This window comes from Paenibacillus sp. NRS-1782, assembly GCF_050467685.1.
GTDB classification, from domain to species: domain Bacteria; phylum Bacillota; class Bacilli; order Paenibacillales; family Paenibacillaceae; genus Paenibacillus; species Paenibacillus terrae_A.
Window position 1 is genome coordinate 1 of record NZ_JBITPH010000014.1, and the last position, 57,671, is coordinate 57,671.

At 46.2% G+C, this 57,671-nt stretch carries 42 protein-coding genes, 2 pseudogenes and 4 CRISPR repeat arrays (1 of these 48 running past the window's edge); of the genes and pseudogenes, 42 read left to right on the forward strand and 2 right to left on the reverse strand.

Annotated features, from left to right (window positions below; genetic code table 11):
- Positions 1–56: 56 nt before the first annotated feature.
- A CRISPR array of direct repeats spans positions 57–903; the repeat unit is 32 nt; unit sequence GTCGCACTCTATATGAGTGCGTGGATTGAAAT.
- Positions 904–1,095: 192 nt separating this feature from the next.
- The 30 genes and pseudogenes from ACIFQM_RS05115 to ACIFQM_RS05260 all read left to right on the forward strand — a co-directional run bounded on the left by ACIFQM_RS05115 (position 1,096) and on the right by ACIFQM_RS05260 (position 42,675).
- Complete coding sequence (locus tag ACIFQM_RS05115; RefSeq protein WP_430065091.1) at positions 1,096–2,127, forward strand: Wadjet anti-phage system protein JetD domain-containing protein; 1,032 nt, start codon at positions 1,096–1,098, stop codon at positions 2,125–2,127.
- Positions 2,124–3,668, forward strand: a complete 1,545-nt coding sequence (locus ACIFQM_RS05120; RefSeq protein WP_430065093.1) for a replicative DNA helicase — start codon at positions 2,124–2,126, stop codon at positions 3,666–3,668. The genes ACIFQM_RS05115 and ACIFQM_RS05120 overlap by 4 nt, the downstream gene beginning before the upstream one ends.
- On the forward strand, positions 3,652–4,407 hold the full coding sequence (locus ACIFQM_RS05125) for a DUF6063 family protein (protein WP_430043627.1): 756 nt from the start codon (positions 3,652–3,654) through the stop codon (positions 4,405–4,407). Before ACIFQM_RS05120 ends, ACIFQM_RS05125 begins: the two co-directional genes overlap by 17 nt.
- The gene (locus ACIFQM_RS05130) at positions 4,391–8,821 is read left to right on the forward strand and encodes a chromosome segregation ATPase (protein WP_430048147.1); all 4,431 of its coding nucleotides are present in this window, start codon (positions 4,391–4,393) and stop codon (positions 8,819–8,821) included. Before ACIFQM_RS05125 ends, ACIFQM_RS05130 begins: the two co-directional genes overlap by 17 nt.
- Before the next feature lie 440 nt (positions 8,822–9,261).
- The gene (gene cas3, locus ACIFQM_RS05135) at positions 9,262–11,682 is read left to right on the forward strand and encodes a CRISPR-associated helicase Cas3' (protein WP_430043624.1); all 2,421 of its coding nucleotides are present in this window, start codon (positions 9,262–9,264) and stop codon (positions 11,680–11,682) included.
- Between the two features lie 205 nt (positions 11,683–11,887).
- Positions 11,888–12,610, forward strand: a complete 723-nt coding sequence (cas5c, locus tag ACIFQM_RS05140; protein ID WP_430043623.1) for a type I-C CRISPR-associated protein Cas5c — start codon at positions 11,888–11,890, stop codon at positions 12,608–12,610.
- Positions 12,607–14,532: a type I-C CRISPR-associated protein Cas8c/Csd1 gene (gene cas8c, locus ACIFQM_RS05145; RefSeq protein ID WP_430043621.1), complete on the forward strand. Its 1,926-nt coding sequence runs from the start codon at positions 12,607–12,609 to the stop codon at positions 14,530–14,532. The genes cas5c and cas8c overlap by 4 nt, the downstream gene beginning before the upstream one ends.
- Positions 14,533–15,399, forward strand: a complete 867-nt coding sequence (cas7c, locus tag ACIFQM_RS05150) for a type I-C CRISPR-associated protein Cas7/Csd2 (protein WP_430043619.1) — start codon at positions 14,533–14,535, stop codon at positions 15,397–15,399.
- Positions 15,386–16,045 (forward strand): CRISPR-associated protein Cas4, encoded by a 660-nt coding sequence (gene cas4 / locus ACIFQM_RS05155; RefSeq protein ID WP_430043617.1) that lies wholly within the window; start codon positions 15,386–15,388, stop codon positions 16,043–16,045. The genes cas7c and cas4 overlap by 14 nt, the downstream gene beginning before the upstream one ends.
- Positions 16,042–17,073, forward strand: a complete 1,032-nt coding sequence (cas1c, locus tag ACIFQM_RS05160) for a type I-C CRISPR-associated endonuclease Cas1c (RefSeq protein ID WP_430043615.1) — start codon at positions 16,042–16,044, stop codon at positions 17,071–17,073. The genes cas4 and cas1c overlap by 4 nt, the downstream gene beginning before the upstream one ends.
- An 8-nt stretch (positions 17,074–17,081) precedes the next feature.
- On the forward strand, positions 17,082–17,372 hold the full coding sequence (cas2, locus tag ACIFQM_RS05165) for a CRISPR-associated endonuclease Cas2 (RefSeq protein WP_430043613.1): 291 nt from the start codon (positions 17,082–17,084) through the stop codon (positions 17,370–17,372).
- 181 nt (positions 17,373–17,553) lie between these two features.
- Positions 17,554–19,632: direct repeats of the CRISPR family, unit length 33 nt; unit sequence GTCGCACTCTGTATGGAGTGCGTGGATTGAAAT.
- A gap of 301 nt (positions 19,633–19,933) precedes the next feature.
- Positions 19,934–22,399: pseudogene (locus ACIFQM_RS05170) on the forward strand (LamG-like jellyroll fold domain-containing protein).
- 269 nt (positions 22,400–22,668) lie between these two features.
- Positions 22,669–23,310: a CRISPR direct-repeat array (repeat unit 32 nt; unit sequence GTCGCACTCTATATGAGTGCGTGGATTGAAAT).
- Between the two features lie 123 nt (positions 23,311–23,433).
- On the forward strand, positions 23,434–24,321 hold the full coding sequence (gene cas6 / locus ACIFQM_RS05175; protein WP_430049019.1) for a CRISPR system precrRNA processing endoribonuclease RAMP protein Cas6: 888 nt from the start codon (positions 23,434–23,436) through the stop codon (positions 24,319–24,321).
- Positions 24,322–24,560: 239 nt separating this feature from the next.
- Entirely contained in the window at positions 24,561–25,430 is an 870-nt protein-coding gene (locus ACIFQM_RS05180; protein WP_430065095.1) for a DUF6602 domain-containing protein, read from the forward strand.
- A gap of 7 nt (positions 25,431–25,437) precedes the next feature.
- Positions 25,438–27,525 carry a Cas10/Cmr2 second palm domain-containing protein gene (locus ACIFQM_RS05185; RefSeq protein WP_430043607.1) on the forward strand — a complete coding sequence of 696 codons (2,088 nt, stop codon included), beginning with the start codon at positions 25,438–25,440 and terminating at the stop codon, positions 27,523–27,525.
- 17 nt (positions 27,526–27,542) lie between these two features.
- Entirely contained in the window at positions 27,543–28,295 is a 753-nt protein-coding gene (locus ACIFQM_RS05190) for an RAMP superfamily CRISPR-associated protein (protein WP_430043605.1), read from the forward strand.
- Positions 28,288–29,256 (forward strand): hypothetical protein, encoded by a 969-nt coding sequence (locus tag ACIFQM_RS05195; RefSeq protein WP_430043602.1) that lies wholly within the window; start codon positions 28,288–28,290, stop codon positions 29,254–29,256. Before ACIFQM_RS05190 ends, ACIFQM_RS05195 begins: the two co-directional genes overlap by 8 nt.
- A 1-nt stretch (position 29,257) precedes the next feature.
- Positions 29,258–30,070 carry a hypothetical protein gene (locus tag ACIFQM_RS05200; RefSeq protein WP_430043599.1) on the forward strand — a complete coding sequence of 271 codons (813 nt, stop codon included), beginning with the start codon at positions 29,258–29,260 and terminating at the stop codon, positions 30,068–30,070.
- A 207-nt stretch (positions 30,071–30,277) separates the two neighbouring features.
- A CRISPR array of direct repeats spans positions 30,278–30,641; the repeat unit is 32 nt; unit sequence GTCGCACTCTATATGAGTGCGTGGATTGAAAT.
- 140 nt (positions 30,642–30,781) lie between these two features.
- Positions 30,782–31,903: pseudogene (locus tag ACIFQM_RS05205) on the forward strand (IS3 family transposase).
- 419 nt (positions 31,904–32,322) lie between these two features.
- The gene (gene hrpB, locus ACIFQM_RS05210; protein WP_430065097.1) at positions 32,323–34,857 is read left to right on the forward strand and encodes an ATP-dependent helicase HrpB; all 2,535 of its coding nucleotides are present in this window, start codon (positions 32,323–32,325) and stop codon (positions 34,855–34,857) included.
- 134 nt (positions 34,858–34,991) lie between these two features.
- Positions 34,992–36,164 (forward strand): acyltransferase, encoded by a 1,173-nt coding sequence (locus ACIFQM_RS05215; RefSeq protein ID WP_430048015.1) that lies wholly within the window; start codon positions 34,992–34,994, stop codon positions 36,162–36,164.
- Positions 36,165–36,330: 166 nt separating this feature from the next.
- On the forward strand, positions 36,331–36,969 hold the full coding sequence (locus ACIFQM_RS05220; protein WP_430039327.1) for a CatB-related O-acetyltransferase: 639 nt from the start codon (positions 36,331–36,333) through the stop codon (positions 36,967–36,969).
- 249 nt (positions 36,970–37,218) lie between these two features.
- Positions 37,219–37,581, forward strand: a complete 363-nt coding sequence (locus ACIFQM_RS05225) for a helix-turn-helix transcriptional regulator (RefSeq protein WP_430039325.1) — start codon at positions 37,219–37,221, stop codon at positions 37,579–37,581.
- 19 nt (positions 37,582–37,600) lie between these two features.
- Entirely contained in the window at positions 37,601–38,605 is a 1,005-nt protein-coding gene (locus tag ACIFQM_RS05230; RefSeq protein WP_430039323.1) for a Gfo/Idh/MocA family protein, read from the forward strand.
- Between the two features lie 242 nt (positions 38,606–38,847).
- Positions 38,848–39,225 (forward strand): DivIVA domain-containing protein, encoded by a 378-nt coding sequence (locus tag ACIFQM_RS05235; RefSeq protein WP_430048016.1) that lies wholly within the window; start codon positions 38,848–38,850, stop codon positions 39,223–39,225.
- A gap of 99 nt (positions 39,226–39,324) precedes the next feature.
- Positions 39,325–39,759, forward strand: coding sequence for an Rrf2 family transcriptional regulator (locus ACIFQM_RS05240; protein WP_430039319.1), 435 nt, complete (start codon positions 39,325–39,327; stop codon positions 39,757–39,759).
- A 23-nt stretch (positions 39,760–39,782) separates the two neighbouring features.
- Complete coding sequence (locus ACIFQM_RS05245; RefSeq protein ID WP_430039317.1) at positions 39,783–40,286, forward strand: metallophosphoesterase family protein; 504 nt, start codon at positions 39,783–39,785, stop codon at positions 40,284–40,286.
- A 29-nt stretch (positions 40,287–40,315) separates the two neighbouring features.
- Entirely contained in the window at positions 40,316–40,642 is a 327-nt protein-coding gene (locus tag ACIFQM_RS05250; RefSeq protein ID WP_430039315.1) for a (2Fe-2S) ferredoxin domain-containing protein, read from the forward strand.
- Between the two features lie 289 nt (positions 40,643–40,931).
- Positions 40,932–41,534, forward strand: coding sequence for a nitroreductase family protein (locus ACIFQM_RS05255; protein WP_430039313.1), 603 nt, complete (start codon positions 40,932–40,934; stop codon positions 41,532–41,534).
- Between the two features lie 217 nt (positions 41,535–41,751).
- On the forward strand, positions 41,752–42,675 hold the full coding sequence (locus tag ACIFQM_RS05260) for an NAD(P)/FAD-dependent oxidoreductase (RefSeq protein WP_430039312.1): 924 nt from the start codon (positions 41,752–41,754) through the stop codon (positions 42,673–42,675).
- A 10-nt stretch (positions 42,676–42,685) separates the two neighbouring features.
- Here ACIFQM_RS05260 and ACIFQM_RS05265 read toward each other — a convergent pair whose 3' ends face one another.
- Both ACIFQM_RS05265 and ACIFQM_RS05270 read right to left on the reverse strand, forming a co-directional pair.
- On the reverse strand, positions 42,686–43,015 hold the full coding sequence (locus tag ACIFQM_RS05265; RefSeq protein WP_430039310.1) for a hypothetical protein: 330 nt from the start codon (positions 43,013–43,015) through the stop codon (positions 42,686–42,688).
- Positions 43,016–43,158: 143 nt separating this feature from the next.
- Entirely contained in the window at positions 43,159–43,479 is a 321-nt protein-coding gene (locus ACIFQM_RS05270) for a winged helix-turn-helix transcriptional regulator (protein WP_430048022.1), read from the reverse strand.
- Positions 43,480–43,773: 294 nt separating this feature from the next.
- On the opposite strand from ACIFQM_RS05270, the gene zwf reads away from it, so the two are divergent.
- The 12 genes from zwf to ACIFQM_RS05330 all read left to right on the forward strand — a co-directional run.
- Entirely contained in the window at positions 43,774–45,276 is a 1,503-nt protein-coding gene (gene zwf, locus ACIFQM_RS05275; RefSeq protein WP_430065099.1) for a glucose-6-phosphate dehydrogenase, read from the forward strand.
- A 57-nt stretch (positions 45,277–45,333) separates the two neighbouring features.
- Complete coding sequence (gene gnd, locus ACIFQM_RS05280) at positions 45,334–46,227, forward strand: phosphogluconate dehydrogenase (NAD(+)-dependent, decarboxylating) (protein WP_044645593.1); 894 nt, start codon at positions 45,334–45,336, stop codon at positions 46,225–46,227.
- Positions 46,228–46,377: 150 nt separating this feature from the next.
- Complete coding sequence (locus ACIFQM_RS05285; protein ID WP_430048027.1) at positions 46,378–47,052, forward strand: SOS response-associated peptidase; 675 nt, start codon at positions 46,378–46,380, stop codon at positions 47,050–47,052.
- A gap of 413 nt (positions 47,053–47,465) precedes the next feature.
- Positions 47,466–48,674, forward strand: a complete 1,209-nt coding sequence (locus ACIFQM_RS05290; RefSeq protein ID WP_430039302.1) for an MFS transporter — start codon at positions 47,466–47,468, stop codon at positions 48,672–48,674.
- Positions 48,675–48,727: 53 nt separating this feature from the next.
- Positions 48,728–49,174: an OsmC family protein gene (locus ACIFQM_RS05295; RefSeq protein WP_430039300.1), complete on the forward strand. Its 447-nt coding sequence runs from the start codon at positions 48,728–48,730 to the stop codon at positions 49,172–49,174.
- Positions 49,175–49,241: 67 nt separating this feature from the next.
- Entirely contained in the window at positions 49,242–50,327 is a 1,086-nt protein-coding gene (locus ACIFQM_RS05300) for a lactonase family protein (protein ID WP_430039298.1), read from the forward strand.
- A 759-nt stretch (positions 50,328–51,086) separates the two neighbouring features.
- Positions 51,087–52,100: a Rieske 2Fe-2S domain-containing protein gene (locus tag ACIFQM_RS05305; RefSeq protein ID WP_430048032.1), complete on the forward strand. Its 1,014-nt coding sequence runs from the start codon at positions 51,087–51,089 to the stop codon at positions 52,098–52,100.
- A 30-nt stretch (positions 52,101–52,130) separates the two neighbouring features.
- Positions 52,131–53,177, forward strand: coding sequence for a Rieske 2Fe-2S domain-containing protein (locus ACIFQM_RS05310; protein WP_430039342.1), 1,047 nt, complete (start codon positions 52,131–52,133; stop codon positions 53,175–53,177).
- Between the two features lie 71 nt (positions 53,178–53,248).
- Positions 53,249–54,109 carry a 2-oxo-4-hydroxy-4-carboxy-5-ureidoimidazoline decarboxylase gene (uraD, locus tag ACIFQM_RS05315; RefSeq protein WP_430065101.1) on the forward strand — a complete coding sequence of 287 codons (861 nt, stop codon included), beginning with the start codon at positions 53,249–53,251 and terminating at the stop codon, positions 54,107–54,109.
- Between the two features lie 47 nt (positions 54,110–54,156).
- Entirely contained in the window at positions 54,157–55,548 is a 1,392-nt protein-coding gene (locus ACIFQM_RS05320) for an allantoinase (protein ID WP_430065103.1), read from the forward strand.
- Positions 55,545–56,834 (forward strand): allantoate deiminase, encoded by a 1,290-nt coding sequence (gene allC, locus ACIFQM_RS05325; RefSeq protein ID WP_430065105.1) that lies wholly within the window; start codon positions 55,545–55,547, stop codon positions 56,832–56,834. The genes ACIFQM_RS05320 and allC overlap by 4 nt, the downstream gene beginning before the upstream one ends.
- Positions 56,831–57,671, forward strand: the 5' portion of a protein-coding gene (locus ACIFQM_RS05330; RefSeq protein ID WP_430065107.1) for a pyridoxal-phosphate-dependent aminotransferase family protein. Its footprint extends 392 nt past the window's final position; 841 of the gene's 1,233 nt are visible here — the first part of the coding sequence; its start codon is at positions 56,831–56,833; its stop codon lies beyond the right edge, outside the window. Before allC ends, ACIFQM_RS05330 begins: the two co-directional genes overlap by 4 nt.

A 57,671-nucleotide genomic window follows, 5' to 3' on the forward strand; every position in this document is an offset into this window, starting at 1 on the left:
GAGTGCGTGGATTGAAATCGCAATGGTCACGTATCTGAAAGAAAACTATGACAATGGTCGCACTCTATATGAGTGCGTGGATTGAAATCGCCTCCGTGGTAGCTGGTGCGAAGTCAATCGGCGTCGCACTCTATATGAGTGCGTGGATTGAAATCGTCAGGAGCAACTACATCGTAACCGCCACTTTTTAGGTCGCACTCTATATGAGTGCGTGGATTGAAATTGCCAGCCCTATTTCGTTGTTCTTGGCAAAACGTTGTCGCACTCTATATGAGTGCGTGGATTGAAATATATGCCTTGATACAATAATATAATTGACTTAAGTCGCACTCTATATGAGTGCGTGGATTGAAATTTTTGTAGGGTCCATCTGTCCTTGGGACGGTCCATAGTCGCACTCTATATGAGTGCGTGGATTGAAATCAAAAATCCGTTGGCCTTTGATGGTATTCTGGCGCAAGTCGCACTCTATATGAGTGCGTGGATTGAAATTGTCTCAGGAGGGTTGCCGCCTGTACCGCCGTATGGGTCGCACTCTATATGAGTGCGTGGATTGAAATTCTTATCATGGACATTATTGGGTAGTTACTGAAGTCGCACTCTATATGAGTGCGTGGATTGAAATAGGAATGGTAAGAAATTTAGATAGCCTGGGCAGGATCGTCATGTCGCACTCTATATGAGTGCGTGGATTGAAATGCCTCTAAAGTGGACAAATCTGGAGCAGGCACATCTCGTCGCACTCTATATGAGTGCGTGGATTGAAATCTTCATGGTTGGCATTCTCCGCTTTTGGGCAGAGTCGCACTCTATATGAGTGCGTGGATTGAAATTCTCCTACCCAGGCTCGTAGTCCAATTAAAGCCGTAAAGTCGCACTCTATATGAGTGCGTGAATTGAAATTTCTTTATCTATTCCGATACAAATCATTGGCATAGTGGATCGGCTCTACTCTTCTATATATAGAAATCACCCCCAAATTCTCTATCAACGCAACAGGTGCGTTAATAGAACGAAGTAGGGTATATTCATAGTCCCTTAGTACTTCGAAATGGTATAATTATTCAAGAAAAATCTCATTCATCAGGAGGGGCTATGGAATCAGAAGACATTTGCAGACGATTATTGAGTCATATTCAGAGTTACAAAAAGTCTACTATTCTGCTCGAAGAGTTCGTAGATTTTATGAGCGGACATGCCGTTAATTATCCAACGTTTGCTGAGGCCATTCTACAGCTCGAAGAAATGCAGATATTAGTAGGGGTCAAAGCGCATGGCAGGAACGGGAAACGCCCCGCACTGGCTTATCAATATAAAATTCGTCGTCAGTTCATGCGACAGGGGCACTTGCAAAGGATTCAACAGCATTCTGCTCAATTTCATCCAAGTATGAATCTGGATTGGTATTATGCGCAGTCCGAGGAAGCATGGAGTAAGGATCTGCCCTATATTGAACGTATTCATCATTTTTTAGTAGAACATGGGTTGCCGATCAGTGAAGTGCCAGCTCCCGAGCGAAGCTACCAATTAACGGGGGATGAAAAATGGATTACAGAGGGAGGAGGAAAGGTTGTTCTGGATCGTCTCGGATTATGGGACAAGATGCTCATTATACCTGTCAGCGATCCATTGATGTGGGCGTTTAATCCTTCCCAGGAAACTTTTCAACCTTACCAGTCTCATTTGATTGTCGAGAACAAAACAACCTTTCGGGCGTTATTAGCAGGGCTGCCCACGCTACCTTTTTCCACCTTAATCTATGGTTCTGGTTGGAAAATAGTTGGTAATTTGGAGATGTTTCGTTTACAGTATCCGGTGCAGGATGTGCAGCATACTTTTTATTATTTTGGAGACTTGGACTGGGAAGGCATTCGAATTTGGCATGCTTTGGAGGTCAAATATGCGGTGAAGCTGGCACTGGGATTTTATCTAGCTTGTCTGGATCGTAAGGGTGTGCCGGGGAAGCTAAACCAGATACGAAGCGAAGCTGGTTTGGCTGCTTGTCGAACGTTCCTGCCAGAAGGAGCAGGTGAGCGGCTGGAAAATATGCTGCGTAATGGTCAGTACATCCCACAGGAAGTGCTCAGCCAGGAACAATTACTTGCGATTGGGAGATTGGGTGTATGAAACAGACGGTAACAGGCATAGATGCCAGTGAAATTATATCCGGGTTTGCAGGACGAATGGGCAAGATAGCCCTCTTTGATCCTTTGTTTGAATTGAGAAGGCAACGAAAAGCAGACCGTAATGGCAAGCAGATAGCTATGATGGAATTGGGTCTGGTGACACTTCTGTTTTTCTTTGAGAAGAAGCTATTACGCAGTCAAAAAACGAGTACGAGAGATTACATACAATTTTTAAAGGAAGCACTCGCTCCACATTATGAGCTGGAACAACCAGATTTGGAGGATATCGGGCGCAAAATTCTACAAGTGTTCCGTCCAGCGAATGGACGTAAGCGTGAAATGCCATTTTACAATCTGGACTCAGGACAAGAAGAAATCCTGCAAACTTCTATTTTGCGAACGGACAAATACGATGCACAGACGCAGGTTCAATATTACACATTAGATGAAGATGGGTTAGAGTTGGTATTCGCCACCAAAGAATTTTATCTGGAATTTCAACTGTCCATTCATCAGCTATTGTTGCGTAAACAACTGGAAAAGGGTGAATTTCAAGGGGCGCTTCGTCAGATTGATGAGATGGAAGTTGATGTAGAGACTCTACAAGAACGTATTCGCAGAGTGGAGTACGAGATTAAACGCAATATTGTATCCGACGAGACTTTTCAACGTTATCGTTCATTACTTGAGGACATACATCTGCGATTAAATCGCGAGAATGAGGAGTTCGTGGAACTGCGGGATTTCGTCCGCGAGACACGAGACCGAATCTATGCAGATCGGGAACAGGCAAGGTTCCAACGCCCCTATGAGCTGATTATCCGTATCTCCGCCAATTTGGAAAAGGTTCATAATGAACATACCCATCTGCTTCAGCAAAGCATCGAACTGGATTCGCAGGCATTACGGGCAGCCAAGGAGTCGCTATATTACACTGGGATCAGCTCTTTCAACTTTGAACAGGACATCACAGGAATAATTATAGGTCATCCGTTGTCTCCAGATGCATTACGGGGTGTGATTTCTCCATTTCTTACCGTAGAACAAAATCCGTTATGGTCGCTCCTGACCGTTTTTAATAAACAGCAGGTGCACAGTAAGGACGGGGTCCATACTGATCCAGAAGGGTTTCTGATAATGGATACTGGGGTAGACGATTTCTTTACTTTACAACGTAAAAAAGTCATCGTATATATGCTCTCGTTACTTTTGGAATGTGCAAAGGTACGTGAAAGTTCCAAATTCTTTCTGAGTGATTTTGTGTCCTATGTAAAGCAAACGGGTCGGGAGAATCTGCTTCAGAGCCGGAATTTTTATGATTATTGGATGATGATTCATCAGCGCAGTCCGATCTCTGCACGGCAACGCGAACAGCAAACAGCTGATGAGAGTGACTTGAGTTTATATGAGGCTATGACGGATGCATTGAATGGGTATGAACTAACAGTGTATGAAGTTACAGAGCTTCTGCAAGTAACGGATCGGTACGTGATACAAGAGATGATCATTGAATTGGCAGGTGCTTATGATGCAATATCTTGAGGAAGAAGTGATGATAGCTTTTCAAATCTATACGTTGCTGGCCCGGCAGGGTGAGGCGGGTGCAGACAGTCTGCAACAATATGAGACAGATGATAAAGTGCGGGGGTTAGTGGATCAATTTGCAGCAGAGGTGGAATGTACTGTACTGACAGCTGGGAGACAGCTCTATCTGATTCCACTCACGCGACTGTCCCCGTTTCATATGAGTAACGACATGCTGAAAAAAACATATTTGCGTGGAAATGCTGTTAACGCGGACTTATATCTCATGTATCTGGCTGTGATCGTGTTCATCGGGGGCTTCTATGACAGCTACCAGACGATGGAGCCGACGCGCAATTTCCTGAATATGAATGATTGGTTGACTCTGGTGCAGGAGAGAGTCGATGTATTGCAGGAGCATGGGGATGAACAGTTGGAACGTTTGAGTAAGGAATTCTCTTATAGATGGGTCGACATCATTGAACGCTGGAATGCGATGGACGATATTAAGGAAAATGTCAAACGACAGAGTGGGCAGACGATCAGCCGTATTAGCTTTCTGGACACCGTCAGACGTTTCATGTTGGAGCAGGAGCTTGTAAATCAGGTTGGACCGGACGAGCTTGACTTGACGGAAAAGACGAAGATTATTGTGCAGCGTTACTTTATGGAAGCAGAATACAATCGGGGTATTCTTGAATTTCTGTATTCATTTAAGGAGTCCGCAAAGGAGGAACCCCATGCCAACCATTTCTAAAGTCAGGTTCACTAACGTTGTCTATGAAGCCGGGGCCAAGCGGTATACTGATTCGATCTTTCATTTTGATGGCCATAATGGTGCGGTTGTGCTGGAGAATGGAGGCGGCAAGACGGTCTTTATCCAGACGGCGCTTCAGGCTGTAATACCCCATGTTGAGTTGGCTGGACGGAAAATGAAGGATACTCTTGCGCTGGAAAATGGCCCGGCTCATATTGCAATAGAATGGTTGCTGGCGGAGAAGCCCCGGCGCAGGTATGTTGTAACCTGTATCAGTTTGTTTATGGACACGAATGGAATGAGCTCTTATCGCTTTGTTCATGAATATGGAGAAGGTGACGAGCACCGGATTGAACAGATTCCATTCACGAAGACTCAGGGTGATCGAGAACGGGTGAGTGATAAAGGAGAAATTCATGATTATTATATGTGGATGCAGCAGAATTTCCAACTAACCTCCAAGACTTTTTTCGACACCATTGATGAGTATAAAAAACATTTGGAGGAGCAGTACCATATTATCTCCACAGAGTGGGCTGCCATTACCAAGATTAATTCCAATGAAGGCGGGATCGAAGCCTTTTTTGATGAATGTAAGACCACTTCTCAACTCGTTGACCGTCTCCTGATTCCGACCATTGAAAGCTCAATGGAAGGGTACAAGCAAGGGGCTTTTGTTGATCTTTTCCAGGCTCGACAAGATAGCTTTAAACAATATAAGGAACTCAAGGAGAAAATGGATACGAATCGAGATGTCCTTATCCATTTGCAAGAGTATGTGGAAGGCTATACACGATATGACCAGCAGAAGAAGGATTATGACCAGCTACGGCGAGAGTCGAAGGCGGCATGGCAATACCTTGAGGATATGAAGCAAGCGACTCTTGCAGAACTACAGCAGCTTGAAGTGCAGAAAAATGAACTGCAAGGTCAAGACAAACTGCTGGAGAAGCAGACTGACTCGTTGAAGATTGCACAGGCTAAAGAAGCTCTGGAAGCTCTGGAAACCGTGTATTACGAGGTGCAGGACGAATATGAAGCATTGCAGGATCGTACTGCCTCTGAGGAACAGCAGTATTATTCGATCCGGTATGCACAGATACGGGAACGGCAGAGAGAAGCCGCAGTCAGGCTTGAGTATATCCATGATCAGTTGGAGCAACTGGAGCAATCGGTTGATGAGCAGGAGCTTCAGGTACAGTGGGACCGGAATGGTCGGCATCTGCGAGCGTTTTACATGCAGGAGGAACAGAAGCAGAAGGCAATCATTGAAAACATGGGAGTACAACGGAGGAAATTGGAGCAACAGCGGGATGAATCTGCCACAAGTGAAGATATGGAAAATCAGGCTCGTGAGCAGCTTGGAAAAGAAGAGAGTAGAATCGTAACACAATATGACAGCCATAAAGGTAGAGCCGCAGATATTTCCAGACAAATATTGAGCAACGTGCAGACGCAAACGGTTGAACGCGAGATGCCACTCTGGAAGGAAGAATACACTGTACTACAAAGTGAAATGGTCGTATCTGTACAAGTTTTTCATGAGATGGAGCAAAAGAAAGGACGATTACAGCAGCTACAAGTAGATGGAAGAGCACAGCTTGCCGAGGCTAGAGAAGAGTTGGGTAATGTACAAGCTCAGCTAACAGCATTCGATCAGGAGCATGCACAGATGGTTCAGGAATTATCTGTATTGCATCCTGCTTGGAGCCGGGTGACGTCCCTGCACACTCAGGCAGATTCGATTCGCAATCGTCTGAACAGCGGGATTGGACATAAGGAACGACAGAAGCAGGATCTTTTATATAAGGAAAGGATGGCTTATCGTTATGTAGATGATTATCAGCAGCAAAGTGTATTTTTTGCTGATCCGTATGCTGCTGAACTGGTTCACCATTGGAGTAATGAATTCTCCATGCTTCAGCTTGGAGTGCAATATGCTGAACAGAGTGAGCAAGCCAGTGAACATCCACTCTGGGAAATTACGCTACTAACCACCGTACACGAGAAAGAGAAGCTGCTGAGAAAGCTAAGACAGTCTGCGAGCAAGCTCCAGCATCCGATAAGGGTTTTGTCAACGGAGGATGCGAAGCGAATGTTAACCATAACCTCGGCGGGAGAGTCGTCGTTGGGAGAAAGCTGGGTTGAACCTGGACTGTGGATGGACATACAGGATTCAGCACAATTTCAAGTATGGAAGCAGGCAGCAGAGGAACGAGCGGAACAAGCCAGGCAGGAACGAGAAGATCAAGAGAATGAGCTTGAGCAATGGCGAGGCGCACTGAAGCAAACAGAACGTTTCTTTGATAAGTATAGGATGGAGAGCATACATGAACTGCGCCAGCTTCTGGAGCAACTTAGTGATCGACGAAACATCCTGGAGAAGCGATTGGAATTATGGGATGGGGAAATGAAGCATCTGGACCAGCAAAAGGACGAATTACAGCAAAAGAAAAGGGTACAAGAGCAGCAAATCGTGGAGCTGGAACGTCGTTTGAGTCTAGGGCATGAATGGGTAGCCATTGTTCAAAAGAATGGTGAGTTGGAGCGCGAACTGGTCTTAGTGCGAGAGCAAATGATCCTGAAAAAGAAGCATATGGATACATTCAGGCAGCAAAAAATCAGTCTGGATCTTCAATGCAGAGAGGCTGAAAAACAGATCACAGCTCTCGAAGGCAAGCTCATCCATATGCGAGAGGACGAATTGTATATAGAGGCTCAGGCATATAGCCCGCTGGAAAATTCCTTGGGTCTGCAACGATTAAGGGATGAGCATGAAAATCTGAAGATGAGGCGTCGGCAAATGATGATGTCCCGTACAGAGTTGGAAGGTAAGCAGCAGAGCCTGATACGTGAAAAGAGTCAGGCGGAGCAAGGGATGGCTGTGCTGCGGAAAGAACATTCCAATATTATCATGGAGCTGGACTTACCACCACACGTTGAAAACAGACTGGAAGGTATGTGGAAGAAGTGTGAAGAACTTAGAGAGCAAGTCCACAAAATCAGGGATGAGCTTGAACGTAGGCGCCAGGAGCGTGATCAGCAGGGAGGTGTAGTGAAGGAGCTATTGAGTCGGTATGCGCAAGACCACGGAGATCAATCACCAATATCCTTCCAAGGTTCACTGAGGCAGGTACATGAACGAATCAAGCAAACACAACGGGAACTGAGTCTCCAACTCCGTGAGGTGGATAAGGTGATGAAGTCCACGGTGGAGCAAGAACGCAAATTTGAACAGGTACTGAATCAGTGGAATCAGGTCATTAAGTTGTATCAGCTCGACGATCCTCAATTGAAGAGCGCGCAGCTCACGGAGGAGCAACGCAGCGAGTGGCTCTATCAGGCATACAAGCATAGCGAAGCTACTATTAAGGAACTGGAGCAACGAGCAAAGCAACTGGACCGAGAGAAGACTAGGGTCGAAGATCACAAGCAGCGCTTCCTGGATTTTTGTAACAAATATATTCAAGATCCGAAGCAACGTGAGATGGCTAAGAGTGGAGTACGGAAAAACGATACACTCGAAGAATTAATTGGTTTCGAGTCTTTGCTCAGACAGAGTATCGTTAAGACGAATCAAATTGCAGAGCTACACTTGCAGACAGAGGACCAGAAGCTACAGCAGTTTATTACCCATATCCATATGCACTTAAAGCAGATTGTACAGGAGTTGCGTAACCTTCCTAAGAAAACGAGTGTTAGAACAGCGAATGGAAGCAAGGAAATCTACGTATTCAAAATCCCAGAATGGGAAGAAGTAGAAGGTAAACAACGCATTCATGCTCATATTGACTGGATTGTTGAGCAGTTGGATCGTACCCCATATCAGGCTGAACATAACGAGAACTCCGTTGCACGAGTACGTAAAGATTTGGAGAAGTGGCTGGATTCCAAGCAACTATTACAGAAAGTGCTGAAGCATGAAACCATCCACATTAGTTGCCATAAGGTTACAAATGATCAACAGATCACAAGTGCCAAGTTCTCTTGGGAGACGTCCAACTCCTGGTCTGGTGGAGAGCGATGGAGTAAGAATATGACTCTTTTTCTGGGCTTGCTAAATTATGTAGCCGAGCGTAAACAGCATATCCAGGGGCAGATGAAGCGACACCGGGTAGTCATTCTCGATAATCCATTTGGCAAGGCATCCAGTGACCATGTGCTTAGTCCCGTATTTTATATTGCGGAGCAGCTAGGATTTCAGATTATTGCTCTGACAGCACATGCAGAGGGCAAATTCCTACAGGATTATTTTCCAATTATGTATAGCTGTCGGCTCCGTGGAGTCGCTGGCGAGCCTGGCAAACAAATCATTGATCCCCGCCAAAAGATGGATCAGGCCTATTTTCGCGATCATGCTCCTGAGTCCAAGGTGTATATAGGTGAAGTGAAGCAATTAGAGTTTTTTGAATAAGTATGATGAGCGTCCGCCGTTAGATCATGTGAATGATCTTTTATTCATTGCCTGTACACGGCTGTATTTTTGTGAAGGTAGATTTTATGCACTTTGGGAGATAAATATAAAAGCAAGCGGATATAGGGTACTCTGTATGAGTGCGTGGATTGAAATATGTCCGCTCTATAAAAATTTTGAATCCTCAGAGGAAAGACTCTGGGGATTTCTTAATTTATAGAGGATGAATGAAAGCGTGGTATACATGTTCTTTCTCTCTGTATTAGTCTTTTTCGCTGGTACAAACAATGATTGATTGTATTGGTGAATTGACTGGAAATTTTATTTTTTAGGAGGAATTTGTCAACTGATGTCGAAATGAAGATATAAAAGTAAATAAGTCTTTGTACCTTTTTTATTATCTTATTAGTATAAAAGACTTGGTTCAGGAGGCGTGTTGAATGAAATATATAGCTCACATTCGACAGAAAGACGGATGTATTCAGACAGTGAAAGATCATTTACAGGAAGTGAAAGAGAGTTGTGAGCGTTATGGTGGGAAAATTGGCGTCCGTCATTTGGCTGGACTGGCGGGTTGGCTACACGATCTGGGGAAAAATACAAACGAATTCAAAACGTATATTCAAGAAGCTGTGGCTAATCCGGATGCACCTCCACGCAGAGGTTCTGTAGATCATTCAACAGCGGGTGGTAAATTCCTTTTTGACCGTTACCACCATTCCTCTTCCGTTAATGACAAGGTTGCTGCGGAATGGGTCGGAAATTGTATCATTTCCCATCACCAAGGTTTACGGGACTTTATTGATCCTGAGCTGACTTCTCCTTTTTTTAAACGGGTTTCTAAGGACTTGGAAGAATTTGAGCAAACAAAATCCGAATTTTTTGAGCATGTTTCACAACAAGAGCTGGATCAATATTTTTCTGAGGCTAGGAAGGAACTAGAGCATTATTTAGGCCTTATTAAACAGCACAAACTTCCTTCTATTGCTGCTTCCCTTCTTATGAAGTACATATTTAGCTGCCTGATTGACGCGGACCGAACCAATACCCGGCAGTTTGAAGAGGACGAAGAAACGGAACAACCTCTGGATAGTCATTCGTTTTTTAAAAGAAGCTATGATGCTTTGACAAACATGCTGGTGACGCTTGAGCACGAAAGTGATTCTGAAGAGCCCATTAATTGTTTAAGACGTGAGATGTCCCGGCAATGTGACGATTTTGCACTACGTCCATCCGGTATATATACGCTATCCATTCCTACAGGCGGAGGAAAAACACTGGCAAGCTTGCGATATGCGCTTAAACATGCGATGACCTTTAACAAGGATCGAATCATTTACATTGTTCCCTACACAACAATTATTGAGCAAAATGCTGCGGAAATCAGGGGTATCTTGCAGGAAGACGATATGATACTGGAGCATCATTCTAACGTAATTGAGGGAGAAGATGAGCTTGAGAACGAAGATTATGACGTGCATCAGAAAAAAATAAAGTTAGCAAGAGACACATGGGATCGCCCGATTATTTTCACGACTATGGTTCAGTTTCTGAATACCTTCTATGCGAAAGGTACGCGTAATATACGAAGATTGCATCAGTTGTCGAATTCAGTCATTATTTTTGATGAAGTTCAGTCAGTACCTGTGAAATGTATTTCTTTATTCAACGCAGCACTAAATTTTTTGCACATTATGGGTGACTCCAGTTTGTTGCTTTGTACAGCGACGCAACCCGCCCTTGATTTTGTAAAGCACAAGCTTCATTTTTCCGATCAGGCCGAAATTATTGAAAATATGGATGAGGTGGGCAAAAGTTTCAAACGGGTAGACGTGGTGAATCGCACAACAACTTTGGGGTGGGGAGCCGAGGAACTGGCCGACTTTGTTCAAGAACAAATGGAAGAAGTCAACAGTTTGCTTGTGATTCTGAATACAAAAATGGCTGTGCGTAAGCTATTTGACCAATTAACCCAACGTGAGGGATTGGGAGAAGGTGGCGCAAGATTATTTCATCTGAGCACGAATATGTGTGCGGCCCATCGTAAAGATGTGTTGTCCGAACTAAAACAGGCCCTTGAGGCAAATGAGCGTGTCATCTGTGTTAGTACGCAGCTTATTGAAGCAGGAGTCAATATCAGCTTTGAATGCGTTGTTCGCTCACTATCTGGGCTGGACTCTATTGCGCAGGCAGCAGGTAGATGTAACCGACATGGCAAGGATAAGCTACGGTATGTGTATATCATTAAATCGGCTGACGAGAATCTTTCAAGGTTGCCTGAAATTCAGATTGGCAGGGAACAGACAGAGCGTATATTACATGAGTTTGATCAGGACCCGCAACGATTTGACTATGATTTATTATCTGCATCAGCAATGAAAGCCTATTTTGAATATTACTATCACAATATTAAAGAAGAAATGGATTATCCCGTTTCCAAGCTGGAAAAAAATTTGTTCGAATTGTTGAGTGCAAACAAGGACTATTATGGAGCTTATAAGAAAAAGTGGGGTAAAAATCCCGAGATTTTAAGCCGCCCATCTATAGCGACTGCGGAGCAATATTTTGAGGTCATCAGTAACAAGGCTACATCAGTATTGGTACCTTATAATGACGAAGCAAAAGAGTTAATCTTAGCGTTTAATGGTGAATTGGACAGTCGTGAATTGGGCGGGCTACTGCGGAAACTGCAGCCCTATGTCGTTAATATCTATGACTATGAGCTAAAAAAGCTGGAGAAAAACGGTGATCTATATCCTTTATTGCATGGTCATGTTCTGGCATTGAGGGAAACGGCTTATTCTGGGCAATTTGGAGTTGGGTCAGAGGGTGAAGGAGAATGGTCGATGGCTATGATCTAAAAGAGAAAGCCCGCCAAAGGCGGGCACTCAAATAATCCTGTATAATTTTCAATCCACGCTTCTCAGCGACCCATTGAGTGTAGCACAAGATCAGAGACACAATCAATATGCAAAGTGATGGTTGTATTTATTTGGAATATAGTATATGCTGAGAATGTAAATTATAAAAAAATAAATAATCCTTTATAAGAAGGGAGGATGAAAAATGCGGAATCAAATTGAGTTTGAGGTGTCGGGAAGATACGCTCTTTTCACAGACCCATTAACCAAGCTTGGAGGAGAAAAATTTTCATATCAGGTTCCTAGTTATGAAAGCTTAAAGGGGATTGCGGAAAGCATCTACTGGAAGCCGACATTAACGTGGATTGTGGACGAGGTTCGAGTTATGAAGTTTATCCAGACTGAGTCAAAAGGAATTCGCCCAATTGAATATAGCGGGGGAAATACCTTGGCTTACTACACTTATCTAAAAGACGTTTGTTATCAGGTACGTGCTCATTTCGAGTTCAACCCCCATCGTGAAGACCTTATGTATGACCGTAACGAATTTAAACATCACAACATAGCTAAACGGGCGGTCAAGGCAGGAGGCCGCAGAGATATTTTTCTGGGTACACGTGAATGCCAGGGCTACGTTGAACCCTGCGTTTTCGGCGAAGGAGCGGGGGACTACGATGAGGTTCCTGAAATTGATTTTGGTACGATGGTGCATGGGATCAGCTATCCGGATGAAACCGGTCGTAAAGAACGGGAAACCCGTCTTTGGAGAGCCAAAATGCAACACGGTATAATCAGCTTTATTCGCCCGGAGAAGTGTCCACTGATACGTAAAACAGGTGAGGGGACAGTAAAAACGTTCAGCTCTGCCAACATGCAGGATGTGGACAGTCTGTACGAAGAAATGTTCGTGGATGGGGGAAGCGAATGAACTGGCTGGCGAATTTATATAAAACGTATGAAAATCATACGAATGTTGTCGGACAATTTGAGAAAAAGAGAAATAACCGTGAATACGCGTTGATCCCCGTATCCCATACGACACAGAGTGCTCACATAGAGGTCAATCTGGACGGAGAGGGCAACTACCTTTCAGCAAAAGTTATCGACAAAAATGAGGGGAGCACCATTATTCCATGTACGGAGGCTTCTGCTAGTCGGACAAGCGCTCCAGTTCCGTATCCGCTCTTTGACAAGCTTGTCTATGTGGCAGGCGACTTTGTACAATATTGCGGCGAAGTAAAAGGAACGCCGCACACAGATTACATGAAGCAATTGCGTTCCTGGTGCGAATCTCCCTATGGGCACTCGAAGGTAAAGTGCGTTCATGAATATCTGGCCAAAGGAACTCTCATAACAGATCTGATTCGGGACAAAGTTCTCTGGATTGACGATCAGGGCAAGTTGATTGAAAAATGGACCGCAGCACTTGAAGCGGAGCGTGGGGAAAAGCCTAATATTTTCAAAGTAATCGTCTCCGATCAAAGTGCGGCTTTTATCCGCTTCGCGGTTCAGGTGCCAGGGGAGGTAGAGTCCAGATTATGGCGTGACCCATCTGTTCAGCAATCTTTTATCCAATTTTGTGAGATGGGCTTAAAGAAAAAAGAATTATGTTATGTATCGGGTGAACTGTTGCCTTATGCAGACAAACATACTTCGCGTATCCGCAACTCCGCTGACAAATCCAAGCTGATTTCAGCGAATGATTCTGACGGCTTCACCTATCGGGGACGATTTCGTAGCAGCCGCGATGCGGCGACGGTCAGCTACGAAGTATCCCAGAAGGCTCACAATGCCTTAAAGTGGCTGATCGAACGTCAAGGGATTACTGTAGACGGTAGAGTTTTCCTTGTGTGGGGAATAGAAAGTCTGGATATGCCTGATCCGCTCGGTGATACGTTCAGCCTGTATCAAGATGAGGATGAAGAGCTGACAGGAGGAGACAGCACTCATAAGGAATTTGCTAATCAAGTGCGTCGCGCCATTGGCGGTTATCGTTATGATGGCGATTATGCCTCCAATGTCATCATTATGGTATTGGATGCGGCGACACCGGGGCGGCTGGCAATGGTATATTACCGTGATCTGAACAAGGAGATGTTTCTGGATCGGTTACAAGCTTGGCACGAAACCTGTTACTGGCAACATCGGTATCGGAAAAGTGCAGATAACAAGAACATTACCTTTATTGGAGCACCTGCAACGAGAGATATTGCCTTTGCAGCCTACGGTCCACGAGCGAATGATAAGATTGTCAAAGGTTTAATTGAACGGATGCTTCCATGCATTGTTGACGGACGAAAAATTCCGCTTGATATTGTACGCAGTGCGGTTAATCGTGCCTCGAATCCAGTGGGCTTGGATGAATGGGAGTGGGAGAAGACGCTCGGCATCACCTGTGCATTGGTGAACAAAACATTTGAGAGGGAGGGCTTTGAAGTGGCTTTAAATACCGAAAATAAAGACCGTAGCTATTTGTTTGGCAGGATGTTGGCGATTGCGGATGTGCTGGAAAGACGGGCACTAGGTCGGGAAGAAAAACGGGCTACAAATGCAGTTCGTTATATGAATGCTTTTGCACAGCGGCCAAGTCGAACCTGGATGATTATCCAGTCGAATATTCAACCGTATCAGGCAAGAATGGGAACCGATGCGGGATATTACAATCGCCTGCTGGATGAGGTAGGTGCACAGTTAGAAGCTGAGAATTTTACGGACAAACCGTTAAGCGGTCTGTACCTACTCGGATTTTACAGCCAACGTAACGATTTGTACACGAGCAAGAAAGATAAGGAAATAGGAACTGATACCGAACAAGACCAGGAAAATAATGAACAGGGAGAGATCATATAAATGAGTGTACTTGACCATAAAATTGATTTTGCCGTTGTACTGTCAGTCCGTAATGCTAACCCGAACGGTGATCCGTTGAATGGCAATCGTCCGCGCCAAAATTATGACGGTTTCGGTGAAATTTCCGATGTATGCATCAAACGCAAAATCCGTAATCGTCTACAAGATACGGGGGAATCCATTCTTGTACAATCCGACGAGAGACGTGTGGATGCTTACCGCAGCATTAAAGAACGTGTAGACGCTAATACGGAAGTACAGGAATTTGGTAAGGGCAAAAAGCAAAACAATGAGCTTTACGCCCAAGCAGCCTGCAAATCCTGGATCGATGTACGAAGTTTTGGGCAAGTATTTGCTTTTACCAAAGAGGATGTGTCCCTTGGGATTCGTGGACCTGTGTCCATACATACGGCGGTAAGCCTTGCTCCTATTGATATTTCCAGTATGCAAATTACCAAGAGCGTCAACGCAGTAACCCCTAAGGACCCTAATAAAAAAAGCTCTGATACGATGGGGATGAAGCACAGGGTTGATTTTGGTGTCTATGTTTTTTATGGGAGTATAAATACACAATTGGCGGAAAAAACCGGATTTACCTATGAGGATGCAGAGAAAATTCGGGAAGCTTTAAGAACACTGTTCGAAAATGATACCTCTTCCGCACGTCCTGATGGGAGTATGGAAGTTCATCATCTGTACTGGTGGGAGCATAATTCCAAATTAGGGCAATATTCTTCGGCTAAAGTCCATCGTTCACTACAAATTCAGCTAAATAAAGATGTGAGCGAAGCGAGGTCTTTTGAGGATTACGTATGCACGGTTCAACCGCTGGAGGGCTTAACGGTTCAAGAGTATGCAGGGCTATAACGAAGAAGATTATTTGCTATTATCCGGTATACAGCATTTTAATTTTTGTAGAAGACAGTGGGCGCTTATTCACATTGAGCAGCAATGGGAAGAAAATGTGCGGACGATCGAGGGGGATCATTTACACCGAAAAGCCGATCAGCCCATGATTCGTGAAAAAAGAGGGGATAAACTCGTCGTACGCGCATTACCTATACACTCCAGAGAGCTTGGTATTACTGGAATCTGTGACGTCGTAGAGTTTGTACGTGATCCTCATGGGGTTCCGCTGGCAGGGGAGGAAGGGATGTACCTTCCCTTTCCTGTGGAATACAAGCGTGGCAAGCCCAAACGAAATGATTCAGATCATTCTCAGTTAGTCGCACAAGTGATGTGTCTTGAAGAAATGCTCTTATGTGATATTGCAAAAGGCTACTTTTATTACGATGAGATCAAGCATCGGGTAGAGGTTGTGATCACTGCGTCTGACCGTGAACGGGTGCGAGCAAGTATTCAGGAAATGCGGCATTATTTTGAGCGCAATCACACCCCTAAAGCCAAAGCAGGGCCACATTGCCAAAGCTGCTCGCTTCAACATATATGTGTGCCGGAAATTTTAAATAAAAGGTCTGTTTCCAGTTTCATTGAAAGCAGGATAGCTGAATGAAAAAATTACTGAATACGTTGTTTGTTACCTTGCCGGATACGTACTTGTCACTGGATGGGGAAAATATTGTGATTAAACAAGAAGAGGCCATTCTGGCACGCTACCCGTTGCATAACCTGGAAGCTGTATGTACTTTTGGCTATGCAGGGGTAAGTCCGGGTCTGATGGGTGCTTGTGCAGCACGCAATATAGATTTAACCTTTATGACGCGAACTGGACGCTTCTTGGCACGTGTGATCGGAGAGAGCCGTGGAAATGTGGTACTCCGAAAAGAACAGTATCGGATTTCCGATGATGACCAAAGAAGTGCTCTTGTAGCCAGAAATATGATTATAGGCAAGATATATAATAATAAATGGATTTTGGAGCGAGCGACAAGGGACTATCCCCTACGTATTGACGCTGATCGAATGAAAAAGGTGACTGCTTCTTTAGCGGGGGTCATGCAGCAAGTCCGTGAAGTGGAGGAGCTGGACATTTTGCGTGGTTTGGAGGGTGCGGCTGCTGTACAGTACAATTCGGTTTTTGATGAGCTGATTTTGCAGCAAAAGAATGATTTTTACTTCCATGGACGCAATAAGCGCCCGCCGTTGGATAATGTCAATGCTTTATTATCCTTTGCCTACACATTGCTGTCCAACGATATGAAATCTGCACTGGAAGCTGTCGGATTGGATGCTTATGTAGGTTTTCTGCATAGAGATCGTCCGGGGCGAGCTTCATTGGCACTGGATGTGATGGAAGAGCTTCGTGGAGTATATGCCGACCGTTTTGTCCTTACATTGATTAACAAAAAGTTGATTCATGGCAAAGGATTTTACAGGAAAGAAAATGGCGCCGTGATTATGGACGATGATACGAGAAAAATAGTATTGAAGGCATGGCAGGAACGCAAGCAGGAGAAGATTATTCATCCTTATTTGAATGAGAAAATGTCCTGGGGGCTTGTGCCCTATTCACAGGCTTTGCTCTTGGCTAGACATATTCGGGGAGATCTGGACGAATACCCTCCATTTTTGTGGAAGTAGGTGTGATCTTGTTAATTCTCATTACGTATGATGTAAGCACAGTAGACAGGGAAGGCAGAAAAAGATTGGCCAAGGTTGCAAAAAAGTGTGTAGATCACGGACAAAGGGTGCAAAATTCCGTGTTTGAGTGCATTTTGGATTCGACCCAGTTTCGCCGTTTGAAGTATGAATTAGAAGAATTGATAGACAAAAAAGAAGACAGCCTGCGTTTCTACAACTTAGGAGATAACTATAAAAAGAAGGTAGAGCATATAGGGACAAAAGAAGCTTACGATATGGAAAGCCCGCTGATTCTGTAAGGTGCGAATGTGAAGCTCACATAAAAACCCCGGGTCCTTCGCACCTCGAAATTTGTCGAAAAGGATTAGAATCCACTTTCTATAATAGAAGTCAATAGTTGATTCAGACTTTTTTAGCATTATTTTTTGCGAAAATGTGTGCAATTGATACCATTAGGGTATCAATTGCTGTATTTTCGCTGTCGCACTCTGTATGGAGTGCGTGGATTGAAATCGTTAGAATGAGCTTCGCAAACAACGGTCCTGTACCCGTCGCACTCTGTATGGAGTGCGTGGATTGAAATTCCTTGGAGATGGATGACCTACAACTCTATGACCGGAGTCGCACTCTGTATGGAGTGCGTGGATTGAAATCCGCTACCATCTGGAGCCGGGTTGCGATCTTCGATAGTCGCACTCTGTATGGAGTGCGTGGATTGAAATTTCGCCAATCTCCGCGTCCTGTGAAGGCTCCTGCGGGTCGCACTCTGTATGGAGTGCGTGGATTGAAATAGTTCCATCAGGAAGTACAATCCGGAATCCACCGTCGCACTCTGTATGGAGTGCGTGGATTGAAATACCAGCTGCAGCCGGAGCCACAAACTGATTTAGGGTCGCACTCTGTATGGAGTGCGTGGATTGAAATAATAATTGTCCGAAAATCTGTATGCTCGATCATTACAGTCGCACTCTGTATGGAGTGCGTGGATTGAAATTTTAAGGATCGGTGCATTGAAGAGGGGATTGTGAAGTCGCACTCTGTATGGAGTGCGTGGATTGAAATTTTTTCGTCTTGGTCGGGTGAGGTTTGCGGTGTGATGTCGCACTCTGTATGGAGTGCGTGGATTGAAATTTTATTATGAAAAAATACCATCGCTTCAAGAATCGTCGCACTCTGTATGGAGTGCGTGGATTGAAATTTCCAGTGCCTTACGTAGTCTATCCCGCTCTGTCCGTCGCACTCTGTATGGAGTGCGTGGATTGAAATCGTCAAGGGCCAATCATACCGGAACGTGAAAAAGGTGTCGCACTCTGTATGGAGTGCGTGGATTGAAATTTTTATACGTGTACTACGAATGCGATCTTTATAGTCGCACTCTGTATGGAGTGCGTGGATTGAAATAAATGGATATGGGAGGTCGTCCGTAGTGCTTAGTGAACGTCGCACTCTGTATGGAGTGCGTGGATTGAAATCTGTATCTGTTATCACAACACTGCCTCGTCCAAACGAGTCGCACTCTGTATGGAGTGCGTGGATTGAAATTTCGGCTTGCAACGCCGTCCGGCTGAGCTGGCCGAAGTCGCACTCTGTATGGAGTGCGTGGATTGAAATTTGGCTGTTGGTGACAACTCAGCAAAAGCCGGGTCAGGTCGCACTCTGTATGGAGTGCGTGGATTGAAATCCATCTAGCCATACTTGCATCGCCCTCAGAAGGCTGTCGCACTCTGTATGGAGTGCGTGGATTGAAATCTCAGAATAAAGCGCAAAGATAGAGGGGAAATGAGTCGCACTCTGTATGGAGTGCGTGGATTGAAATTTTATCCACTTGAGCTGTAACTTGAAGGCGTTCGTCGCACTTTGTATGGAGTGCGTGGATTGAAATTCCTTTAGCCCGGCTCCTTGGTGAGCCTGCGGCGTCGCACTCTGTATGGAGTGCGTGGATTGAAATTACCAGGATGCCCCAGTGAGAGTACAAGAAAGGATGTCGCACTCTGTATGGAGTGCGTGGATTGAAATATCCTTGGCAGGCAAAATAACAGTTGATGCATACATAGGTCGCACTCTGTATGGAGTGCGTGGATTGAAATCTCAAAGCTGGTTTTAAGGATTCTAAGGTCAGGATGTCGCACTCTGTATGGAGTGCGTGGATTGAAATTTTGAATGTATTGATTATGTCCGCCCATTCCCTGGTCGCACTCTGTATGGAGTGCGTGGATTGAAATTTTTAGTCAGTACATCCTCTTCAAAATTTTTTTGTCGCACTCTGTATGGAGTGCGTGGATTGAAATTTCAATGTCGCTTCATACTCTCCACGGCTTACGTGTCGCACTCTGTATGGAGTGCGTGGATTGAAATCCCCTGCTTTTATATTGTTCCATTACCAAAGGCGGTCGCACTCTGTATGGAGTGCGTGGATTGAAATCTTTTCTTCAATCTTGGAAGTGTATTGTTTTTGTTTGTCGCACTCTGTATGGAGTGCGTGGATTGAAATGCTCAACTGGAGCGGCTAAGTGACGAAGAACTAAAGTCGCACTCAGTATGGAGTGCGTAGATTGAAATTTGGTAGTCGGGGAATAGGTCGTCCGTGATATAAGAGTCGCACTCTGTATGGAGTGCGACCTTTCCACCACACACTGCGTCCATTTTAAACAAACTAGAAAACAACGAAAATCCTCTTATCTACTCAAAATATATTTTACAAATACATTTATGATTCTTGAAAACATAAAGGTATTTACTAATCAATGTAGAATATATATCGCTGTACTCCAATGCCAGAGAGGGGAAGATGAGAATGGAAAGGCGTTTTACATAAAATGGAATCAAGAGAGGCTTTTTAATAACGTTAGCATTATTGCTAATGATCGCAGGGTCTTCATTAGGAATGAGCGATGCTTCCGCTGCACTATCTGAGCAGAAGGATAAGCAGGATGCGCCCGCTTTTTCCGAGGTATCCGTTCATGATCCTTCCATCGTCAAAGACGGCGATACTTATTATGTGTTTGGTTCACATATCTCTGCTGCGAAGAGCAAGGATCTTAAAAGCTGGACTTCTTTTGCAAACGGTTACACAACTCCAGGGAACACGCTTTTTGGGGACTTATCGAAGAATCTCGCAGGTTCCTTTGCTTGGGCAGGGGAGAATGATTCGGACAGCAAGGGAGGTTTCTCGGTCTGGGCACCTGATGTATTTTGGAATGAGCATTATGTCAATGACAATGGGACAAAAGGGACCTATATGATTTATTATAGTGCGTCTTCTACCTACATTCGTTCCGCGATCGGTGTTGCTGTTGCACCCCAAATCGAAGGTCCTTATCAATATGTGGATACGATTATATATACTGGTTTTACGAAGGACAGCAAAGTGGATAAAAAATGGACCAACACGCCGATCCAACAGTTGGTTGATCAAGGTAAGCTGCAAGGTCCAAGAGCGGGATGGTTCAACGCAGATGGTTCTTACGCAAATAAAATGTTTCCGAATGCGATTGATCCAGCTATCTTTTATGATACAGAAGGGCGCTTATGGATGACATATGGATCATGGTCTGGGGGGATTTTTGTACTTGAGCTGGATAAAAAAACAGGAAAACCCATCTATCCAGGTCGAGACGGAACGACGAAAGATGGTCGGCTGATTGATCGTTATTTTGGCACCAAAATTGCGGGCGGATATGGGGAATCAGGAGAGGGCCCTTACATTGAATACAACAAAGAGACGGGCTACTACTATTTATTTGTAACTTATGGCGGATTTGGCTCGGATGGTGGCTATAACATGAGGTTATTCCGGTCCCAAAATCCGTCAGGACCTTATAAGGATGCCAAGGGGCAGAACGCCGTTTTACCTGCCAACACCAAGAATGCTGCTTTTGGCAACAAGCTGATAGGTAACTTTTTGTTCAACAGTAAAATGGGTGATCCAGGCGAAGGAATTGGCTATGGCTACGTATCGCCTGGTCACAACTCTGCTTATACCGATCCTGATAATGGACAAATGTTTGTTGTCTTTCATACCCGCTTTCCTCAGCAGGGAGAGAAGCATGAATTGCGTATACACCAGATGTTCATGAACTAGGAAGGCTGGCCTGTAGTAGCTCCTTACCGTTATGGTGGCGAGACTCTCACAGAACTGGATGAGGATCAAGTCGTTGGAGATTATCAGTATATCAATCATGGCAGTGATACGTTGGCGGCGATCAAGCAAGCGCAGTTTATTCAGCTAAAAGCAGATCACACCGTCACAGGTGAGCTACAAGGAACGTGGCGTAAGGTAGGAGACGCGAGTGTTCAGCTGACGCTGGAAGGCACCGTATATGACGGAGTTTTCATTAGACAATGGGATGACTATACCAAGCAATATGTAATGACATTTACGGTTGTTTCCAAAACAGGGGAAATGGCCTGGGGGAGTCAGTTCGCTCCTTCAACGGATGCAACAGTGGTTGAAAGTGTATATGGCGATTTGGACCTCGGTGATACAAGTCGGGTAGTAGCCAATGTATCCCTTCCGAAGCAAGGAAGTCGGCAAACTTCGATGACTTGGAAAAGTTCAGACCCGAACGTTATTTCTGATACAGGCGAGGTTAAACGTCCTGAAATCGGAGAAAAGGCTGCATCAGCAACCCTGACCGCTACGATTACCAAAGGGGAGAGCAGTAAGAGCAAAGCCTTTAACATCACAGTATCTCCTTATGAGATGGCAACGCTGACCGCACAATATAAATTTGAAAATAATCTTGAGGACAGTGAAGCTGCTTTTGCGAATGGTGAGGTCATCGGTGACCGGATTGATCGTGAAGGAGGAACTGTCACCTACACGGAGGGTACAAGTGGTCAAGCGGTCTTGCTGGATGGAAAATCTGGAATTAAGCTGCCCCAAGGGATTATATCCAGTTCTGCATATTCCGTGTCCCTGTGGGTTCATCCGAGTGAACTGACGCTGCATACCCCGACTTTTTTTGGAGCAATGGATAGTAATCACTGGATTAGCTTGCTGCCCAAAGGTCCCGAGGGAGAGAACACGATGCTGTGGTCAGGTAGCTCGCCTTGGTATACTGGCAGCACCGGTATGAAAATCAAAACCAATGAGTGGACTCATCTCGCCTTCACTGTAGACAATGGAGTGTTATCCGTGTACGTGAATGGCAAACCTCAGTTTGCAGGAACAGGATTCCCCGAAGTATTTACATCCAAAGCAGGAACGTTCAACTTGGGTGTTAACTGGTGGGACCCTGCCTTTAAAGGAGCTATTGATGAACTAAGTATATTCGATGGGGCGCTTCCTCCATCTCAGGTGGCAGGGCTGGCCAAGGTGAAATGAACCTAGGCTGATAGATACGAGAGGTTGAGAAGAAGCATCTCCAGTGAGAGATTACTGTGTATGCTTCTTCTTTCTGTGTAGCATAACTCAGTGCGAATGTGAAGCTCACATGAATTCCCCGGGTCCTTCGCACCTCAGTTTTTGTCGAAATTCTGTCGAATGTGAATGATTTGTGAATGCATCATAAAGGAAACGTGCTTTTTTTGATGCCTTATGGTCAAAATTAGGCTAAAATGAATTGAAACGGGTTTGTTTTGACCCTTTTCGCTGTCGCACTCTATATGAGTGCGTGGATTGAAATTTGTCCCCTATGGGGCTAAAGCAATTCCCTGAAATTAAGTCGCACTCTATATGAGTGCGTGGATTGAAATTAAAGCAATCGTGTTGGTAGCACGATTTATTCTCAGTCGCACTCTATATGAGTGCGTGGATTGAAATATACCCTTCATATTTTTGGGGGGATGGAAAGGCAAGGTCGCACTCTATATGAGTGCGTGGATTGAAATTTCCAGATACTTAGGGAGAATAAGTGCAATTTCTTGTCGCACTCTATATGAGTGCGTGGATTGAAATTATTTATTCTTTTGGCTATTTGGTGCTGGTTCTTGGCGTCGCACTCTATATGAGTGCGTGGATTGAAATTTTCTTTTTATTACGGTTGTGTGCGTTTAGTATGGCGAGTCGCACTCTATATGAGTGCGTGGATTGAAATCTAGCATAAGCTCGGTAATTACCAATTCCAGGTCCGTCGCACTCTATATGAGTGCGTGGATTGAAATTTAAGTCTGCGGTTTTCATCAAGTTCAGCATTGAAGTCGCACTCTATATGAGTGCGTGGATTGAAATGGTAAGGATCGCTTTTGTTACCTTGGAAGGTAAGTCGCACTCTATATGAGTGTGTGGATTAAAATTGGAGTCCAACCACAGTATCATCAACGAATAAACGTCGCACTCTATAATGAATAATTAACAGGTGTAGGAGCTCTGAAAGATCGGTCACACCTTGTTTAACTAAATTGGATTTGGAGTAAATCATGAATAGACAAGCACCTATTTTTTCACTGGAATACTTACCGTTACTTATTCGACTGGAATGTAAGGAAACAACACGATTGCCTGCTTTTCTCGGCTCAACGCTTCATGGAGTGACAGGATGGGCGCTACTTCAACATTCGGAATCATATGCGTACTTATTCGAGAATCGCCGATTAGGTGGAGCTAAACAGGACATTGTCAACCCTTATATCATTGAGCCGCCTAGGCCAAAGTCTGTATACTATGCAGGGGATCAGTTATGCTTCAAATTAGTGTTGTTAGGAGATGCGATTCATTATGCCAGGCATTTAGTGACTTCGTTGGCTCAAGTACAAAGATTCGGGATTGGAGCGGAACGAAAGATTTTCGAACTGACAGACATTTTGCATGGTAATCAGTATGGATTGATTTGGAAACAAGGACAATTAGATATGAACGCGGCTACACCAGAAAACATTTCTGTTCATGCTCTGCAAGATCATGCTTCATGGTGCTCTATCCATATGGTGACCCCTGTTCGCATTCGGCGAGGTGGGGCGCTGGTGCAGGAGATTGATTTTCCTACCATCATTCGGAGTATTACGAGGAGAATTCAGACGTTGACCGAGCGTTATGGAGGTTACATGAACACGGATATATCCATGAAGGCGTGTGAACTTGCGAGCCATGTTCGAGCCGTGTCTGCCGCGTTGTATTTGAACCAGATGCACCGATACTCGAATCGAAACAAGGAATCCGTTGATTGGAGCGGCATGCTGGGTACACTAACATTTGAGGGAGAGCTTTCTCCCTTTACGCCTTGGCTGAACGCTGCACGCATGTTACATATCGGTAGGAACTCTACTCTTGGCTGCGGACAAATGGACGTAGTCTATAGGTCAATGTGATGTGATTTTACAACCTTGCAAAAATGGATTCTTGAATATTGGATGGTTGAACTTCTACGTGATCTGTAAGCTTTGATCGGTAGTGATTGTTGTACCTGCAAACTAAATTTCATAGGAATAACGAAAAATGCAATTTGGGATAAGGCTTAGGTTGCATTTTTTTATATGGGATTTTCAGGGAATCTGTTATACTATTAATAGCTGCACAACGTTATTTATAAGCGAAGGAGTGTTAAGGCGTGACGAGGGAATTATCATTTGATGAGAAGAAAGAGAAGATGATTAAAAATGTTACAGGAAATTATATTGAAGTGGAAAAATCTATAGTCAACCAGCTCTACATGAAGCACGATTTGCATGGAACGACGGTTGGCTCTGAGCGAGAGCTGATCTGGTCGCAATTGTTTGAAATGATTATTCCCAAGAAATTTGTCATTGAGCAATCGGTATTCATCATTGATTCTCAGGGTGGTGTGTCCAAGGAAGTAGATTTTGCTATTTTGGATGAAACATATACACCTTATATCTTCCGCTATGGGCGCATCAAGTTTGTTCCAATCGAAGCCATTGCGGCAGTTATAGAATGCAAGAGCCAGCAGCTTGAAGCAAGTTCCATTGAAAAATGGGCTGAAAGCATCAAGTCTTTGAAAACCTCGGGGCAATCTATCGCCCGCATTGCAATGGACATTGCTATGGAAGCTGTTAAAACACAAAAATCCACTCGTCCCCTCCGTTTATTGTGTGCCTTGAAGGAAAATTGTGGGGATGACATCAAGCAGCATTTTGATTTTACATTGCTCGCCTCCAGGAAAAATGGGGGAAATGAACGTATTGAGATTGAGTGTAATGCGGATGATACGTTGTTCTCCTGGTTCAAGAGTCTTAATTTTCATGAATTCACGATGGATGCAGCTTTAGAAGAGAAAGCATCAAAAATACTTGATGAAATTTCACTTGAAAACTACAAGGTACACGATCAGAATGGTCAAAGCATTTCACTCTTAACCTTTAATTTCCAATTGAATCAGCTATTAATGCTAATCAATAATCCTATTTTATTTCCGCATCGAGCATATGTAGATTTATTTGACCGAAAAGGAAAGGAATGAATTCCGAATGAGCTCATACGTGGTAGCTGTGTCGATGGACAAGGTGCAGTCCTTCTTATATTATGTGCTCCAAGCGCAGATACAGGAGAAACAAAGTAATAACGGGACTTTGAACACGATCATAGAATCTTCCAGATTAATTTCAGATCAGTTCTATCAGGATATTGGAATGGAGGGAGAGAGGGGTCCATTTGCCAAGCATATTGACGAAGAGTTGCTAAAATGTTCCGGCATGTGTGTGTTTGTAACTTCGCTTCCGGAGGATCAAATTGTTAAGAACCTCAATGGAATATTTGAAACGTATTATAAGAAATTGAGCGGGCAGATCTTCATGAAGTATGTGTATTTCAAGCAGACCGATTTAAAAAACAACAACCCATTGCAGGCGATTAAAGAAAGCAAGAAACGGCTGAGAGAGAAAGCTTGTTTTAACTCGATCATTGCACAGAATCGCGAATTATTGTTTATGTTTCATTCATCACCTGAGAGAGAACAAAAACGGGGTTTGACGACGTCATCGGTAACTAATGTTTTTAGTGCATTCACTAATACGATTAATGACTTGTATTCGAAACAGGATGAGAACAACGATAATCATTTCAGGGTTGCAGTCATTAAGGCTGACCTGGACGGGATGGGGGAACTTTTTAAGCAATTAGACAGTCATGAGACTTATAAGCAGGTAAGCGAACTGCTTTCGAAATACATATGTCTGGAATACTTGCATGATGGGGTAAAAAAATTTAAAAGAAATGATCCCGAATTCAGGCTGTACCCGCTGTATATTGCGGGAGATGATATTTTCTTTGCTGTGCCGACCTCCAAGCTCGTGGATGGGGTTAATCTGTGTAAAGATATTTTGAAGCAGATTAATGGAGAAATTGAACAAATTAACCGCAAGAGGGAAACAGGACTTCAACCATTGTCCATGAGCATTGGTATTGATTTTACATTCAACCGTGAGCCAATCCGGTACTACCATGAGAGGGTTCAGCAACAGCTTGATTTTGCCAAGAAAGCACCAAGCATGGTGGCTGTTGCAGGAGTTGTTCCGCTGTCCTGTATGAAGATCAGTATTAACGAATATGTGCTTTATCGTTATGATCTGGCATCAGACAGCTCAGGGCGCTTGAAACCAACCAAGAGTAAAATTACGCCGGAGCAAAAATTCAAGGAATTTCATGCGGAAAAGAACAATTGGAAGCACTTCGTTACACAAGTCAAACGGCTTCAGGATGCCATGGAGGAAGGTTTTGCTGCACATCACTTTTTCTACGGGCTTCTGAACAAAATTACAGATCCTAAAGTGTGCAATAACCTTATGAAATATAGCAATTCTGTGCTGTACCATGTGATTCCGCAATATCTGAATAGTAATAACCGCAAACTGAGAGAGTCGGAGCTGCTTATTCTTGAATCTATGCTGAAGCAAGTGGTTGTTAAAACTACGAAGTCGGGAAAGACAAGCAAAGAAGGAAAGCTGTCCTTCGGCATGGATCAACGCCGGCAACTTGAAAAGTATGTTCGGTTATTGCTGCTATTTGCCGATCCTCGGTTCAAGATTGTCCAGAAGAAGACTCGATCTGTTGCGAATGATTTTGATATTAAACGGGTGAGAAGTACGGTGTTTAACAAAACATTACGTTATCTGTTCGATCAAAACCTTGGGGGATCGAAGGATTGTAAAGTGTTTCGGGAGATTTTTGTAGAGTATACCAGATATACTCCATTGTCTGATGCTGGGAGTAAACGAGGTGGGGGCATCGGAAAAGAAACAGAGGTTGAAGTGTATCGTACTCTGCGTCTATCGAACTCTTTGTTGCATCGCTTCAAAGGCATGAATGACATTCAACGGGTGGCTGAGATGATCGAGGCAACGAATCCTCAGCAGAAAGAGGATATTATTACCATTGAGCAATTACGTCGAGAGGAGCATAAGGCTCCACCCGGGCTGTATTTTGATAAAGAAACATTTCTGCGGATGGCTCGAAGCCAGCAGATGTGGAAATCGGAATACATCGACTCATTGCTAATCTTTTACCAATTACGAGAGCAATTGATTCAATTAAGAGTACATCCAGCATACTCGAAATAGCCAGGAGGCAACAGAACATGGATACAGAGAAGACTACAGAGAAGAAAATTACAGTAAAAGTAACAACTCGCTCCAATCTCTTCATTGGCGGTTCTCCGGCAACGTTTGAAATCGGCGGTGTTGATCTGTTCACGGTTACGAACAAAGAGGGGCTGCCTTATATTCCCGCTTCTTCGTTTAAAGGAACTTTGCGCTACATTGTCCGGGAAATGCTTGAAGGTCATGGAGCTAGCGCAGAAATTGCTCAAGCATATAAACAATACTTGGAGAGACTTCGGGAGGAAAACAATCTGGAGTGTGAGAAATATGGTATTGAAGAGGAACGGATTCAACGGATGGATGAACGATATGGCAAGATCATTGAAAAGGCATCTGCCGAGGATTTGTTTGGAATCGAAGGATTTAATGATACGCCAAAGCTGCTGTTTAACGACCTGCTGCCAATAAGAGAAAAAGCAAATAAAGATGATTGGTTCTCCATTGATTCCAAAAACAGCATTGAACTCAGTAGTCAAGGCGGAATGCCACGAGTTCTTGCTAATCCTCGGACATACAGGGTTGTACGCCCGGGGGTTTCATTCGTGGGAGATGTGTTGCTCCATAACACTGAAAATTTAAACGGACAAAATATCGGGTCTCAAATTACAGATTTTATTAAAGAAGCCATGATCCAATTCAATTCAGGAATCTATCGCTTGGGTAATTCAGGTAGCCGAGGGTATGGCCGAGTGGAGATTGAATTTGTTGGGGAGGATTCCTGGCATGGCTGAATGGAAATATTACCGGATAGATATGGATTTGATGGGCAGGATGACTCAGCTTCCAGATTCCCAGAAAATGTTTGGAGCCTTGGTGCATCGCTTTTCAGAAACCTACTCTTCTGTACAAGCAACGCAGATGGTTGACAAGATAAAAGGTGGAGCGATGCCTTTGGCGCTGTCTAACATGCTCCCGCGTGGGTATTTGCCTGCTCCACATACGGAGTTAATACATCAGCTGAGCGTGGATGGTCAAGGCAACAAGAAAATGTATCAGGCATTGAAGAGGCGTTCATATGTGAAAAGCGGGCAGCTTGCTGAGTTGATGAGGGAACCGAGCCGGGCGAGCGACCTTTATCCCTATGCGCATATTGAGTTCACACAGCAGATTCACGCGTCAATTGACAGTAAGCGTTATAACTTGCCAGGCCTTGATCCCAACCTCTACTCTGTACCTGAAGTTATTGTGAAAGAGGTAACTCAAGAGGGGAAACAGGAGCAAACGATTTGCGAATTTTCGTTGTACCTCGCGATGGAGGAATGCCCTGAAGGAGATTTATTGCTCAAAATGTTGGAACTAGCTAGAGCTGAAGGTAAGACATTCATACTCGGGCCTCGTGGTTCTCAAGGTCTGAATACTTTCACAGTCACACAAATCCAAGAGGAATCTAGCGTAACACCGAATCAAACAGGTTATTATTTGAATCTGGGTATGCTGCTGCCCAAGAATATTGATTTTGATAGGTCCAGCCTCAAGCTGTTTACCTCAGAACGCAGACCATATAATCCGCCTGGGGGTTGGGACACTGGAAATAGCGGCAAGTTCATTAGTTTTATCGAAGCGGGTAGCATAGTATACGCACCAACAGGAATTGAATGTGCCGGGCACTCAATTCAGTCACCTTTTCATCCGCGAGATATAGTGTTTGGAAGTGCCTTGTTATACCCACTGAGTGAGAGGGAGGGGGATTGAAATGTCGCTCAAGAGATACGAGTATCGTTTAAAAACTCTGTCTAAGCTTGCCATGTCGCCAAGGGATCATCAAGGATTTTATTTGGCTGCTGGGGATTTCAAAAGGGAAAATATCTTGAAACGTATGTCTCCAGATGGCGATACCGATAAGAATGCGGAGGAGAACAAGGTTAATATTATCTATCCCTTTTATCAATATGGAGGATACTCCACATATAATCCAGATAGTACGCAATACTATATTCCCGGTTCTTCGCTCAAAGGTGCGATGCTCTCCCATTGTACGGGACAGTTTGCATCGAGGTTGTTGGTCGATGATATTCAGGTTAAGAGTAAAGATTTGCAGTTAACCCAGCTTAACAAGCTGCAAAATCTGTCAAAAGAAACGAACGAGTCAATTATACTGCAACCCTTCTTTTCCAATGTAGCTGTTGAGATGCTGGCGGCAGGATGTGAGTATATCGGAGAGTTGTTCTGTGAAGAGGAAATACATATATACTTACAGGCAGCTGGGAGAGGGACGATCCTTAAACTTTCACAATTGCGAGATAAGCTGAGTGTCGTCAGTAAGGAAATTCGAATTGATGATGATACTAGGAGATACGTTAATCAATTGAAAAATAATATACAATCCATCATAGATGATAGTCGCGAGGCATGTACATTACTGCTCGGAGGGTATAAAGGGCTTGCGTTATCTGGTGTGTTTAAGAATGCAGAGTTTGATAAGCTTGACACTGCGGTGTATGTGGATCTGCCGTCGTATTTACCACATGGAATTGTGCAGATTGAGGTATACCGAGAGGTAGACTGAATCAGGTGCGAACCTCAAGCTCACATGATTTTCCCGGGAGATTCGCACCTCAGATTTTGTCGAAAACAACGATTTCATAACCTTTTGGCAACACTAATATTGCGTTTATACCATTTTTTATCCTATGATGTAGGTATAACTTGTTAGAATCATTGAAAATACGTAATGATATTTATATAAAATGACTTTATTACGTGTAGTTTCGCAGTCGCACTCTATATGAGTGCGTGGATTGAAATTCCTATTTCAAGATCACTATGTAGAATTGCAAACGTCGCACTCTATATGAGTGCGTGGATTGAAATAAACTAATCGGAAATCTTTCTTTAGCCAATTCAAGGTCGCACTCTATATGAGTGCGTGGATTGAAATACTATGTCTCCTTAGCGATATTTTCTTCTGGCTTATGTCGCACTCTATATGAGTGCGTGGATTGAAATTTTTTCTTCATTGGTATTACTAGATTTATCAATCGTCGCACTCTATATGAGTGCGTGGATTGAAATATCGCTGTTGATGCATTACTCATTTACTTTTACGTCGCACTCTATATGAGTGCGTGGATTGAAATTGACCGGATGGGTTACAGCGCAGCGGATACATGGGGGTCGCACTCTATATGAGTGTGTGGTGGATCGGCTACACTAAGTTGGACAGAAAAAATAAGGGCTTGTAGAATAAACCTATCATGTTAAGGAGCGAATCTCTACAATGCCAAAACAACAACGACGTACCTTTACAGCAGAATTCAAAAAACAAATGGTGGGACTCTATGAAAATGGGAAATCCAGAGCAGCCCTTGTGGAGGAATATGGCCTCACAGCCTCAGCTCTAGACCGCTGGATCAAACAAGCTCAGACGACGGGTTCCTTCAAAGAGAAGGACAATCGCTCATCAGAAGAAAATGAGCTGATCGCTTTGCAAAAAGAGAACCAGCGTCTGAAAATGGAGGTGGATATTTTAAAGCAAGCCGCGCTGATCATGGGACGAAAGTAGCTATCATCCAGAATAATCAGGATAAATACTTGGTATCAGCCATGTGCGACGTCCTGCAAATCGCAAGAAGTACATTTTATTATGACGCCCAAGAACGAGCCACTGAAGATGATGTCACTGAAGCTATTGTGGATATCTTTCACAAGAATCGAAAAGCCTACGGCACACGCAAGATCAAAGTGAAGCTCCATGAGCGTGGGTTGATCGTCTCCAGACGTCGCATGGGCCGCATCATGAAAGAGCAAGGGCTCGTTTCCACCTACACGGTGGCACAATATAAGCCCCATAAAACGGCATGTAACGAAGCAACGACGGCGAATGTTTTGAGAAGCGGGAGTTTGAGCAAACGGAAGCTAAACGCTTCGTCGTCAGTGATTTGACGTATGTGAAAATCCAGAAGCGATGGCATTACATTTGTGTGCTGGTGGATCTGTTTAATCAAGAAATCATTGCTCATAGTGCAGACCCGAACAAGGACGCTGCTCTGATTACCCGTGCCTTCGCGACCGTTAAGGGTGATCTACATCAGATTCAATGGCTTCATACCGACCGTGGCAGCGAGTTCAAAAATCAAAAGATGGACGAGCTTCTGGAGACGTTTGAAATCGGTTGATCGCTAAGCATGAAAGGCTGTCCGTACGACAATGCCGTGGCTGAAGCCACCTACAAGATCATGAAAACAGAGTTTGTGAACCAGATGAACTTCCAGAGCCTTCGTCACTTGGAACTCGAACTATACGATTACGTCAACGGGTTCAACAAGCATCGCATTCAGAAACCTTAGACTATATGACGCCTGTTCAGTATCACCAAGAAGCCCTTAAAAAAGTTGTCTGATTTACTGTTGATAATCCAATCTCATCCACGGAACACGTAGGGCCAAGAAACATAGAACACAAGTATCCCAATTGCTTGGAATAGAAGAGTAATCCCTCCCCTCTTTCCCTTTTTCCCATGAATGCAGGACATCTTCTGGAGATTTATGCTACAGTGACGAAAGACCCTTTTTTATGATCCAATATGGTTGTACATATGTTTATACAGAGGAGTGCGTCCAGCTACGCGATTTGCTCCACGCTTGTCGTGAGTCGGGAGAGCAACAGCGCATTCGTCGCAAGCTGACTGAAAAATCGCTTCGTCATTCAAACCATAATAATTACAGGTAGTGAAAAATTCACAATAATGAAGCAAATTCGTTGCTTATCTAGAAACAACACTTAGATTCTACGCATCCGCGTATCATTGGAGAGATTTCATTGACAGATACAGATAAACAACTGCCTATCATTCAAATCATTCCCGAGCTTAAACATGCGCTGCAATCCCATTCGGCTGCCGTATTGATTGCACAGCCGGGGGCAGGCAAAACGACGGTTACGCCACTTGAATTGCTGCACGAGCCATGGCTGGCAAATCAAAAAATATTGATGCTGGAGCCAAGGCGTTTGGCAGCACGTGCAGCAGCGGCGCAAATGGCCAAAGTGCTGGGAGAACAAACGGGGCAGACGGTGGGCTACCGGGTTCGCATGGATACAAAAGTAGGTCCCCACACCAGGATTGAAGTGGTTACCGAGGGCGTGCTAACCCGGATGCTGCAAAATGATCAGGCGTTGGAGGGAATCGGCCTGATCATTTTTGATGAGTTCCATGAGCGTAGCCTGCATGCGGATTTGGGCTTGGCGCTTGCCCTGCAAAGTCAGGCGCTATTGCGGCCTGATTTAAAAATATTGATCATGTCTGCCACACTGGAGGCCGAGCCTGTATGCCGTCTATTGGGGGATGCTCCATTGCTGGAATGTCCGGGCACGGTATTTCCGGTAGAGACGCTTCATATATCCAAGCCTTCATCGACTACGTTAGAATCCTTTACGGCAGAGACGGTAGACAAGGCGCTTCATGCTCATGAAGGCGATCTGCTGGTATTTCTCCCGGGAGCCAGAGAAATTCATAGAACGGAACGTGAGCTGGCTTCAAGGAATCTTCCTGCACATGTCAAGGTGATTCCGCTGTACGGCAGTATGAAGCTGGAGCAGCAGGATGAAGCGATACGCCCGTCGGCTTCGGGCAGCCGAAAAGTCGTATTGGCAACCTCGATTGCCGAGTCCAGCTTGACGATAGCCGGAATTACGGTCGTAATAGACAGCGGGCTGTCGCGGGAATCCGTGTTCTCCGCGCGAACCGGCATGAGCCGTTTGACCACCGTCAAGGTGTCCAAAGCCTCCGCCGATCAGCGGCGCGGCCGGGCGGGCCGCCTTCAGCCGGGCGTATGCTACCGGCTGTGGAGCGCGCAGGAGCACGCCGCGCTCCCCGATGCCAGCCGCCCGGAAATCGCGGCGGCGGATCTGGCCCCGCTCGCGCTGGAGCTGGCCGCCTGGGGGGTCCGTGATCCAGCCGAGCTGGGCTGGCTGGATGCCCCGCCTGAGGCGGCGTACCGCCAGGCCACGGGCCTGCTGCGCCAGCTCGGCTGCCTGGATGCCGCAGCCGATGGCACGGCAGGCGGCATCACCGCGCACGGGCGCGAGGTGTCCGCCCTGGGCGCGCATCCGCGCCTCGGGCACATGCTGCTGCGCGCGGCCGCCCTCGGCCTGGCGCCGACCGCCAGCCGCCTCGCTGCGCTGCTGCAAGAGCGGGACCCGTTCCGCGCTCATGGCGGAACGGATTTGCGCTCGCGGCTGGACGCCCTGCGCGAGGCGGCTCACGCCCGCAGCACGCACAGCCTGGTGCAGGCGGCAGACGATACGGTGATTCGCCGTATCGTGCAGGAAAGTCGGCAGCTACTTGCTACGCTGCCGAAAGCAGCCGCAGGGCAGGACGAGCCTGACGGCTCCGGGGCCTGCGGGCTGCTGCTGGCCTTTGCGTATCCGGACCGGATCGCGCAGGGCCGGGGGGATGGCCGCTTTTTGCTGAGCGGCGGCCGGGGTGCGCGACTCCGACAGGTGGAGTGGATGTCGCGTTCGTCCTATCTCGTCGCCGCCGAAGTGGACGACGAGGGGGCAGACGGTGCCATTCAGCTGGCAGCCCCGATTGAACTGCAAGCGCTGATCGAGCATTGCAGTGAATTACTGCTGGAGAAAGCGAACGTATACTGGGATAGCTCAGCGTCAGCAGTAAGAGCCCGTAAGGTATTACAGCTCGGCGCACTCGTTTTAAAGGAAACCTCCTATGAGCGTCCTCCGACAGAGGAAATCGCTGCCGCCTTGATGCAGGGCGTGCGTGAACGGGGTCTAAAGCTGCTGTCCTGGAATCGGCAAACCCTTCAGTTACAGGCGCGTTTGATTTTTATGCATTTCTCATCGCCCGAGGATTGGCCAGACAGCACCGAGCCAGCATTACTGGATTCACTGGACTCATGGCTGCTGCCCTTTGCCCTTGGAGCCAAAAATGTATCCGATCTGCAACGGCTGGACGGTGCTGCCTTGCTGCTGGGCAGGCTGAATTGGGAACAGCGGCAGCAGCTTGAGCAGGAAGCGCCGACGCATATCCGTGTGCCCAGCGGTTCCCGTATTCCTGTGGATTATTCGAATCCCGAGGCGCCTGCGCTGGCAGTACGGCTGCAAGAGCTGTTCGGTATGCGGGATACACCGCGTATTGGGCGCGGACGCGTGCCGATTGTGCTGCATCTGCTGTCACCTGCGCAGCGACCTGTACAAGTGACTTCGGACTTGTCCAGCTTCTGGAGCGAGGCTTATTTTGAGGTCAAAAAGGATCTAAAGGGCAGATATCCCAAGCATTATTGGCCAGATGACCCACTGGAAGCCGTGGCGACCAACAGAGCAAAGCCCAAGCGTTAGACAGCAGCAGTCTCCCCGAAAGGGAAGGCTGCTGCTTTTGCTTGCACGCATTGGCACGTTTATCCTTCTATGTATTTTTACAGAATTGTCGTTATAATAGACTTATATATTTCTAGACATAACAGGAGAGTGACATGAGTCAAAAAGAGAGAATTTCCGAGGTCGCTTTGCTGAGAGGGCTGGCGTTTGCCGCCGTTGTTCTTCAGCATTCCGTCGCACATTATGCGGTTGCGCAGGGCGCGCGCATCCAGGATGGAGTTTTAATGACACTTTTACTGCTGTGTTCTAAATTTGCAGTTCCCGTGTTTGTGTTTATCACCGGGATGGTGTTATTTTACAATTATGATGGAGCTTTAAAGTATGGAACGTTTTTACGTAAAAGGTTCATGGACATCATCGTGCCTTATATCATATGGTCACTTGTATACGAATTGGGAAATCAGCTTGTTCAAAGTGAAGGGCAGCTTCACCCGCTAGATTTTTTTCAGAAGCTTTTGAATGGGAAAAGCAGCTATCATCTGTGGTATATCGTGATGATTATCCAGTGTTATGTGTTATTTCCGATGTTTCGATATGCAGTCCGCCGTTTGTCAGCGTTATTACCGTCCACATGGCGACCTGCTGCATTGGCTGGAGTCGGTGTGCTGTACATCATGCTCATGCTCGCGGTGGGGCCGATGTACCGATGGATGGATGGGCTCCAGCTTCCGGTGGTTACTTCCTGGTTCACCATCTATGCTGACCGTAATGTGGTTTACTTTTTCTTTTATTTTGTACTAGGCGCGGCAGCCGGGATGAATGTCCGGCGCTGGAATGCTTGGGTAACCAAGGCCCAAATCGTATACTGGCCGTTGTTTATTGTAATTACCGGCTACTTGCTGTATGAGATGATCGGTCTGTTTCAGACGCCGAGAGGCACGGTTCTTTCCTTTAACTATTTGTCTCTGCTGCGTCCAGTCATGGCTGTATATTGTGTCACGTCTATTTTTGTGGCTTACCGTGCGGCGACGTGGATCGCTCATAAGGGCGGACGTGCCGGGAGGTTGCTGACTACCATCGGGACGTTGTCCTATGGAGCGTATCTGATGCACGCCTTTATGCTGCGTGTCACGTACTCTTTTGACGAGGCGTTGTTTGCAGACTGGAGCCTGATTCTTCGCACGCTGGCTTCGTTCGTCCTTTGTATGGTCTTTTCCGTTGCGGGCACGTGGCTGTTGGCACGTCTGCCTCTGGGAAAATGGATTGTGGGGCTTCGAGTTCGTCCCCGCCCGGCCGCAGGTCCACCAGCCTTGCAAAAGCAAGCCTGATTTGTAATCCCGATCACATATTTTCACAAAAAGTATCCCGAAGCCCCTGTAACAAGGCCGTGGGATACTTTTGTTTTCTCCATTTGTTTAATGGTGTACATACTGTTAGACTTGGACGTGCCTTTTCATTGAAGGTGAATCTATATCATGATAGGGGTGTTGCTGCATGAGTGGTCCAGATCCAGGAAGCGTTTTCCCGATGAAAAATATTAGAAGTCTGTGTTTTTTGAAAAATGTAGTGGTTAATCCACATATCGAAATTGGGGATTATACTTATTATGACGACCAGCATAATCCGCTGGATTTTGAAAAAAACGTCCTTTACCATTTTGATTTTATAGGGGATAAATTAAAAATCGGTAAGTTTTGCGCAATTGCAACCCGGGCCAAATTTATTATGAATGGTGCAAATCACAATACAAATGCATTTACCACTTTTCCTTTTGGAGCGTTTGGTGGAGAGTGGGAGGTTGGCTTACCCAATTTAAGTGGAGGTTTCAAAGGGGATACCGTGGTTGGGAACGATGTTTGGATAGGCTACAATGCTACCATTATGCCTGGAGTTCATATAGGAGATGGAGCGATCATCGCATCCAATGCCGTGGTGACTAAAGATGTCTTGCCTTATTCTATTGTAGGAGGAAATCCGGCAAAATTAATTCGTTATCGGTTTGATGAGGAAACGATTGAACTGCTCAAAACACTAGAATGGTGGAACTGGGATATCCAAAAAATAACAGAATGTATTCCTGTTTTGACAAGTAACGATACAGATGCCTTAAGGAAATTAACGATGTCTTCATAATCTGTAGCTCTATTTTTTAGTCTTCATTATGTTATTTCAATATATGAAAAATTCATAATAGAAAAAAGACAAAATCATCGACCGCTACTTCGCCAACTATCTCACAACGCTTCACTTAATATCTCCCACCAACTTCAAACAGGTCACAAGCGAGAGATTGAAAATCCCCCTATCATTAGTGAATAGGCGCTGAGTGGTTTATAATGGAAGGCAAGATATAAAAGAATGGTGTGAGGAGGAGGCCGTGAAATGGCGTTTATGATATCCCAGCGGGCTTTTATCAAAATTTATCTGATCACAATGGTGGAGAAGCATCGCGGTTATGGATATCAGATGCTCGAATCGATGAAGGATGAGTTTAGTGGATTTGGATATGTTCCGCCTCAGAGTGAGGTCTATCGGGCGCTGCACGAGCTGGTGCAGGAGGGTGTCTTTTACCGTACCAAACGGCTAAAAGGGACAGATCCCCGCGTAGATTTTCAGGAAATTGTACTCTATCATTTTACAGATGATGGGGATGAGAAAGCGCGACTGTACAAGAAGCAGGTCAAAACCGATTTGGACCGTTGCTTAGGTATGCTGCACAAAGCGGAACAAGACAACTATTCCTGACCACGAAAGGATGAGAATGATGGGTAGAAAGCTGAAATGGGGAATTTTGGGCACTGCGGAGATTGCCAAAATTGCTGTAATTCCGGCGATTCAGCAATCCGAGCGCGGAGAAGTACTTGGGATTGCTAGTCGCAATGCGGATAAAGCCGCTGAGGCCGCCCAGGAGTTCGATATTCCGAAAAGCTATGGAAGCTACGAGGAATTGTTGGCTGATCCCGAAATCGGGGCGGTGTACATCCCGTTGCCGAACCATCTGCATGAAGAGTGGACGATCCGAGCCGCGGAAGCGGGGAAGCACGTTTTGTGCGAAAAACCATCCTCTCTTAGCTCAGTTGGGACAAGCTTCATGATTGAAGCCTGTAAAAGTGCAGGAGTCATTTTTGCAGAAGCTTTTATGTATCGCTATCATCCGAAGCATCGAAGAATTAAGGAAATCATCAATAGCGGGGAAATCGGCGACATTCGCGGCATGCATTGCACATTTACGTTTAACAATGCCGATCAGGCAGATAATGTGCGCTTCAATAAAAGCATGGGCGGTGGATCGTTGTACGATGCGGGCGTATATCCGATTTCGGCGGCCCGTATGTACTTGGACCGGGAGCCGGAAGCGGTGACAGTACATGCTTTATTTTCACCAGAGCATGACAATGTCGATATGATGGCATCCGGCCTGCTGGAGTTTCCGGGCGGGGTGAACCTTACCTTTGATTGTGGCATGTGGGCAGCGAACCGTTCCAATATGGAGGTTCTGGGTAGCAAAGGGACGATTGCGATGCCTAAAATGTTCGGCTGGGAAAGATCATCTGTCGTCCCGCAAATTTTCGTCCATGTCGGTTCGGTTACACGTGAGGAAAGACTTAAAGGCTACAATTCCTTTGAGCTGCAAGCGGATGCTTTTGCCAAAGCGGTGCTTGACGGTGTTCCGTTGCCGTATGAACCCGAAGATGCGGTAAGCAATATGAAGGTGATCGACGCTTGTATCGAGTCGGCCCGCAGCCGAAAACGGGTAGAGATCGGATAAGCCGGATAGACGAGTCCTCAGAAAGCATAAAAAAGCAGCCTGTCACAGGGACAGGCTGCTTTTTTAGATCAACGAATACATAGGCTATAGGTAAGCGTAAAGTGTTCAACAAATTACATATGTTCATCGTAATGCGTATGCTCTTTTATACCCGCTCACAGGACTGAGCAATCAGCAGAGACTTTTATTCCCGATGCAGAATGTGATATAAAAAGAATAGTGTGTTAAGGAGGGAATAACCGATGGATGAACATATGAAGCGTCGTCTGGATAAGCAAAAGCAGTTGTTTAAGCAACTGGGGATTCAGCTGGACGCGCTCTCTATCCATGAAAAACAGTTTAAAAATAAAATGCGCGGCTATGATCCTGATGAGGTGGACGCCTTTCTGGATGAAGTGATAAAGGATTATGAACGCTTCTATGCGAACATAGCCGATTTGATGGACAAGTGGCAGGAGCAGCAGGCAACGATACGAGATTTGAAAAACACACCCAAGCCTGCCGCCGATTATAACGCGCTTGACCGACGCCAGCTGGAGGACATCGTTAAGCAACTGGAGTATAGCGTCCGCCAGCTAAAGGTGCGAGTACGCCCTGAAAATGACTATTTTCCGGAGTAAGGAGCAGTAAGCGCTGTGTCGGTGCCTCTCATTGTGGTATGATGGAACTATCCATATGTACACAAACATTAATGAGGCACACATATAAAGGTGGTTAACATGAGTACCCATTTTTCCGTTAGTATCCATTGTCTGCTTCTTCTGGCTGAAGGAGCGCCGGAGCGGATGACTTCGACACTTGTCGCTTCCAGTATCAATACGAATCCGGTCGTTGTTAGAAGAATCATGAGCCGACTTAAGCAAGCTGGTCTGGTTGATTCCTCACCAGGAGCACGGGGCTTTCGTCTGAGCATGTCCAGTTCAAATATTAATCTTAAAATGATATATGAAGCGACCAAAGACGACGGTCCACTGTTCACTATCCATAGTGACAGCAATCACAATTGTGAGGTAGGCAAGAACATCGACGCTTTGCTGGACGGATTATATACCGTAGCAGAGCAGAAAATACAGGCGTTTTTCGAGACGGTTACGCTGCGGGATCTGGAGCAGGCGCTTCAGCAGCGGGTCGAGCAGCAGAGCCCATCCGTGTAAAGACGCTGGTAAGGAGAATTGCTATGAAAATCATCGTACTTTCAGATACTCATATGCCGCACCGAGGCAAAGCGCTTCCTGGTCGGCTGGTACAGGAGCTCAAGGGCAGCGATCTCATTCTCCATGCCGGAGACTGGACGGATTGGTTCATATATGAAAGGCTATCCGAATTTGCACCTGTGCAAGGGATTGCAGGAAATAATGATGGAGTAGACATCATAGAGCGTCTGGGCTATCAAAGAATCGTTGAAGTCGAGGGTAAACGGATCGGTATGGTCCACGGTCACGGCTGGCGCGGCTCGACAGAGAATATCGCACTGAATACGTTTAAGGGAGAAATGCTGGATTGCCTGATTTACGGACATTCGCATATTCCGGTTGTCAAAAAGTTGGACGGCTTGCTCGTCCTCAATCCCGGATCTCCGACAGACAAGCGCAGCGAGGACGAATATTCATTTATCGTGCTGACGATTGAAGCCGGGCAGATGGATGCACAGCTTGTTCTTTATCCAGATAGGCATGAATAAACCAACAACCGTTGATTAAAGGGGAAGCTATGGCTATTTTTGAATTGGAACCGATGAAGCATCATGTGTTGATTTGTAATGGAGGCACGTGTATGCGACATGAAGGCGAGGAAGTTACACAAGCAATTCGGGATGAAATCCGTGAACAAAACGCAGAAGCTTATATTCATACGACCCGAACTCGTTGTAATGGTCGTTGTCACGATGCTGCGGTTGTGATCGTATACCCTCAAGGGGACTGGTATGGTCAGATGACGCCTGCTGCGGGCACAGAACTGGTGCAGAAGCTTGTTGCAGGAGAGAAGCTGAAACCACATCTTTTTCACACAACCAACTATAAACAAGAACGTGAGTAGAGAAAATCTTTGCGGAGATTTTCTTTTTTTGCGTTTAATCCCTGACCTGAAAGGTAAAAGTATACTGTGGATACCAATCGATAGGGAGGGAAGCGAAAATCGGGATCACGCTGAGCAGTACCCAACGGAGCAGGAGAGCTTGTTCGATCAATTTGAAAGTGAACAGAATGGCGGCGCATCATGAATCAAGGAACTGGTAATATTTAAAAATAAATCTCTTGACTTAAAGACAAATACAATATATATTTAGTTACGAAAAGTAATTAATTTTTCTCAGGAGGTAACAAAAATGTCTAAAGATTTCTTCACAGCTCTGAAAGAAAGACGCTCCTATTACGGTATTAGCAAAGAACAAGTCATTTCCGACCAACGGATTCAAGAGATTGTAGAGGAAGCTGTTAAATATACACCTACCTCTTTCAACTCCCAAACTTCACGTGCAGTTGTACTGCTCGGAGAGCATCACGACAAACTGTGGAATATTACAGAACATATTTTGCGCGAAGTTGTAGGCAATGAAGAGCAATTTAAATCTACTGCTGAGAAAATGAACGGCTTCCGTAGCGGCTACGGTACTGTATTGTTCTTTGAAGACAACAATGTAGTGACTGGTTTGCAACAACAATTTGAGGCTTATGCGGATAATTTCCCAATCTGGTCTAACCAATCCAGCGGCATGCTGCAATTGGTGGTATGGACAGCTCTGGAGCAAGAAGGACTGGGCGCATCCCTTCAGCATTACAATCCTTTGATCGACGAAAAAGTGAAAAATGAATGGAACATTCCTGAGCATTGGAAACTGATTGCTGAATTGCCATTCGGTAAACCGACATTCCAACCAGGTGAAAAAGAATTCCAACCTGTTGAAGAACGCGTAAAAACGTTTAAATAAGCCAGACGATGCAACGACGATTCATGCTCGCCTGATCAAAGCACTGTGGATATCCACAGTGCTTTTTGTCATTCCATTTTTAAGGAGTGAGCTTCTGGATATGTATTTTTCTGGAACGGGATGATTCAGGGGTTAATTCAGGCGGAAGCGGGTGATGCTACGTTTAAATTTGTATGAGAGGGCTACATAGGTGTTATTGATGAGGGAGGAAAAATATATGCCATTCGATTGCATTATTGTTGGCGGAGGGATTGCCGGGCTGCAAGCAGCCATTCAATTGGGAAGATACAGCAGCCATCGGGTTCTAGTGATAGATTCGGGCTATGGTCGTTCTACGTTGTGCCATCAGTATCATAATATTTTGGGCTTTCCTGACGGGATTTCAGGTGAGGAGCTGCGACGGCTTGGACGTAGTGAGGCCATGAGGCTAGGTACTGAATTTGTTCAAGGTAAGGTGGTAAAGGCTGCCAAGAGAGATGAGCTTTTTGCCATTCAAGTGGAAGAGGGAACGGTGTATTCCTCAAAGACGCTGCTGCTGGCAACGGGGCTGACCGATCGCTTTCCAAAGCTGGAGGGACTTCTGGCCTGCTTGGGCAATAGCGTATATATCTGCCCGGACTGTGACGGATACGAGGTTCAGGATCGTAGTACGGTCGTGATGGGGGCGGGAAAAGCCGGGGCTTCCATGGCTCTGATTTTATCGGCGCGTACCGACCACCTGGTTTATGTGAATCATGAGCGTTCAGAGGTGCCGGACGAGCTGATGATGAAGCTGCGCGAGAAAGGAATAGGATACAAGGAGGAAGCCATTTCCAGAATCATGACCGGAGAACCGGGACATTTTGAAGGAGTCCGACTGGCTAATCGAGAGGTTGTCCGGGCGGAGCGGGGCTTTTTGGCCTTTGGAGGTAGCCAAGTCCATTCAGAGCTGGCCAAGCAGTTGGGCGTGCACTTGCTGGATAACAAGCATATTGAGACACACCCCCGCAGCAAAATGACCAATGTAGAGAATGTATGGGTAGCCGGAGATTTGGGGGCCCATGCCGAGCAAGCGACTGTCGCGATGGGAGAAGGAGCAATGTCAGCAATCTGGATACACAAAGTATTATCCGGTATAAAAACAAAAATACCGCAGCTCTAAGAGCTGCGGTTTACAACGGTGGACGTGTACCGGTATGAAGATGAAGACCGAAGCGCTCCAATTGCTCGCTCATACCATACTTGCGCAAAATTTCCGTTTGCTTGCTGCCGATCAGGTCAAAATGGGGATAGGGCTGACGTTGGTGAATATATTGGGGGTCCAAACCATTATGGCTGCACCATAAACGAAGCTTGTCCACATTGGAACAACCCACCTTGGTTACGGTTGTAATACCTGGAAAGCGGTCATCCAGCCAGTAATGCGTCAGAAAACCAATTTCGCCGCGACTGACCTCTCTTTTCCAGGCTGAAAGCTCTTGTCGGTTAATACCAAACGCCATCGAGTCTCATCCTTCCTTGTTCCTTCCGAAATCATGAGCGGTCGGGTAGGTGTACCATTATTTTCGTATTATAGCCCTGTATTACGCTTCCTAAAGGGTAACACAATAACAGGAGACCATGTATGACGATCTCCTGTTAGCGGTTAGAGCCATCTTTCGGCCCAGATCTCTACACCATTCAATGCATCACCGAGCTCTTTACCCTTGCGTGTAAGCGAATACTCGGTACGCACGGGCCGCTCTGTAATGACATTGCGAAGGATCAGGCCACTAAGTTCCAGCTCCTTAATGCGTTCGTTCAGCATACGTTTGCTAAGATCAGGTATGGATACATGAATTTCACTGAATCGTTTGGGATGTTCCATCAAAGTATGAATGATGAGAGCGGTCCATTTTTTGCTGATGATCTGAAAGGACTGTTCCACCTTGCCGCACAAAAGCTTAGGCTGCCTGTCGTCGCTCATCGGAATCCCCTCAATTTCATTGATTATTTTAAAAACAGTATACTAAAAGTAACTCTCTATACCAATAGTAACTATCTTGGTTTGTGTCAACTGTGACATTTTTAACATTTTTTTCTCATTCCTTGCGTCAATCATACCACAGAAAACGTTATCATTACAGGAAATATCGACTGTTCACGATTTCGCTAAAATTTGATTGACTTGCCCCTTATTTTGGGTGTATTATGGGTTACGTTAATTCCTCAGGTAACTTTTAATAACCTCATCTTTTATAATGGGAAGAAGGAATAAATCATGGATTCAATGACTTTTGTCTTATTTGGAGCGACAGGGGATTTGGCTAAACGTAAAATCTACCCTGCCTTGTATAATTTGTTCGTAGAAGGTAAAATTCCGGCTTCCTTTTCTGTAATTGGTATGGGGCGTCGTGAAGTGGCTGACGAACAGTTTCAAAGTAATGTAGAACAATCCATTAAGGATTTTTCCAGACACGTGAATAATGACCGTGCACAGATGGATCAGTTCTTGAGCGCTTTCCGCTACAGTGCATTGAACGTCAATCACCCTGAAGATTATAAAAAGCTGTTACAGCTTGCTGAGCAACGTGAAAATGACTTGGGAATTCCGGGGAACCGCATGTTTTACTTATCGGTGGCACCGGAATTTTTTGATGTGATTGCCCTCAACATCCGAGAAAGCGGTCTGGCTGAAACGAAGGGCTGGAAACGGCTTATTATCGAAAAACCATTCGGACATGATCTGGAATCGGCACGTGAGCTGAATGATCGCTTAAGCAGAACGTTTGCCGAGGATGAAATTTATCGTATTGACCATTACCTGGGTAAGCCGATGGTGCAAAACCTGGAAGCCTTGAAATTTGCTAATCCATTGCTTCAGGGTGTGTGGAACAATCAATACATTGCCAATGTGCAAATTACTGCTTCCGAAACTGTAGGCGTCGAGGAACGCGCAGGATATTATGATCACTCCGGAGCTATTCGGGACATGGTGCAGAATCACATGCTGCAAGTGCTGATGATGGTGGCTATGAATAAGCCGGGACATGTAACGGCAGATCAGGTGCGTAACGAAAAAAGCAAGGTTATGGAGGCGTTGCGTGCGCTCGATCCTTCCGATATTGCTTCCAGCGTGGTGAGAGGCCAATACACGAACGGTGAGATTAACGGAAAAACAGTTCCTTCCTATAAAGAAGAGCCGGACATTGGACCGGACTCACAAAATGATACTTTCATTTCAGCTCGCCTGTGGATTGACAATGAGCAATGGTCAGGTGTGCCGTTCTATATTCGCACAGGCAAACGCATGAAGGAAAAATCCACACGGATCGTCGTGGAATTTAAAAAGGATAGCACAGACCCGTACGCGGCTCAAGGGCAGCCTTCCGAGCCGAACTTGCTTACGATTCATGTGAATCCCGACGAAAAGGTAACACTGCGGCTGAACAGTAAGGACCCGCTGAATAACGGTCAGCTGGAGACGGTGCTGATGAATTATGCATCAGAGGCCAAGGATGTACCGGAAGCTTATGAACGCCTCATCTTTGACGCGCTGCGCGGCGACTCCACCTATTTTGCTCACTGGAATGAAGTTGAGCTTTCATGGATGTGGGTACAGCCAGTGCTGGAAGCTTTTGCTCGTGGCGAAGTTCCACTTCATACCTATGCGGCAGGCTCCTATGGTCCAGAGGCTTCTAACCAATTGTTGGAGGAACAGGGCTTTGCATGGTGGCTGGACCAAAAGTCAGAACGTTCTGAAAAAGCGGTTGTTCGTTCGTAAACATGTACACATCACTACATTGAGAATATATTTTTGCTACGGCAGGAGGCCTTTACAATGCAAGTTGGATTAATCGGTTTGGGAAAAATGGGCTTAAATCTCGGAAAAAACTTGATCGATCACCAGCATGAAGTTGTCGCTTACGACGTCAATGCAGCAGCGATTCAAGAAATGAAGGATTACGGTGCTACAGGTGCTTCCACACTGGAAGAGCTTGTGCAGGCGACCCAATCCCCAAGAGTACTGTGGATTATGGTCCCCCATCAAATTGTTGATTCCGTGCTGGATCAGCTTCAACCGATTTTGTCCAAAGGGGACATTATTATTGAAGGTGGTAACTCTCATTACAAAGAGTCGATTGCTCGTCATGCCCGTCTGAAGGAATACGGTATCAGCTTCATGGATGCCGGAACCTCCGGCGGTATGGAAGGTGCGCGCAGTGGCGCTTGTTACATGATCGGCGGCGACCCGGAAGCATGGGCGTTTGTTGAGCCTATTTTCCGCGATACAGCGGTGGAAAATGGTTATCTGTATGCAGGTAAATCCGGTAGCGGACATTTTCTCAAAATGGTTCACAACGGTGTGGAATATGGCATGATGGCCTCCATTGGTGAAGGCTTTGAAGTGCTGGAAAAAAGCAGCTTTGACTTCGATTATGAGCAAGTGGCACGCGTTTGGAACAACGGTTCCGTTATTCGCTCCTGGTTGATGGGCTTGACCGAGCGTGCATTTTCCAAGGATGCAAATCTGGATGAAATTCGCGGGGTTATGCACTCTTCCGGCGAAGGCAAATGGACGGTTGAGGAGGCACTGGACATTCAGGCGGCAACTCCGGTTATTGCGTTGTCCCTGCTGATGCGTTACCGTTCTCTGGATGCAGATACGTTCAATGGGAAAGTCGTTGCCGCGCTGCGTAATGAATTTGGCGGTCATGCAGTAGAAAAGAAATAGTAACGATATAATTTAGCATGGGTCCCCGCAGCTTCAAAACTGCGGGGATATTGCTATATGCCTTTGCCTTGCGCTTTTTTTGCTTTATGCATATTTTTCCTTGTATAACCGCACAATAGATGAAAAAGAAGGCGGAAGGATGAATAGCATATGTGCAAAAGGTTTTCGTTATCGGCTGATTTGGACGAGGTAAGGGATCATTTTGGCATCCAACGGGTGATGTATTATTATAAAAAACGTTACAATATGAGCCCTACCCAGCATGTTCCCATCGTGCTGCATCAGGAGGGGGAACGGGTGCTGGATGAATTTCGCTGGGGATTTATCCCCTACTGGGGCAAGGATTGTGTCAACGCCGATTTGAATACGGTACGAGTGAATCCGAGTTACCGAAAAATGGCCGAAACCCGGCGCTGTGTCATTCCTTGCAACGGCTTTTATTATTGGCGAAAGCTTGGTAAACGTATGTGTGCGGTGCGCGTGGTGTTGCCGGGACAGAAAATGTTTGCGGTCGCGGGATTGTATGAGGTATGGCAGGATAGCCGTAAGGAGCCGCTACGTACCTGTACGATGATGACGGTGCAGGCCAATGCGGATATTCGTGAATTTGCCGGCCGTATGCCGGCCATTTTGGATTCCTCGAATATGGATTCATGGCTGGACCCGTCCATGAAGAACATAGATGAGCTGCTACCTCTGCTGTGTACGTATGAGCAGGGCGATATGAGCATCTATCCGGTGACCCCGCTGGTCGCCAATGATGAACACGATAACCGCGAATGCATTCAGGAAATGGATTTGCAATGGTCCTGGATCAAGCCTTAAATGAAATGGAGAATTTTCATTCACTACAGATCATAAGCTTCCCGCCGCCTGCATAGGTATGTATTGGGGAACAAGCGTCATGATCCGGGGAGAGGGGAAACGGCCGAAGGAGTATCTCATATGGGATGGAGGCGATTGGAATGAATAACGATACACTCATCCAACTGCTAGTGCTCATGGTGACGATCATCGGTCTGGTCCAAAACCGGTAAGTGGCAGGTTCCAGAAGGCGGGAGAATTGCCCTAGGCAATCTTCCGTTTTTTTTCGTTTTCCTTTCAAGTGCGGCAACAAGAGATTTTTTTAAAATGCTCGCAGATGAAGGGAGCTTGCGGTACAATAGATGCTAAGCTACAGGTGACAAGACACCTGGATATACGGCTATATATGATGCATTTTTAAGGGAGAGCGAATCATGAGTGAATTGACTTCATTACCACCATCCAAAAAGCGAAAGCTGCTGTTTAGCGCAGGACTCAGTTGGCTGTTTGATGCCATGGACGTTGGGCTGCTTTCGTTCATAGCCGCAGCGCTGGCTAAGGAGTGGCATTTGGGATCAGAGCAGATTGGTCTGTTGACTGCGATGAATTCGATAGGGATGGTGTTTGGGGCCGCTTTAGCGGGGATTTTGGCTGATCGCTACGGCAGGCGTGCGATATTAGTGTGGACGCTGTTGATCTTTTCTATTGCAAGCGGCTTGTCAGCTTTGGCGACAGGGCTCGGTGTACTGTTGGTGCTGCGCTTTATTGCAGGCGTAGGCTTGGGAGGGGAATTGCCTGTAGCTTCGACGCTGGTGTCAGAATCGGTGCCAGTTCAGGAACGGGGAAAAGCGGTCGTTTTGTTGGAAAGCTTCTGGGCGGCGGGATGGATTCTTTCTGCGCTTATTGCCTATTTTGTTATACCAAAGTACGGCTGGCAGATGGCTTTTATTCTCGGCGCAGTACCAGCCCTGTACGCTCTTTATTTACGTAAAGCAGTAGAGGATTCACCACGATACAAGCAGCAGAGTGTCAAGCTTCCACTGCGTGAAAGACTGGCTTCCATTTGGTCAGGGCCGAACCGCAGGTCCACGCTCATGCTGTGGATTTTATGGTTTACGGTTGTATTTTCCTATTACGGAATGTTTCTGTGGCTGCCAAGCATTATGTTTATGAAGGGTTTTGAACTGGTTAAAAGCTTTGAGTATGTCCTGATCATGACGCTGGCACAATTGCCAGGATATTTTACTGCGGCATATCTAATTGAAAAGCTGGGCCGCAAATTCGTACTGATCGTCTATTTACTGCTGACGGCGGTGTCCGCCATTTGGTTCGGTACCTCGGAAACGGCAGGAATGCTGCTGGCTGCTGGTATTAGCTTGTCCTTTTTCAATCTCGGCGCGTGGGGAGCCATGTATGCCTATACCCCGGAATTGTACCCAACAGCCGTCCGTTCTACGGGTGTGGGTATGGCGGCTGCATTTGGTCGTATCGGTGGTGTGATTGGACCTTTTCTGGTCGGAATGCTGGTTGGCCGAGGCATGGCGATACAATCTATCTTTGTGATTTTCTTCGTTGCGATCCTGATTGGAGCGGCATCGGTATGGTTGCTGGGTACCGAAACGAAAAATCGGGAGATCGACTAACCTTTACATTCACCTGTGTAAAGATTCATAATACAAGAGAGGAGTGACCTGAAATGGAGCATACCTTTCTGCTCAAGGCAGACTGGAACGGGGGGCGCAACAGCGACGGTCATATGGAGGCCGGACAGCTGCGGACAGCGATTTCGATTCCGACGGAGATGGGCGGTCCCGGTGTGGGCACCAATCCGGATGAAATGCTGCTAGGCGCTGCCGCGACCTGCTATTTGATTACATTGGCGGCGATGATGGAGCGCGCTGGTCTTCCGGTGGCTTCACTGGCGCTGGAATCCGAAGGCATTGTCGATGTAACGAACAATATTTTTACATATCGTCGAATTACCCATCGTCCGCAAGTTCAATTGGCCGCCGATGCGACAGAATCGCAGATCGAACAGGCATTGCGGCTGGCAGAGCAGGCAGAGAGCTCTTGCATGATCTCGCGTGCCGTAGCGGGCAATGTAGCTTTATCTACAGAGCCCGTCGTGGAACGCGCCTCTTAGCGCTATTTGAACCAGGAGCAATCATTCCAATTGCCCATTATTTTTCTAATTTGAGGAGGACACAACCATGACAGCACAACAAAAATTGCTCGTTTTCGCAGGCTCTTACGCCGAATTGGAAGGCAGCGGAGTTTATGCGTACACTTTTAATGAAGAGACAGGGATTCTTACATTACAGGATGAGTTCTCCGGATTGAAAAATCCAACCTTCCTGAACGTGGATGTGAAGAACCGGAAGCTGTATTCTATTGGAGAAACGACTTCTGCTACAGGAGCGAAGGTGGGCGAAGCTGCTGCTTTTGAAATCGATCCGGTCCAAGGGACATTTACATTGCTTAACCGGGCGGAAAACGTTGGCGCAACAACCTGTCACATTCAGCGTGATCCATCTGATCGTTACCTGATCGTAGTCAGCTACCACGGAGGAATGGTGGGACTGGTGTCTCTAACCGAGGATGGCCGTATCGGCGAATTGCTGGATGTTAAACAGCATGAGGGCAAGGGAGCGCATCCTGAGCGTCAGGATCGTCCGCATCCACACTCCAGCTTCTTTAGCCCTGATGGTCGTTTTCTCTTCGTACAGGATCTTGGTTTGGATCTGATCCGTGTCTACACCATTGATGACAGTAAAGGACAACTAGTGCTTCATGGCGAAACGAAAACCCATGCAGGGGCAGGCCCACGTCACTTGACGTTCCATCCGAACAATAAATTTGCTTTTGTTATTAATGAGGTGGATTCTTCCATTACTTCCTTTGCGTATGACGTAGAAGCAGGCAAGCTTACCGAGCTTGAGAGTGTACCGACACTACCGTCTGATTTTACGGGCGAAAACACAACTGCTGAGATTGCTATTTCAGAGGATGGTGCTTATGTGTACGGCTCCAACCGTGGGCATGATAGCATCGTAGTGTTCGCTGTAGACGCTGCAACAGGCAAGCTGAGCTTGGTTGAGCATGTATCTGCCGAAGGCGAGCATCCACGTCATTTTGCTTTGACTCCAAACGGCGAGCATCTGCTCGTGGCAAACCGCGATACGAATAACATCGTTACCTTTAAAGTGGACAAGATTAGTGGAAGACTGACCTACACGGGACAACAAGTAACCGTCTCCAAGCCAGTATGCGTACAGCCTTTTTACTTTTCTGTGTAGCAATCCCGGGGCTCACTTATGTGAGTCCCTTTTCGTTTTTTCCTCTACCTGTGAAGGCTTGAACAAATCAAGCTTGTCATAATACCTCAGTGTGTCCACGAATATTCCACGAAGTTTTGCCATCTCGCTTTTATTTAGCTTCTCTTTACTCTTGGCACGCACCTTATTTTTAGTTGATTAATGTATATGATCTGACATGATTTCGATCGAAACATAGAAAAAAATCTATAATTTTGCGTTAAATAAACTTACATAAAATGAGGGCAGGATCTGTTCTGAAAGCGTTTACTGACAAAGTAGGTCTATCTTTTTCCGCAATGGGCATGTATGAGCGTATGGAGTTTTTCGGAAACGGAATGTAATATTTAATAACTTATATATGTAAGGTTCAAGGGGATCGAGATTCTTTATGTCCACATAAAATTATTTTTATGTTAATTATATTGACTCATTTTCTGAGTTAGCCATATAATAAGAAAAATAAACGAATTATATGTAATAAAATATAACATATATGAAGCGAACATCAATGAACCTAAAAATTTGCAGTGCGGGTACTTTACGTGGAGTTTACCAATTTGTTATGCCAATGAACGTGGAAAAATTCTTCTGAACTCCAGCCGATCGGTGGTGGTGAATACCTTGGAACTGGAGGATGAGCTTCGGATCGGTACCAGAGTGTATGCCCACAGCGACTTAAAGGATTTGCTCGCAAAGGGGAACGAGCAACGCTCCGGATCTTAAAAGGAGAAGGTGGCTATGATGAAAGATCATATATTGGAAAAAGATTGGATAGCAGCCGTTTATGCTCAGGATATCGGAAGCGAACCGGTGCCTGTTACGATTTTGGAAGAGAGGGTCGTCCTTTTCCGAACCCGGGACGGAGTTCAGGCATTTAAAGATTTATGCATACACCGGGGGGCGGCGTTGTCGCTGGGCAAAGTGGCAGACGATTGTATCGTTTGTCCTTACCACGGCTGGAAGTATGATGCGGAAGGAAAATGCGTCAAAATCCCTCAGCAGCCAGCAGGACAAACCATTCCTCCTAAAGCTAAAGCGGTGGTTTATTCCTGCACGGAGCAATACGGCATCATTTGGGTGAAACTTGATGCTGGTTCCGGGAACGAAGCTCCGATCCCCTTTTATGAGGAATATGAGGATTCAACTTTTCAAACCGTACATGCGGAGCCGTATATCCTGCACGCAACTGCGCCGAGAGTCGTTGAAAATTTTCTGGATGCAAGTCATTTGGCTTTCGTTCACGACAGACTATTGGGCGACTCTAATTTTCCTGAAATACCACATTACAGCGTTTATTGGGATGAAAACCGCTACGTTTCCGACGAAATCGCCATTTACGCTGATGCGGACGGCTCGGGAAATTACGCAACGATTTACTATACGTTTGAAATTTTGCGGCCTATGACGGCAAGACTCAAAAAAGTGAACTATGAAAACAACCAGATTCTGTCCATGTTATTTACGGTGCTTCCCCACGAAGAGAGAAAAACAACTGTTTTTGCACTTATTTCTAGAAATTATGCATTAGACGAGTCTGACGAATATTTTCGGGATTTTCAGAGGCGGGTAATCGAGCAGGATGCGGCAATTGTAGAAAGCCAGAAGCCGGAGGAGCTTCCTCTCGACTTACAGGCGGAGCTTCATTTGATGGCAGACCGGGTCAGCATTGCTTACCGGGGATGGCTGAAAGAGCTGGGTGTGACCTACGGCAGCGACGTTTCGGTTGTCTCTTCAAAGAACACTAGACTATAAAATCAATATACGGATAAGGAGAGTGCCATGATGGTACCTAAAGCTAAAAATAACCATTCTGAGGTTCAACCTCCGCGGGATTGCACGTTCACTGCGGAGGATTGGCAGGTGTTGGCCCAGCATTGGTACCCGGTGGCGCAGGCAAGCGAAATCACGGATAAACCGGTTGGCGTAAAGCTGCTTGATGTGAAGCTCGTATGCTACCGTAGCAACGGCAAGCTGGTTGTCGCCCGTGACCTTTGCTTCCACCGAGGTGCTCCCCTTAGCAAGGGTTGGGTTGAAAACGGAGAAATTGTTTGCCCGTATCACGGACTTCGTTACAACTGCGAAGGCAAATGCACATCAGTTCCGGCGCATCCAGACGCCAAAATTTCACCCAAGCTGAAATTGATTACGTATCCCGTAGTAGAGCGATACGGTCTGATCTGGACATCTCTTGCGTCCAGCGACGTGCAAATTCCCGAGTTTCCGAGATGGGATGACCCGGATTACCTGAACGTGCTGCCGCCGAGCTTCGACATTGCAGGTTCGGCCGGGCGCCAGATGGAAGGCTTCCTCGATGTATCGCACTTCGCCTTTGTGCATACCGATACCTTCGGAGACCGTGATAACCCGTTTGTGCCTCAATACACCGTCAAGCGGGAAGGCAGCGGCTTGCTTGCCGAATATTGGAGCACGGTTAGCAATTACGGCAAAGGGCAGGACAATCTGGTCCCGGAAGGCTTTAAATGGCTTCGCGAATTTCGTGTATTTCCTCCGTTCGCGGCTACGCTTACGGTCTACTTTCCGAACGACGGCAAGCTAATGATATTGAACTGTGCCTGCCCGGTATCGGCCCGCTACACCCGGTTATTTTGTCCGATTTCACGAAATTTTGATAAAGATGCATCCGTTGAAGATACCATCAAGTTCAATTTACAAGTGTTCCAGGAAGATCGAGAGATGGTAGAAGCGCAGACTCCAGAGGATTTGCCACTTGATTTGCAAGCGGAGGTCCATATTCCGGCAGATCGCACCTCTATCGCTTACCGGCAGCTTCTTAGCGAGATGGGGCTCGGCAGGTCCTATACAGCCTAAAGGAAATTCTTGAAAATTGGAAAATTATAATAATTGAAAAAACAACTGCAAAAGCATATGAGGGGAGCAAAATGAAATTATCCTTGAATTCTATTAATCGAATGAATAGAGAGCAGTTTGTCGATGCGCTGGGATGGGTGTTCGAGCACTCGCCTTGGGTGGCGGAACGCGCATGGATATCCCATCCTTTTGCTTCTTTTGGGAAATTGTCCAGTAAATTAGAAGAGGCGGTGGAGCAATCTTCACTTGATGAACAACTTGCCCTGCTCTGCGCTCACCCTGATCTTGCTGGCAAGCTGAAAATGACGGAGGTCTCCGTTAATGAGCAGCGGGGCGCTGGCCTGGATGAGCTTTCTCCAGAGGTTTATGAACAATTTAGGGCCAGCAACCAGGCCTACAAGGATAAATTCGGATTTCCTTTCATTATAGCTGTACGCGGCATGAATACAGATTCGATTTATGCCGCCTTGGGCCAACGGCTTGATGGCGAATGGGATAAAGAGAGAATGCTGGCCTTGAAGGAAGTATTTAAGATTGCCCAATTTCGATTAAGCAACTTGATTACGAGCCCTAACGACGGAAAATTAACTACCCACGTGCTAGATGTGTCCTGCGGCACACCGGCGTCCGGAATGAAGCTCGAGCTGTGGGAAATCGGCGGTGAGGAGGGACGGAGGCTGCTGCGTTCTGTCGTAACCGATGCGGACGGACGCCTGGATGCGCCTCTGCTGTCAGGCGGCGAGTTGAAGGTGGGGCAGTATGAGCTGGTTTTTTACGTTGCCGATTATTTTCGGGAGAAGGGCTTGGCCGGGAAAGAACCCCCTTTTCTGGAGTGCATTCCAATTCGTTTCGGTGTGAGTGATGCGGGCAGCCATTATCATGTTCCGCTGCTTGTAGCTCCTGGCGGCTACAGCACGTACCGGGGAAGCTGATGAATTGAAACAAAATACTGTATTTTTGTTAAGTGGGTGCATGGATTATGACGGAGTGTTTAGAGGTTATCATACGTGGAGGCCAAGTCGTTTTGCCAGATGGGGTATATGCACTTGATATCGGAATTAAAAATGGAAAAATCCACGTACTCCGGCAATTGCTGGAGCCATCGCAGGAATGCAAAGTCATTGATGCAAGCGGAGAGTTTGTACTGCCTGGAATGATAGATGTTCATGTTCATTTCAACGAGCCGGCATTAGGTGATTGGGAAGGTTTTGTCAGTGGATCGGCATCGCTCGCTGCGGGTGGATGCACCGCCTACATTGACATGCCTCTAAATGGCCGGCCGCCTACAACTTCATTAAGCGCATTAAATCAAAAATCGGCTTTGGCCTATGGTCAGTCGTACGTTGATTATGCGTTCTGGGGAGGACTTGTACCAGGAAATCTGAAATCACTAGAAGCCTTGGCGGAGGCAGGAGTTGTCGGATTCAAAGCCTTTATGTCCGACCCGGGAGGAGAAGGAGAGGATATTTTCCGGGGAGTCGATGATGTTACTTTATATGAGGGGATGCAGCAAATTGCTGCAATTGGCGGTATTCTTGCCCTTCATGCAGAAAGTGAGCCGCTGGTAGCGGGGCTTGGCGCTGAAGCGCAGCATGCCAGCAAAACCGGGTTTCGCGATTATGCGGCATCCCGGCCGGTACTTGCGGAATTGGAAGCCGTTCATCGTGCGCTATTTTATGCGAAGCAGACAGGTTGCGCGCTGCATTTCGTGCATATTAGCAATCCTCAAGCCGTAGAGCTGATTGATCAGGCAAAACGCACAGGCATGAATGTGACGTTGGAAACTTGCCCTCATTACTTGATGCTGACCTGTGATGATATGGGGTCCCTCGGAACTATTTCGAAATGTGCCCCGCCGCTCCGGTCCGAAGCGGAACGGGAAGAGATGTGGAAGGCAATTGCTGCCGGGAAGATAGACATGATCACTTCGGATCATTCACCGTGTCCGACCGAGTTAAAGCGATCCGACGACTGGTTTCAAGCTTGGGGAGGCATTTCCGGAGCACAGAGCTCGATGGAACTGATTCTGGATGAAGGACACCTGAAACGAAAGATTCCTTTACCCTTGTTATCTCGGCTGCTGTCTGAAAATCCGGCCCGCCGTTTTGGTCTATTTCCCCGCAAAGGTACGATTCAAGTAGGAATGGATGCAGATTTGACGATTTTCAACTTGAACAGTCCGTATACCTTGGCCGCGAATGATTTGTATTACCGTCATAAGCATAGTCCTTATGTTGGCAGGCAATTGAACTGCCGGGTAACTGCCACTTTATGCCGTGGTGAAGTGGTATATAGGTTGGGCGAAGGAGTTTCGCTGTCGAGAAAGGGAATGCTGCTGCATCCATTCAAACGTAAAGGGGGGGATAGATGATGAACAATGTCATACCTCGCTTACCGCAAGAGCTGCCGGATATCAATCGATTAGCTGCTTCTATCGAAGAAACATTGCATTGGTTATCCGAATATGGTGCAGACGGCGGGGGAGGTATTACCCGGTTTCTATACTCGAATTCCTGGAAACAAGCGCAAACGGCTCTAAACGACAGGATGAAGCAAGCCGGGCTTAAGGTTTACTTTGATGAAGTGGGGAACCTTTATGGACGAATTGAAGGAACGGAACCGAATGGGGGAACGATTCTGACAGGCTCCCATATAGATACCGTCATAAATGGAGGCAAATATGACGGGGCTTTCGGCATTGCCGCAGGGTTAGCAGCTCTTCAGTTTTTATTGGAACGATACGGAAGACCGAAATGCAACCTTGAGATCGTCTCGTTCTGTGAAGAAGAAGGAAGCCGATTTCCGTTAACATACTGGGGTTCCGGTAATGTTTCAGGACGTTATTCGGTCGATCAAGTACCGGAAATATGCGACTCCGAAGGCGTTAGTTTAAGGGAAGCGATGATGTCGGCAGGATTTGGTTCCAAGGCGGGGCGCGCTGCAAAACGGGACGATATCCAAGCGTTTATCGAGCTTCATATCGAGCAGGGAAAGGTTCTTGAACGGGAAGAGAAGGGGATTGGGGTGGTCAAAGGCATTGTTGGGCAAAAGCGGTTTACGTGCGAGGTCACAGGCGAAGCAAATCATGCGGGAACGACGCCGATGGCCTTGCGGCGAGATGCGCTTGTGGGCGTATCCGAAATGGTTCAGTTGCTCGAAGGGCTGGCGCAAAGCTACGGCTCCCCGATGGTAGCGACCGTAGGAAGCTTGGAAGTGATCCCTGGTCTATCTAATGTGATTCCCGGCAAAGTCACGTTTACACTTGATGTGCGGCATTCGGATTCTATGGCATTGTCCGCTTTTTGTCAAGCCGTGAAAATAAGCTTCGAAGAAGTTGCAGCCAGACGAGGGCTTATGCTGACCCTCAGCCAATGGATGAACGCAGAGCCGGTCATGATGGACGTAGAACTGACTCGAATGGTGGAACATATTTGTATGCATAGAAATTTGAGCTTTCTCAGCATGTTCAGCGGTGCCGGTCACGATACGCAAGTGATGCAGTCCGTCTGTCCAACCGCACTCGTATTTGTTCCTAGCCGCGGCGGCATCAGCCACTCTCCCGATGAATACACGTCCACGAAGGAGCTTGCTGCTGGTGTTTCCGTACTAACCGATTTCTTGTATGTATTGGCCTATGACAGGGGGGGAGCGCTTTGAAAACGTATCGTGATCTGTCACCGTCCCCTCGTACAATCATGACCCCCGGACCGGTGGAGGTGGATCCGCGTGTGCTGCGGGCGATGTCGTTCCCGATCTTGGGGCAGTTTGATCCAGAATTTACCGACATCATGAATGAAACGATGGACATGATCAGGGCGTTGTTCCAAACGAACAATCACTGGGCATATTCGGTTGACGGTACATCTCGTTCCGGTATCGAAGCTGTACTGACGAGCTTAATTGAACCGGGTGACCGTGTATTGGTTCCGATCTACGGCAGATTCGGCCATTTGTTGGTAGAAATATCGGAACGCTGCGGAGCCGAGATCTCTACCATGGAGCAGGAATGGGGGCAAGTCTTTGATCCGGAGCAAGTGGTGAAAAGGATTCGTCAAGAGCGTCCGCATATTGTGGCGCTCGTCCACGGCGAGACATCGACAGGACGTATGCAGCCGCTGAAGGAAATAGGGAAAGCTTGCCGGGAGTTGGATGTTCTTCTCGTCGTCGATGCGGTTGCGACAGTCGGTGGAACGAAGGTTGCGACGGATGAGTGGATGCTGGATGCCGTGATCGGAGGAACACAAAAATGTCTTTCCGTTCCGGCAGGCATGGCACCTGTTACCTATAATGAGCGGGCAGAAGCGAAAATATTGAAGCGAAAACGAATCGAACGTGGGCTGCGCGAACCCCAGACGGAAACTGGTTGGAGCGGTAAAAGAATTCAAAGTAATTATCTGGATTTAAGTCAGCTTCAGGACTATTGGAGTCCAATCCGATTAAACCATCATACCGAAGCGACTTCGATGCTGTACGCCCTGCGGGAAGGCTTGCGTC

Excerpts from the sequence above, each read along its gene's own strand:
- ACIFQM_RS05265 (WP_430039310.1), bottom strand. The coding sequence starts at position 43,015 with ATGGCGTTTGGTATTAACCGACAAGAGCTTTCAGCCTGGAAAAGAGAG.
- ACIFQM_RS05115 (WP_430065091.1), top strand. The coding sequence starts at position 1,096 with ATGGAATCAGAAGACATTTGCAGACGATTATTGAGTCATATTCAGAGT.
- ACIFQM_RS05285 (WP_430048027.1), top strand. The coding sequence starts at position 46,378 with ATGTGCAAAAGGTTTTCGTTATCGGCTGATTTGGACGAGGTAAGGGAT.
- ACIFQM_RS05245 (WP_430039317.1), top strand. The coding sequence starts at position 39,783 with ATGAAAATCATCGTACTTTCAGATACTCATATGCCGCACCGAGGCAAA.
- ACIFQM_RS05295 (WP_430039300.1), top strand. The coding sequence starts at position 48,728 with ATGGAGCATACCTTTCTGCTCAAGGCAGACTGGAACGGGGGGCGCAAC.
- ACIFQM_RS05250 (WP_430039315.1), top strand. The coding sequence starts at position 40,316 with ATGGCTATTTTTGAATTGGAACCGATGAAGCATCATGTGTTGATTTGT.
- ACIFQM_RS05130 (WP_430048147.1), top strand. The coding sequence starts at position 4,391 with ATGCCAACCATTTCTAAAGTCAGGTTCACTAACGTTGTCTATGAAGCC.
- cas7c (WP_430043619.1), top strand. The coding sequence starts at position 14,533 with ATGAGTGTACTTGACCATAAAATTGATTTTGCCGTTGTACTGTCAGTC.
- ACIFQM_RS05290 (WP_430039302.1), top strand. The coding sequence starts at position 47,466 with ATGAGTGAATTGACTTCATTACCACCATCCAAAAAGCGAAAGCTGCTG.
- ACIFQM_RS05200 (WP_430043599.1), top strand. The coding sequence starts at position 29,258 with ATGTCGCTCAAGAGATACGAGTATCGTTTAAAAACTCTGTCTAAGCTT.
- ACIFQM_RS05190 (WP_430043605.1), top strand. The coding sequence starts at position 27,543 with ATGGATACAGAGAAGACTACAGAGAAGAAAATTACAGTAAAAGTAACA.
- ACIFQM_RS05255 (WP_430039313.1), top strand. The coding sequence starts at position 40,932 with ATGTCTAAAGATTTCTTCACAGCTCTGAAAGAAAGACGCTCCTATTAC.
- allC (WP_430065105.1), top strand. The coding sequence starts at position 55,545 with ATGATGAACAATGTCATACCTCGCTTACCGCAAGAGCTGCCGGATATC.
- ACIFQM_RS05220 (WP_430039327.1), top strand. The coding sequence starts at position 36,331 with ATGAGTGGTCCAGATCCAGGAAGCGTTTTCCCGATGAAAAATATTAGA.
- ACIFQM_RS05120 (WP_430065093.1), top strand. The coding sequence starts at position 2,124 with ATGAAACAGACGGTAACAGGCATAGATGCCAGTGAAATTATATCCGGG.
- ACIFQM_RS05235 (WP_430048016.1), top strand. The coding sequence starts at position 38,848 with ATGGATGAACATATGAAGCGTCGTCTGGATAAGCAAAAGCAGTTGTTT.
- zwf (WP_430065099.1), top strand. The coding sequence starts at position 43,774 with ATGGATTCAATGACTTTTGTCTTATTTGGAGCGACAGGGGATTTGGCT.
- ACIFQM_RS05240 (WP_430039319.1), top strand. The coding sequence starts at position 39,325 with ATGAGTACCCATTTTTCCGTTAGTATCCATTGTCTGCTTCTTCTGGCT.
- ACIFQM_RS05195 (WP_430043602.1), top strand. The coding sequence starts at position 28,288 with ATGGCTGAATGGAAATATTACCGGATAGATATGGATTTGATGGGCAGG.
- cas1c (WP_430043615.1), top strand. The coding sequence starts at position 16,042 with ATGAAAAAATTACTGAATACGTTGTTTGTTACCTTGCCGGATACGTAC.
- cas8c (WP_430043621.1), top strand. The coding sequence starts at position 12,607 with ATGAACTGGCTGGCGAATTTATATAAAACGTATGAAAATCATACGAAT.
- ACIFQM_RS05260 (WP_430039312.1), top strand. The coding sequence starts at position 41,752 with ATGCCATTCGATTGCATTATTGTTGGCGGAGGGATTGCCGGGCTGCAA.
- ACIFQM_RS05310 (WP_430039342.1), top strand. The coding sequence starts at position 52,131 with ATGGTACCTAAAGCTAAAAATAACCATTCTGAGGTTCAACCTCCGCGG.
- ACIFQM_RS05185 (WP_430043607.1), top strand. The coding sequence starts at position 25,438 with ATGAGCTCATACGTGGTAGCTGTGTCGATGGACAAGGTGCAGTCCTTC.
- ACIFQM_RS05225 (WP_430039325.1), top strand. The coding sequence starts at position 37,219 with ATGGCGTTTATGATATCCCAGCGGGCTTTTATCAAAATTTATCTGATC.
- ACIFQM_RS05300 (WP_430039298.1), top strand. The coding sequence starts at position 49,242 with ATGACAGCACAACAAAAATTGCTCGTTTTCGCAGGCTCTTACGCCGAA.
- cas3 (WP_430043624.1), top strand. The coding sequence starts at position 9,262 with ATGAAATATATAGCTCACATTCGACAGAAAGACGGATGTATTCAGACA.
- ACIFQM_RS05125 (WP_430043627.1), top strand. The coding sequence starts at position 3,652 with ATGATGCAATATCTTGAGGAAGAAGTGATGATAGCTTTTCAAATCTAT.
- ACIFQM_RS05230 (WP_430039323.1), top strand. The coding sequence starts at position 37,601 with ATGGGTAGAAAGCTGAAATGGGGAATTTTGGGCACTGCGGAGATTGCC.
- gnd (WP_044645593.1), top strand. The coding sequence starts at position 45,334 with ATGCAAGTTGGATTAATCGGTTTGGGAAAAATGGGCTTAAATCTCGGA.
- ACIFQM_RS05215 (WP_430048015.1), top strand. The coding sequence starts at position 34,992 with ATGAGTCAAAAAGAGAGAATTTCCGAGGTCGCTTTGCTGAGAGGGCTG.
- cas5c (WP_430043623.1), top strand. The coding sequence starts at position 11,888 with ATGCGGAATCAAATTGAGTTTGAGGTGTCGGGAAGATACGCTCTTTTC.
- ACIFQM_RS05305 (WP_430048032.1), top strand. The coding sequence starts at position 51,087 with ATGATGAAAGATCATATATTGGAAAAAGATTGGATAGCAGCCGTTTAT.
- cas4 (WP_430043617.1), top strand. The coding sequence starts at position 15,386 with ATGCAGGGCTATAACGAAGAAGATTATTTGCTATTATCCGGTATACAG.
- uraD (WP_430065101.1), top strand. The coding sequence starts at position 53,249 with ATGAAATTATCCTTGAATTCTATTAATCGAATGAATAGAGAGCAGTTT.
- cas6 (WP_430049019.1), top strand. The coding sequence starts at position 23,434 with ATGAATAGACAAGCACCTATTTTTTCACTGGAATACTTACCGTTACTT.
- ACIFQM_RS05320 (WP_430065103.1), top strand. The coding sequence starts at position 54,157 with ATGACGGAGTGTTTAGAGGTTATCATACGTGGAGGCCAAGTCGTTTTG.
- ACIFQM_RS05270 (WP_430048022.1), bottom strand. The coding sequence starts at position 43,479 with ATGAGCGACGACAGGCAGCCTAAGCTTTTGTGCGGCAAGGTGGAACAG.